At 74.8% G+C, this 57,671-nt stretch carries 38 protein-coding genes (2 of these 38 cut by a window edge); 22 read left to right on the forward strand and 16 right to left on the reverse strand.

Annotated features, from left to right (window positions below; genetic code table 11):
- The 3 genes in view from PVK37_RS21020 to PVK37_RS21030 are tightly spaced (each overlapping or abutting the next) and all read right to left on the reverse strand, a layout consistent with a single transcriptional unit that may run on beyond the window.
- Positions 1-699 carry the 5' portion of an ABC transporter substrate-binding protein gene (locus PVK37_RS21020; protein ID WP_275029307.1) on the reverse strand. It extends 600 nt beyond the left edge of the window, so 699 of the gene's 1,299 nt are visible here — the first part of the coding sequence; its start codon is at positions 697-699; the stop codon falls past the left edge of the window.
- On the reverse strand, positions 686-1,717 hold the full coding sequence (locus PVK37_RS21025) for a Gfo/Idh/MocA family protein (RefSeq protein ID WP_275029309.1): 1,032 nt from the start codon (positions 1,715-1,717) through the stop codon (positions 686-688). Before PVK37_RS21025 ends, PVK37_RS21020 begins: the two co-directional genes overlap by 14 nt.
- The gene (locus tag PVK37_RS21030; protein WP_275029311.1) at positions 1,714-3,030 is read right to left on the reverse strand and encodes a M20 metallopeptidase family protein; all 1,317 of its coding nucleotides are present in this window, start codon (positions 3,028-3,030) and stop codon (positions 1,714-1,716) included. The genes PVK37_RS21025 and PVK37_RS21030 overlap by 4 nt, the downstream gene beginning before the upstream one ends.
- 112 nt (positions 3,031-3,142) lie before the next feature.
- Between PVK37_RS21030 and PVK37_RS21035 the strand changes: the two genes are divergently transcribed.
- From PVK37_RS21035 to PVK37_RS21055, 5 genes are all read left to right on the forward strand, one after another.
- The gene (locus PVK37_RS21035; protein WP_275029313.1) at positions 3,143-3,988 is read left to right on the forward strand and encodes an amidohydrolase family protein; all 846 of its coding nucleotides are present in this window, start codon (positions 3,143-3,145) and stop codon (positions 3,986-3,988) included.
- A 136-nt stretch (positions 3,989-4,124) separates the two neighbouring features.
- Positions 4,125-5,354, forward strand: a complete 1,230-nt coding sequence (locus PVK37_RS21040) for an AI-2E family transporter (protein ID WP_275029314.1) — start codon at positions 4,125-4,127, stop codon at positions 5,352-5,354.
- Positions 5,355-5,435: 81 nt separating this feature from the next.
- Complete coding sequence (locus PVK37_RS21045) at positions 5,436-6,653, forward strand: PP2C family protein-serine/threonine phosphatase (protein WP_275029315.1); 1,218 nt, start codon at positions 5,436-5,438, stop codon at positions 6,651-6,653.
- 61 nt (positions 6,654-6,714) lie between these two features.
- The gene (locus tag PVK37_RS21050) at positions 6,715-9,006 is read left to right on the forward strand and encodes an exo-beta-d-1,3/1,6-glucosidase (RefSeq protein WP_275029316.1); all 2,292 of its coding nucleotides are present in this window, start codon (positions 6,715-6,717) and stop codon (positions 9,004-9,006) included.
- A gap of 128 nt (positions 9,007-9,134) precedes the next feature.
- Complete coding sequence (locus PVK37_RS21055; RefSeq protein WP_275029317.1) at positions 9,135-10,622, forward strand: PepSY-associated TM helix domain-containing protein; 1,488 nt, start codon at positions 9,135-9,137, stop codon at positions 10,620-10,622.
- Between the two features lie 5 nt (positions 10,623-10,627).
- Here the strand turns inward: PVK37_RS21055 and PVK37_RS21060 are convergent, their stop codons facing one another.
- The 4 genes from PVK37_RS21060 to PVK37_RS21075 all read right to left on the reverse strand — a co-directional run bounded on the left by PVK37_RS21060 (position 10,628) and on the right by PVK37_RS21075 (position 15,486).
- Positions 10,628-12,205, reverse strand: coding sequence for a Na+/H+ antiporter (locus PVK37_RS21060; protein WP_275029318.1), 1,578 nt, complete (start codon positions 12,203-12,205; stop codon positions 10,628-10,630).
- A 232-nt stretch (positions 12,206-12,437) separates the two neighbouring features.
- A complete protein-coding gene (locus PVK37_RS21065) occupies positions 12,438-12,779 on the reverse strand; it encodes a YciI family protein (RefSeq protein ID WP_275029319.1) in 342 nt (113 codons plus the stop codon).
- Between the two features lie 96 nt (positions 12,780-12,875).
- A complete protein-coding gene (locus PVK37_RS21070) occupies positions 12,876-14,090 on the reverse strand; it encodes a S8 family peptidase (RefSeq protein WP_275029320.1) in 1,215 nt (404 codons plus the stop codon).
- Positions 14,091-14,262: 172 nt separating this feature from the next.
- The gene (locus tag PVK37_RS21075; RefSeq protein WP_275029321.1) at positions 14,263-15,486 is read right to left on the reverse strand and encodes a pectate lyase; all 1,224 of its coding nucleotides are present in this window, start codon (positions 15,484-15,486) and stop codon (positions 14,263-14,265) included.
- Positions 15,487-16,040: 554 nt separating this feature from the next.
- On the opposite strand from PVK37_RS21075, the gene PVK37_RS21080 reads away from it, so the two are divergent.
- The 10 genes from PVK37_RS21080 to PVK37_RS21125 all read left to right on the forward strand — a co-directional run bounded on the left by PVK37_RS21080 (position 16,041) and on the right by PVK37_RS21125 (position 41,055).
- Positions 16,041-16,250 carry an MbtH family protein gene (locus tag PVK37_RS21080; protein WP_275029322.1) on the forward strand — a complete coding sequence of 70 codons (210 nt, stop codon included), beginning with the start codon at positions 16,041-16,043 and terminating at the stop codon, positions 16,248-16,250.
- Positions 16,251-16,686: 436 nt separating this feature from the next.
- Positions 16,687-22,689: a non-ribosomal peptide synthetase gene (locus PVK37_RS21085; protein ID WP_275029324.1), complete on the forward strand. Its 6,003-nt coding sequence runs from the start codon at positions 16,687-16,689 to the stop codon at positions 22,687-22,689.
- Entirely contained in the window at positions 22,686-25,973 is a 3,288-nt protein-coding gene (locus PVK37_RS21090; protein ID WP_275029325.1) for a non-ribosomal peptide synthetase, read from the forward strand. Before PVK37_RS21085 ends, PVK37_RS21090 begins: the two co-directional genes overlap by 4 nt.
- On the forward strand, positions 25,970-27,328 hold the full coding sequence (locus tag PVK37_RS21095; RefSeq protein ID WP_275029327.1) for an FAD-dependent oxidoreductase: 1,359 nt from the start codon (positions 25,970-25,972) through the stop codon (positions 27,326-27,328). The genes PVK37_RS21090 and PVK37_RS21095 overlap by 4 nt, the downstream gene beginning before the upstream one ends.
- Positions 27,329-27,333: 5 nt before the next feature.
- Positions 27,334-28,068: a DUF6875 domain-containing protein gene (locus PVK37_RS21100; protein ID WP_275029328.1), complete on the forward strand. Its 735-nt coding sequence runs from the start codon at positions 27,334-27,336 to the stop codon at positions 28,066-28,068.
- Positions 28,069-28,232: 164 nt separating this feature from the next.
- Complete coding sequence (locus PVK37_RS21105) at positions 28,233-31,532, forward strand: amino acid adenylation domain-containing protein (protein WP_275035188.1); 3,300 nt, start codon at positions 28,233-28,235, stop codon at positions 31,530-31,532.
- Between the two features lie 32 nt (positions 31,533-31,564).
- Complete coding sequence (locus tag PVK37_RS21110) at positions 31,565-36,055, forward strand: non-ribosomal peptide synthetase (RefSeq protein ID WP_275035190.1); 4,491 nt, start codon at positions 31,565-31,567, stop codon at positions 36,053-36,055.
- Complete coding sequence (locus PVK37_RS21115; RefSeq protein ID WP_275029329.1) at positions 36,048-37,520, forward strand: MFS transporter; 1,473 nt, start codon at positions 36,048-36,050, stop codon at positions 37,518-37,520. Before PVK37_RS21110 ends, PVK37_RS21115 begins: the two co-directional genes overlap by 8 nt.
- A 23-nt stretch (positions 37,521-37,543) precedes the next feature.
- On the forward strand, positions 37,544-38,599 hold the full coding sequence (locus tag PVK37_RS21120; protein ID WP_275029330.1) for a methyltransferase: 1,056 nt from the start codon (positions 37,544-37,546) through the stop codon (positions 38,597-38,599).
- Positions 38,599-41,055, forward strand: coding sequence for a lantibiotic dehydratase (locus PVK37_RS21125; RefSeq protein ID WP_275029331.1), 2,457 nt, complete (start codon positions 38,599-38,601; stop codon positions 41,053-41,055). The genes PVK37_RS21120 and PVK37_RS21125 overlap by 1 nt, the downstream gene beginning before the upstream one ends.
- 65 nt (positions 41,056-41,120) lie before the next feature.
- Here PVK37_RS21125 and PVK37_RS21130 read toward each other — a convergent pair whose 3' ends face one another.
- Both PVK37_RS21130 and PVK37_RS21135 read right to left on the reverse strand, forming a co-directional pair.
- The gene (locus tag PVK37_RS21130) at positions 41,121-41,942 is read right to left on the reverse strand and encodes an SAM-dependent methyltransferase (RefSeq protein WP_275029333.1); all 822 of its coding nucleotides are present in this window, start codon (positions 41,940-41,942) and stop codon (positions 41,121-41,123) included.
- 120 nt (positions 41,943-42,062) lie between these two features.
- Entirely contained in the window at positions 42,063-42,866 is an 804-nt protein-coding gene (locus PVK37_RS21135; RefSeq protein WP_275029334.1) for an alpha/beta hydrolase, read from the reverse strand.
- Between the two features lie 80 nt (positions 42,867-42,946).
- Here PVK37_RS21135 and PVK37_RS21140 point away from each other — a divergent pair, with 80 nt between their 5' ends.
- Complete coding sequence (locus PVK37_RS21140; RefSeq protein ID WP_275029335.1) at positions 42,947-43,858, forward strand: aminoglycoside phosphotransferase family protein; 912 nt, start codon at positions 42,947-42,949, stop codon at positions 43,856-43,858.
- Positions 43,859-43,903: 45 nt separating this feature from the next.
- Here the strand turns inward: PVK37_RS21140 and PVK37_RS21145 are convergent, their stop codons facing one another.
- The gene (locus PVK37_RS21145) at positions 43,904-44,563 is read right to left on the reverse strand and encodes a hypothetical protein (protein ID WP_275029336.1); all 660 of its coding nucleotides are present in this window, start codon (positions 44,561-44,563) and stop codon (positions 43,904-43,906) included.
- Positions 44,564-44,676: 113 nt separating this feature from the next.
- On the opposite strand from PVK37_RS21145, the gene PVK37_RS21150 reads away from it, so the two are divergent.
- The gene (locus tag PVK37_RS21150) at positions 44,677-45,210 is read left to right on the forward strand and encodes an RBBP9/YdeN family alpha/beta hydrolase (protein WP_275029337.1); all 534 of its coding nucleotides are present in this window, start codon (positions 44,677-44,679) and stop codon (positions 45,208-45,210) included.
- Positions 45,211-45,308: 98 nt separating this feature from the next.
- On the opposite strand, the gene crcB is transcribed toward PVK37_RS21150, so the two are convergent.
- Together crcB and PVK37_RS21160 are read right to left on the reverse strand one after the other, a co-directional pair.
- Complete coding sequence (gene crcB / locus PVK37_RS21155) at positions 45,309-45,671, reverse strand: fluoride efflux transporter CrcB (protein WP_275029338.1); 363 nt, start codon at positions 45,669-45,671, stop codon at positions 45,309-45,311.
- The gene (locus PVK37_RS21160) at positions 45,668-46,150 is read right to left on the reverse strand and encodes a fluoride efflux transporter FluC (protein ID WP_275029339.1); all 483 of its coding nucleotides are present in this window, start codon (positions 46,148-46,150) and stop codon (positions 45,668-45,670) included. The genes crcB and PVK37_RS21160 overlap by 4 nt, the downstream gene beginning before the upstream one ends.
- Positions 46,151-46,293: 143 nt before the next feature.
- Between PVK37_RS21160 and PVK37_RS21165 the strand changes: the two genes are divergently transcribed.
- Together PVK37_RS21165 and PVK37_RS21170 are read left to right on the forward strand one after the other, a co-directional pair.
- Positions 46,294-46,542, forward strand: a complete 249-nt coding sequence (locus tag PVK37_RS21165) for a DUF6766 family protein (RefSeq protein WP_275029340.1) — start codon at positions 46,294-46,296, stop codon at positions 46,540-46,542.
- A gap of 69 nt (positions 46,543-46,611) precedes the next feature.
- Complete coding sequence (locus tag PVK37_RS21170) at positions 46,612-47,577, forward strand: zinc-binding dehydrogenase (RefSeq protein WP_275029341.1); 966 nt, start codon at positions 46,612-46,614, stop codon at positions 47,575-47,577.
- A 7-nt stretch (positions 47,578-47,584) separates the two neighbouring features.
- Here PVK37_RS21170 and PVK37_RS21175 read toward each other — a convergent pair whose 3' ends face one another.
- On the reverse strand, positions 47,585-49,546 hold the full coding sequence (locus tag PVK37_RS21175) for an adenylate/guanylate cyclase domain-containing protein (RefSeq protein ID WP_275029342.1): 1,962 nt from the start codon (positions 49,544-49,546) through the stop codon (positions 47,585-47,587).
- A gap of 186 nt (positions 49,547-49,732) precedes the next feature.
- On the opposite strand from PVK37_RS21175, the gene PVK37_RS21180 reads away from it, so the two are divergent.
- The 3 genes from PVK37_RS21180 to PVK37_RS21190 all read left to right on the forward strand — a co-directional run bounded on the left by PVK37_RS21180 (position 49,733) and on the right by PVK37_RS21190 (position 55,778).
- Positions 49,733-52,663, forward strand: coding sequence for a helix-turn-helix transcriptional regulator (locus PVK37_RS21180; protein WP_275029343.1), 2,931 nt, complete (start codon positions 49,733-49,735; stop codon positions 52,661-52,663).
- 123 nt (positions 52,664-52,786) lie between these two features.
- Positions 52,787-53,557, forward strand: a complete 771-nt coding sequence (locus PVK37_RS21185) for a DUF5995 family protein (RefSeq protein WP_275029344.1) — start codon at positions 52,787-52,789, stop codon at positions 53,555-53,557.
- Positions 53,558-53,687: 130 nt separating this feature from the next.
- The gene (locus tag PVK37_RS21190; RefSeq protein WP_275029346.1) at positions 53,688-55,778 is read left to right on the forward strand and encodes an amino acid transporter; all 2,091 of its coding nucleotides are present in this window, start codon (positions 53,688-53,690) and stop codon (positions 55,776-55,778) included.
- A 124-nt stretch (positions 55,779-55,902) separates the two neighbouring features.
- Here PVK37_RS21190 and PVK37_RS21195 read toward each other — a convergent pair whose 3' ends face one another.
- The 3 genes from PVK37_RS21195 to PVK37_RS21205 form a co-directional block, all read right to left on the reverse strand.
- Positions 55,903-56,415 (reverse strand): GNAT family N-acetyltransferase, encoded by a 513-nt coding sequence (locus PVK37_RS21195; RefSeq protein WP_275029347.1) that lies wholly within the window; start codon positions 56,413-56,415, stop codon positions 55,903-55,905.
- Between the two features lie 132 nt (positions 56,416-56,547).
- Positions 56,548-56,757 (reverse strand): hypothetical protein, encoded by a 210-nt coding sequence (locus PVK37_RS21200; RefSeq protein ID WP_275029348.1) that lies wholly within the window; start codon positions 56,755-56,757, stop codon positions 56,548-56,550.
- A gap of 124 nt (positions 56,758-56,881) precedes the next feature.
- Positions 56,882-57,671: the 3' portion of a low temperature requirement protein A gene (locus tag PVK37_RS21205; protein ID WP_275029349.1), read on the reverse strand. It continues 461 nt past the right edge of the window; 790 of the gene's 1,251 nt are visible here — the last part of the coding sequence; its start codon lies off the right edge, out of view; it ends in the stop codon at positions 56,882-56,884.

Raw genomic sequence — 57,671 nt, forward strand, 5'->3', positions numbered from 1 at the left:
CACCGCGACCAGCTTCGGGTCGGTCCAGGACAGGGTGCCGGCCAGCAGCCCCCGGATGTCGTCCTCGGACAGGTAGTTACGGGCGATCTCCGGGAAGTCCCAGTACGCCGGGAAGGTGCCGGACAGGCCCAGCGCCAGGCAGGTCTTGCCGGACTTCGTCACCGCGTCGCAGGCCGCGCCGAACTCCGCCCAGGTGGCCGGCGGCTGCTCCGGGTCCAGGCCGGCGTTGCGCAGCACGTCCTTGTTGAAGTAGAGGACGTTGCCCTGGTACGAGAACGGCACGCCGTAGCAGGGCTTGGCGGTGTCGAAGCCCTCGCAGGCCCCGCTGTACGTCACCAGGTCCTTGTTGATCTGGGCGGCCTTCTCGCCGAGCGGCACGTACGCGCCGCGCCGGTCGAACAGCTCCAGCCCGGCGTTGTTCGCCATCACGTCCGGCCCGGACTGCGAGGTGATGTACGGTCCCTGCACCTCGGGGTACTTGTCGAACGGGACGGACTGCATCTCCAGCTTGATGTCCGGGTGGCTGGCCTCGAAGGTGGTCTTCACCTGCTGCCAGTACTCGGTGCCACCCGGTTCCCAGGTCAGCACCTTGAGGGTGACCGGGCCGTCGGTGGCCCCGTCACCACCACCGCAGGCGGTCAGCAGCGCGGCGACGGCCGCACCGGCGGCGACGACGCCGGCGAATCTACGTCGAAACATCGGCAGAAGCTCCTGTCACATGAGGGGGGCTCGGGGGGATCCGGCGGACCGCGCCACCGGCGGTGGCGCTGTCGACCACGGCCTCGGCGACCCGGACGACGTGCAGTCCGTCGGCGAGTGGGACCACCGCCACCGGTTCGGTGCCGTCGAGTCGGCCGAGGAAGTGCCGCAGTTCGGCGGCGAGCGCGCCGCCGCCGTCGGCCGGGGAGAGGAGCCAGTCGGGCGCCTCGGTGGGCTCGCCCTGGACGAGCAGCGTGGGGTGGCCGAGGTCGACGTGCGCGACCCCGTCGGTGCCGTACACCTCGACCAGGTCCGAGGTGTGGTTGGTGGCGTGTTCGGGGAGCAGGTAGCTGTTGCGGATCGACGACACGACGTCGTTGGCGTGCCGCAGCTCCGCCCACACCAGGACCGGGCTGGCCGGTCCGGGTCGGGTCCGGGTCACCGCGCGGACCTCGACCACCGGCGCGCCCGCGTACCAGAGCGCCAGGTCGATGTCGTGCACGGCGGTGAGCAGCGCGGGGTGTTCGCGCGGGAAGAGCCGGCTGAGGGTGCGTGGCCGGTCCCGCCGGGACGACACCGCGAGCACCTCGCCGAGCCGGCCGGCGCGGACCGCCTCGTACAGGGCCCGGTGCGGGGCGCTGTGCCGCAGGATGTGCCCCGGCTGGCAGAGCACCCCGGTCCGTTCGGCGGCGGCGACGATCGCGGCGGCGTCGGTGACCGTCGCGGCGAGGGGCTTCTCCACCAGGACGGGCACCCCGGCGTCGAGCAGCTCCACGGCGACCGTCCGGTGCGCCGGCCCGGGTACGCAGACCGATGCCGCGTCGGGCCGGCCGGCGGCGAGCAGTTCGGCCACCGAGGCGTACGTGTGCGGCACCCGGTGGGCGGCGGCGACCCGCTGGCGGGTGGTGGCGTCCGGCTCGACCAGGGCCCGGACCGGCACGCCCAGCGACCGGTACGCGGCCAGGTGCCGGACGCCGAACGCGCCGTCGCCGACCACCGCGACCGACCGGGCGCTCATGCCCCGACCGCCTGCGTCGGAACGGACCGGTCGTCGGGTTGGCCGCCGTCCCCGGTGGGACGCCCGTCGGTCCCGGCGCGGTGACCGTCGGTCCCGGCGGGTTCCGCGTCGCCGGTGCGCCGGCCGGCGTTCGATCCGGTGGGACCGTCGGCCAGCCGACCGTCGAGCACGGCCCGGGTGAGGCGCTCCAGGGCCGCCACGCCCGTACCGAGGCAGCGTTCGTCCACGTCGAACGCGCCGGAGTGCAGCGGCGCGCCGCCGCGCTCGCCGGTCACCCCGAGCTTGACGTAGAGGCTCGGGCCGAGCGCGCCGAGCAGGGCGAAGTCGTCCGTGGTCAGCGGCGGCTCGGTCAGGTCCACCACCTCGACCAGGCCGGGCAGTTCGGCGTGCGCGAGCCGGACCAGCGACGCGGCGTTGCGCACCGGGGGCATCTCGTTGGCCCAGGTGAACCGCAGGCCCAGGTCGAGCGCGGCGGCCTGCTGCCGGGCCACCCGTTCGACGACCGTCTTGAGTCGTTCCCGGACGGCCTCGTCGTGGGTGCGCAGCGTGCCGGTGGCCTCCGCGTACGCGGCGACCTGGCTCTGGCTGGCCCCGCCGGAGATGGTGCCGATGTTGAAGGCGACCAGCTCGTGCGGGTTGCGGGACCGGGCCACTGCGGCGTGCAGCAGGTTCACCACGCCGGCCAGCCCGAGGATGGCGTCCCGGCCGAGGGCGGGGGTGGCGGCGTGCGCGGCCCGGCCGAGCACCTCGATCCGGAAGGCGTCCTTCGCGGCCATCGCGGTCTCCCGGTCGACACCGACCGCTCCGGCCGGCAGGTCCGGCCAGCAGTGCAGGCCGAGGACGGCGTCGAAGCTCCGCCCGCGCAGCGCCTGGTCGGCGAGGACCGCGGCGGCCCCGGAGGACTCGCCGAACGGGATCTCCTCGGCCGGCTGGAACAGCAGGGTCACCGAGCCCCGGGCGGGCGGGTCGGCGGCCAGCCGGGCGGCCACCCCGGACAGCACGGTCATGTGCACGTCGTGTCCGCAGGCGTGGCACACCCCCGGGTTGCCGGAGGCGTAGCCGACCTCCTTGGTGTCCTGGACCGGATAGGCGTCCATATCGGCCCGAAGCAGAACGGCGGGGCCGGGAGCATGGCCGTCGATGTCGGCGAGCAGGCCGGTGCCGGCGACGCCGGTCCGGATCCGGGCCAGCGGAGCGAGCCGGTCGGTCAGCGTGGCTGCCGTCCGGTGTTCCGTGAACCGCAGCTCGGGATGCTGGTGGAGCTGCCGGCGCAGCCGTACCAGATCGTCAACGTCCTCGTGCGCCTGCACCACGCGGTTCCACCCCTCGCCTCCGGCCGATAATCCGGACCTAATTGAGACAAGAACCTAAGTGAGTGGTCCTCCCGCGTCAATGGGCAGTTCAGATCGGTTAGGGTCGGCGGTCATGGAACGGGCCGACGCACACCTGCACCTCTTCGCCGACGGCTACCCGGGCGACTACGGACGGTCACCAGCCGGGTCCGACGAACTCGTCGCGTACGAGTCGATCCGCCGCGTCCACCACATCGACCGCGCACTCGTCGTCGGCTACGAGGGCGCGCCCGGGTTCGCCGGCAACAACGACCACCTGGCCCGGCTCGCCGCCGACCACGACTGGATCGCCCCCGTCGCGTACCTCCCACCCGGTGGACCGGCCGACCCGGCGAGCCTCGACCGCTGGCGGTCCACCCGCTTCGTGGGCGTCGCCGCCTACCTGGCCGACCCCGCCGCCGGCCGGGCCCACGCCGAGTGGCTGGGCCGCGCCGCCGGGCGGCTCAACCGGACCGGCGCGCTGCTGAGCCTCAACGCCGCCCCCGCCGCGCTGGCCGAACTCGGCCCGGCGCTGGCCGCCCTGCCGGACTGCGTCGTCCTGGTCAGCCACCTCGGCCTGCCCGGCCGCCAGCCGACCCCGCCGGACCGGGACACCGCCGCCGACCTGCTCGCGCCGCTGCTCGGGCTGGCCGACCTGCCGCACCTCGGCGTCAAGGTCTCCGGCCTGTACGCGGTGAGCGACCCCCCGTACGGCTACCCGCACGCCGCCGCCCGGCCCTTCGTCGAGCTGCTCCTGGACACCTTCGGCCCGCAGCGCCTCTACTGGGGCTCGGACTTCCCGCCCAGCCTCGACCACGTCTCGTTCGCCCAGACGCTGTACCCGATCGGCCTGGACCGGCTCTCCCCGGCCGACGCGGCCGACGTGTACGGCGGCAACCTGCGCCGCGCCCTGCGCCGCCACGCGGACCTGACCCGCTGACGACCGCGCCGCCGCCCCGGGACGGGCCCGGGGACGGCACCCGCCACCACGGGTCCGGCCGGGTCGGACCGACCCCGGTGGGAGGCCGCTCGACCGGGCGGACGAGGATGCCGGGGTGATTCCCGAGCCTGCCAGGGTGAGTGCCGCGAAGACCCGGGCCGCCCTGCGTACGTCGTCGCGTGTCTCCCTGGAGACGCTGCTGGTCCTGCTGCTGACCGGGGTGGCCCTGTGGCTGCTCGGCCGGATGTGGTCGGTGGTCTGGCCGGTGGTGATCGCCCTGCTCCTCACCACCCTGACCTGGCCGCTGGCGCGCTTCCTACGCCGGCACGGCTGGCCGCCGGCGCTGGCCGCGTCCGTGGTGACCGTGCTGTTCCTGCTGGCCGCCGCCGGGATCGTGGTGCTGATCGCGGTGCCGGTGGCGTCGCAGTCCGGCGAACTGGCCGACGGGGTGGTCGGTGGCATCCAGCAGCTCCGTGAGTGGGCCGCCGGGCCGCCGCTGAACATCGGCGACGACGAGGTGACCAGCGCGTTCGACACGGCGGTCGCCCGCATCCAGGACAGCGTCGGCAGCATCGTCACCGCCACGCTGACCGGGGTGGGCACCATCGTCAACGGCCTGGTCACCGCCGTCCTGGCGCTGTTCCTGATGTTCTTCTTCCTCAAGGACGGCCCGCGTTTCCTGCCCTGGCTGACCCGGCAGCTTCCCGGCCGCCTCGCCACCGACGTGCCGACCGTGGCCGCCCGGTCCTGGGACACCCTCGGCGCGTTCGTCCGGTCCCAGGCGTTCGTCGGGCTGCTGGACGCCGTCTTCATCGGCCTCGGCCTGTGGATCGTGGGCGTGCCGCTGGTGCTTCCGCTGGCGGTGCTGACCTTCGTGGCGGCGTTCGTGCCCATCGTGGGCGCGTTGTTCGCCGGGTTCGTCGCGGTGCTCATCGCGCTGGTGTCCAACGGCCCGACCGACGCGTTGATCGTGCTCGCCATCATCGTCGCCGTGCAGCAGCTCGAGGGGAACGTGTTCCAGCCCATGGTGCAGAGCCGGGGCCTCGGCCTGCACGCGGCGGTGGTGCTGCTGGCGGTGACCCTCGGCGGGAGCCTGGCCGGCATCGTGGGCAGCCTGCTCGCCGTGCCCGTCGCCGCCCTGATCGCCGTGTTCTGGAACTACCTGCGCGAGCAGCTCAGCGAACCGGTTCCCCCGGCACCCGACGCCGACCGGCCCGCCCCCCGGCAGCCCGTCCCGGACCAGCCCGGTGCTGACCGGCCCGCCCCCGGGCAGCCCGGTGCCGACCTGCCGGGCGGCGGTCCCGCCGGGCCCGGGACCGACCTGCCGACCGCCCGGTCGGCGGGTCCCGGCGAGGAACCCGGCTGATCGCCCGCCCGCCGACCGGGCCGGGGCGCCAGGGGAGGGGCACGCGGTGGAAGTTGCTGTGCGGCAACCTACGATCCTGGGGTGCGTGGTGGCGGGGACCTGGGAGACGAGCAGCGGTTGCGCCGCATCGAGGCGGTGACCGACGCCACCCTGTCCCGCCTCGACGCGGCCGACCTCTTCGACGAGCTGCTCGACCGGGTCCGTGACCTGCTCCAGGTCGACACCGCCGCCATCCTCCTGCTCGACATTCCGGCCCGGCAGCTGGTGGCGACCGCCGCCAAGGGGCTGGAGGAGGAGGTCCGCCAGGGCTTCCGGGTCGCCGTCGGCCGGGGCTTCGCCGGTCGGATCGCCCTCACCGGCGCACCGGTGATCGTCGAGGAGGTCACCCCGGACAACGTGGTCAACCCGGTACTGCTCCAGACCGGGGTCCGCTCCCTGCTGGGCGTACCGATCATGGCGCGGGGGGACCTGGTCGGCGTCCTGCACGTCGGCACCCGTACGCCCCGCCGGTTCACCGCCGACGACGTACGCCTGCTGGAGCTGGTCGCCGACCGGCTCGCCCTGGCCAGCCGGGCGCGCGCCAACAGCCTGGACCACAACGCCGCGCTGGCCCTGCAACGCAGTCTGATCCCCACCGACCTGCCGGACGTGCCCGGACTCGAACTGGCCGGCCGGTACGTGCCCGGTCACGCCTCCGGGGTGGGCGGCGACTGGTACGACGTCTTCGTCCTGCCCTCCGGCTGGTTGGGCATGGTGGTCGGTGACGTGTCCGGCCACGGCCTGCGCTCGGCCGTGGTGATGGGCCGGCTCCGCAGCGCGCTGCGCGCGTACGCCCTGATCAGCGACGATCCGGCCGAGGTGCTCACCCTGCTGGACCGCAAGGCGGTGCACTTCGAGGCCGGCAGCCTGACCACCACGCTGTACATGATGATCTCACCGGACGTCGCCACCGTACGCGTTTCCGTGGCCGGGCACCCCCGCCCGGTGCTGGCCGTGCCCGGCCGGGCGAACAGCCTGGTCACCGCCCCCATCGACCCGCCGCTGGGGATCGGTCCCCGGGGGGTCCCGCGGCACACCACCACCATCGACCTGCCGCCCGGCGGGGTGCTGGTCTCCTACACCGACGGGCTGGTCGAACGCCGGGGCCAACTGTTCGACGTGGGGGTGGACCGGCTGACGGCCGCGGTGCCGGTGGCGTCGGCGGAGACCGTCTGCGACACGGTGATCGCGGCCCTCGGCAGCGACCAGCCGGCCGACGACATCGCCCTGCTGGCCGCCCGCCGGCGGCTGCCCGACTAGGGAACGTCGCCCGTCAGAACCCCCCCGACCAGGAGCATCCCGCGTCAGGAAGGACCACCCCGTGCCGATCGCACCGCCCTACCTCGACCCCGCCCGTCCGGTCGCCGAACGCGTCGCCGACCTGCTGGCCCGGATGACCCTGCCGGAGAAGGTCGGGCAGATGCTCCAGTTGCCGGCCGGCGACGACGTCCGTCACCTGGTGGAGGAGCTGCACGTCGGGTCGATCCTGCACGCCGCCCCGGACCGGCTCGCCGAGGCGGTCGCGGCCGCCGACCGTACCCGGCTGCGCATCCCGCTGCTGGTCGCCGAGGACTGCATCCACGGCCACTCGTTCTTCGCCGGGGCGACGATCTACCCCACCCAGCTCGGCATGGCCGCCACCTGGGACCCGGCGCTGGTGGAACGGGTCGCCCGGGCCACCGCCGTCGAGGTGGCCGCGACCGGCATCCACTGGACCTTCTCCCCGGTGCTGTGCATCGCCCGGGACCTGCGCTGGGGTCGGGTCAGCGAGACCTTCGGCGAGGACCCGTTCCTGATCGGCGAGTTCGCCTCGGCGATGGTGCGCGGCTACCAGGGCGACGGCCCCGCCGACCCGACCGCCATCCTGGCCTGCGCGAAGCACTTCGCCGGGTACTCCGAGACGCAGGGCGGCCGGGACGCCACCGAGGCCGACATCTCCCACCGCAAGCTGCGTTCCTGGTTCCTGCCGCCGTTCGAACGGGTCGCGCGGGAGGGCTGCCGCACCTTCATGCTCGGCTACCAGTCGACGGACGGGGTACCGATCACCGTCAACGACTGGCTGCTCAACGACGTGCTGCGCGGGGAGTGGGGCTACGCCGGCACCCTGGTCACCGACTGGGACAACGTCGGCCGGATGGTCTGGGAGCAGCGCATCCAACCCGACTACCCGCACGCGTCGGCGGCGGCGGTACGCGCCGGCAACGACATGGTGATGACCACCCCCGGCTTCTTCCAGGGCGCGCAGGACGCCATCGCCGCCGGTCTGCTCGACGAGGCCGACCTCGACCGGGCGGTGACCCGGATCCTCACCCTCAAGGTCGAGCTGGGCCTGTTCGAGGACCCGCGCCGGCCGGACCCGGCCCGGCAGGCCGAGGTGATCGGCTGCGCCGGACACCGCGCGCTGAACCTGGAGGTGGCCCGGCGCAGCCTGGTGCTGCTGCGCAACGACGGCACCCTGCCCCTGGCCGGCGGGCTCACCGCCGACGCCACCGGCCGGGCGGTCGCCGGGCCCGACGCGGCACCCCGCACCGTCGCCGTGGTCGGCCCGAACGCCGACGACCCGCACACCCAGCTCGGTGACTGGGCCGGCGCGTCCGGGCAGGCCGAGTGGCTGGCCGACGGGCATCCCCGGGAGCTGACCCGGACGGTGCTCGACGGGCTGCGCGAGCACGTCCCGGCGGACTGGACGGTCACCTATGCGCGCGGCGCGGACATCCTCACCGTCGGCCCCGACCCCGAGGGCGCGTTCTTCCCCGACGGGCAGCCCCGACCGCAGGTGGTGCTCCCCGCCGCGCCCGACGCCGGGCTGATCGCCGAGGCCGTCGAGGCGGCCCGGACCGCCGACTACGTGGTCGCCGTGGTCGGGGACCGGATCGAACTGGTCGGCGAGGGCCGGTCCACCGCCACCCTGGAACTGGTCGGCGGCCAGGTCGCGCTGCTCGACGCGCTCGCCGCCACCGGCACCCCGCTGATCGTCGTCCTGGTCGCCTCGAAGCCGCTGGTGCTGCCGCCGTCCGCCCTGGACGCCGCCGCGCTGGTGTACGCGGCCAACCCCGGCATGCAGGGTGGCCGGGCGGTCGCCGAACTGCTGCTCGGACTGGTCGAACCGCAGGGCCGGCTGCCCATCTCCTTCGCCCGGCACGCCGGCCAGCAGCCCACCTACTACAACCAGATCCGGGGCCAGCACGGCACCCGGTACGCCGACCTGACCCAGCGTCCGGCGTTCGCCTTCGGCGAGGGCCTCAGCTACACCACCGTCGAGTACGCCGACCTGCGGATACCGACCCCCACGGTCACCGTCGGGGAGGTGCTGCGCGCCAGCGTCGAGGTCCGCAACACCGGTCGGCGGCCGGTCCGGGAAACCGTCCAGGGGTACGTCAGCGACACGGTGACCTCGGTGACCTGGGCGGAGAAGGAACTCAAGACGTACCGGCAGGTGGACCTGGCCCCCGGCGAGACGCGGACGGTCGAACTGACCCTGCCGGTGGCGGACTGCACGCTGGTCGACGCGCGGGGGCGGCGGGTCGTCGAGCCGGGCGCGTTCGAGCTGCTGGTCGGGTCGTCCTCGCGGGACGGAGACCTGCTCCGGGCCGGGTTCACCGTGCTGCCCTGACCGGTCCCCGCCCGGGGTGGGTGGAAACGGACCCTGATCAGGGTGGGTGGAACCGGATCGCCGATCACGACGACTACCAGTGCGCGCCGGGCTGACCGGTCGCCACCGCGAGTCCGATCGGAGAGTCCATGTCCACCACCTCCACCCGCCCCGCCGGGCCGGCCAGGTCCGCGCCCACACCCGCCCCGAGGCCACCCGCCGGTGCGCCGGGCGGCCTCGGGGCGCTGCTGCTGCGGCTGCACTTCTACGCCGGGGTGCTGATCGCGCCGTTCCTGGTGGTGGCGGCGCTGACCGGGCTGGCGTACACGGTGACGCCGCAACTGGACACGGTCGTCTACGGCAGGGAGCTGCGGGCCGACGCGGCCGGGCGGACCGAACGGCCGCTGTCCGAGCAGGTGGCCGCCGCGCGGGCCGCCCACCCGGACGGCACCCTGGCGTACGTCGCGCCGGGCGGCGACGGCACCACCACCCAGGTGGTGTTCGACGTGCCGGAGTTGACGGAGGACCGGCAGCACAGCGTGTACGTCGACCCGTACACGGCCGAGGTGAAGGGCCAGCTGACCACCTGGTTCGGGTACACCCCGCTGCGGACCTGGTTCGACGACCTGCACCGCAACCTGCACCTGGGCCCGGTCGGCCGGCACTACTCGGAACTGGCGGCGAGCTGGCTGTGGGTGGTGGCGCTGGGCGGCCTGGCCCTGTGGTGGCGTCGCCAGCGGGGTGCCCGGAACCGGGCCCGCCGGCTGCTGCTGCCGGACCTGACCGCCCGGCGGGGGGTACGCCGGACCCGGGGCTGGCACGCCAGCACCGGGGTGTGGCTGCTGGTCGGCCTGCTGTTCCTGTCCGCGACCGGGCTGACCTGGTCCCGGTACGCGGGCGGAAACGTCAGCGCCGGCCTGGACGCGCTCGGCGCCCGCAAGCCGGCGCTGTCCACGGCCCTGGACGGCAGCGACCCGGCAGCCGGTGGCGGGCACCACGGCGGCGGCGCACCGACGGCGGCTCCCGGCACCGACCCGGTGCTGTTCGACCAGGCCCTCCAGGTCGCCCGCGCGGCCGGACTGGACGGGCCGGTCGAGGTGACGCCGCCCGCCGACGCCTCCTCGGCCTGGACGGTGGAGCAGACCGACGAGACCTGGCCGGTCCGCCAGGACCGGGTCACGGTCGACCCGGCCGGCGGCACGGTGGTGGACCGCAGTGACTTCGCCGACTGGCCGCTGCTGGCCAAACTGAGCGACCTGGGCATCAGCGCGCACATGGGTCTGCTGTTCGGCCCGGTGAACCAGATCATGCTGGCCGCGCTGGCCCTCGGCCTGCTCGTGGTGATCTTCTGGGGGTACCGGATGTGGTGGCAGCGCCGGCCCACCCGGGCCGGCCGCCGGCCGGTCGTCGGGGCTCCGCCGGTCGCTCGGGGTGCCTGGTGGGGGCTGCCGTCCTGGCTGATCGTCGTCGGTCTGCCGGCCGTCTTCCTGCTCTGCTGGGTGGTGCCGCTGTTCGGGGTCACCCTGGTGGGCTTCCTCGTGGTGGACCTGGCGGTGGCCGCGCTGCGCCGCCGCCGGCCGACGCCCCCGGTGCCGGTGTCCCCGGCGCCCGCCGGCGAGCGGTCCGTGGGCGGCTGACCGGCCTACTCCGGGGTCTGCGGGCCGAGCAGGCGGATCTCCTCGATGTCCAGGGCGGCCTGGATGTCGCGCAGCACGGTGTCGTCGATCTCGTTGTGGTTGCGCAGCCGGGTGACCTCGCGGCGTTTGTGGGCCAGCACCGCCAGCCGTAGTTGCCGCTCGACGTCCCGGTCGCGTTCGGCGGCCGGGTCGTCCCGGGCGGCGAGGATGTCGTCGAGGTGGGTTTCGTAGTCGGCGCGGACCCGGTCCACGATCTCCGGGGCCGCGCCGACACCCCGGGCCGCATCCGGAAGCGCGTCGAGGGCCGCCCGGGTGGCGTGCAGCCGGGCGTGGTGGGTCTCCTCGGCCCGGGGCTGGTCGCCGACCAGGCCGGCCCACCGGACGACCAGCGGCAACGTGGTGCCCTGCCCCAGCATGATCAGCACGATCACCAGCGCGGTACAGAAGATGATCAGGTCACGTTGCTGCACCGGCCGGCCGTCGGGGGTGGTCAGCGGGACCGCGAGGGCAGCCGCCAGCGACACCGCGCCCCGGAAACCGGCCCAGCCGGCCGCCGTCCGGACCCGGCCGGGCACCCGCAGCTCCCGCTGCGACTGCCGCCGGTCGACCAACCGGAGCAGGTACGTGGACAGGTGCACCACCAGCATCCGGGTCGCGGTGACCGTGGCGGCCACCACCAGCGCGATGACCATCGCCCGGCCGAGCGAGGTGCTGGCCTCGCTGCGGACGATCCGGGGGATCTGCATGCCGAGCAGCACGAACAGCGACCCGTTGATCAGGAACGTGCTGAGGTCCCAGAACGCGAAGGCCATCACCCGGGAGGGGGCCCGGATGACCCGGGGCGCGGCGTACGACAGCAGCAGCCCCGCCACCACCACGGCCAGTACCCCGCTGGCGTGCACCGTCTCGGCGAGCAGGAACGCCACGAACGGGGTGAGCACACTGAGCGCGCCCTCCCGCAGCGGGTCGTCGAGGCGTCGCCGGATCAGCACCACCAGGCCACCGACCAGCAGGCCGGCGGTCACCCCGCCGAGGAACGACCCGCCGATCCGGGCCACCAGCTCGGGTGCCCCCGGCGGCCCGCCCCCGCCGAGCAGCCCGAGCGCCACGGCGAACAGCACCAGCGCCGTACCGTCGTTGATCAGGCTCTCCGCCTTCAGGATGGTCAGGAACCGGCGGGGCATCCGCTTCGCCAGGCCGGCGACCGCGGCGGCGTCGGTGGGGGCCAGCACCGCACCGAGCACCCAGGCCACCGCCGGGTCGACGCCGAACGCCTGGGCGACCAGCGACACGGTGACCATGGTGATCGCCACCAGCCCGACCGCGAGCAGCCCGATCGCCGGCAGGTTGGTGCGGATCTCCCGCAGGCTGACGGTGAGGCTCTCCCGGTAGAGGATCGCCGGGAGGAACAACAGCAGCACCACCTCCGGGTCGAGCACCACGTCCGACAGCGGTGGGGCCAGCCCCAGCAGCGCGCCCAGGCCGATGAGCAGGACGGGTGGCGCGACCCGGTACCGGCCGCCGATCGTGGTGCCGACCAGCACCGTGGCGGCCAGCACCGCGAGCAGTACCAGAGCTTCCACACCGCCCCTTCCGCGCTGCCGCGTGACCGTCGTCGACCCCCAGTGTGGGACGTGGGACCGGCGGCGCGCGGTGGAACGGACGTCGTGGGCGTCGGGGCGATGCCCGGCACGCTGGGCCGGAGGGCTGGAGCGGTCGTCGGCGTCGAAGCCGGGGGCGGGACCTGGCCGGGGCCCGATGCGGGTCCCGGCGCAGGCCGGGGCCGGTCAGCTGGCGGGGCCGGTCCCGGGCCGGTCAGCTGGCGGGGTCGTACTGGAACGCGCGGACCTCCTGGGCGCACCGGCACGCGACCGCGATCTTCGCGGCCCACTCCAGCGCCGCCTCGCGGGACGGCAGCTCCAGCACCGTGTAGCCGCCTTCGAGCTGCCGCGTCTGCGGGTACGTGCCCTCGGTCACCGTCCCGTCCCCGGCCACCATGACCGGCGGAACGCTCTCGTCGATGCCGCCGCCGAACACCCAGACGCCGGCGTCCTTCGCCTCCTGCACCACCGCGTGCGCCGCGTCCGCCACCGCCTGGAACTCCCCGTCGGGGATCACCATGGCGGCACTCGGGAACGAGATCAGGTACTTGGTCATCGCGGCGGCTCCTCGGACAGGCTTGCGGGTTTCGCACCCATCCTCGCCGGCACCGGCGCGGGACGGTGTCCCGACACCGGGCCGACGGTCCGGGAGTCAGGTCAGCGGGTCCAGGTACAGCACGGGCAGGCCGTTGACGATCCTCGCCTCGGCGATCAGGTACGCGATCACCTGGTCCGGGGTCCAGGTGGGATGGTTCTGCAGTACCCGGGCGGCGGCCCCGGCGAGGTGCGGCGCCGCCTGCGAGGTGCCGCTGATCAGGTTGTCGGCCGCGGTGTCGCTGGTGTACCAGGCAGACCGGATGCTGACCCCGGGGGCGTAGATGTCGACGCAGGGGCCGTAGTTGGAGAAACTGGCCCGGGTCCCGTTCGACTGGACGGCCCCGACGGTGACCGCGGTGGGGACCGATCCGGGGGAGTAGTTGCAGGCGTTCGTGTTGCTGTTGCCGGCGGCCACCGTGTAGACGATCCCGTCGGCGACGGAGTTCGCCACCGCGGTGTTGAGCGCGGTACTGATGGCGCCGCTGAGGCTGAAGTTCGCCACCGCCGGCTGGCCGGCCTGGTGGTCGGAGGTCACCCAGTTGATCCCGGCGACCACCTGCGCCATCGTGCCGCCGCTACCACAGCTGGTCACCTTCACCGCCACCAGCGACACCTCCTTGGCCACCCCGTACGTCCGGCCGCCGACCACCCCGGCGACGTGGGTGCCGTGGCCGGTGCAGTCGTCGGCGGGCGGCGCGCCGTCGACCGCGTCGTACCCGTACCGGGCCCGCCCGCCGAACTCGACGTGGGTGAGCCGGATGCCGCTGTCGATGATGTACGCGGTCACTCCCCGGCCGGTGCTGACGTAGCTGTACGTGCCGCTCAACGGCGACGAATCCTGGTCGAGGAAGTCGAGGTTCCAGGGCGCGTTGGTCTGGGTGGCGGTCGGCCGTACCGTCTGGTTCTGCTCCACCCAGGCCACGGCCGGGTCGGCGGCCAGCCGGCGGGCGGCCGGTTCGGGCAGCCGGATCTCGAAGCCGTTGAGTGCGTGACCGTAGCGGTGCCCGACGGTGCCGCCGTACCGGGCGGCGAGGGCGTCGGCGCGGTCGGAGACGGCGGCGACGCGGGTGCCGGCAGGTCCGCCGGCGGCCCGGTCGGTGAGCGCGACCAGGTAGCTGCCGGGGACGGCGGTGGGCCCGCCGGCCTGCCGGATCTCACCGACGGCGGGGGCCGCGACCGCCGGGCCGGTGAGCGCGGCGGCCAGCAGGGCCGAGGCGGCGAGCGCGCCGGCCACGATCAGCCGGTGGCGACGGGGGGTACGGGGAAGCATCGATCCGGTCCTCCTTGCGTCGGCCGCCAGCGGCCACACCGGACCGGGCGGCGATTCGGACGGTACGACGACGCTACCCACTCAATCCGTATCCGTCGATGTCAGAATGCGGCTAGAAGGGGGCACCCGCCGCCAGGCGGGTGCCCCCTTCGTGAACGAACGTGTCCCGTGACTACCGGAAGGTCACGTCACTTCTGTTGACCTTGCAGTTGGCGTCGTTCCAGCCCTCACCGAGGTAGCTGGGCTCGCTGCCCTTGGGCACACCCTTGTACTTGCCGCAGATGGTGGCCGAGCCGATGACGACCACGCGGGTGATGGTCGCGGTGTCGTTCCAGTTGCTGTTGATGCCGGCGAGCATGTCGATGTCGTCGACGAGGACGTTGTCGATACGCACGTGACGGGTGTGTGAGGTGGAACAGTTGCCACAGCCGCGGTACAGCTTGCCGGATCCCTTGAGGTAGAAGCCGGAGATGCTGACCGTGCCGTTGCCGTTGTGCTGGAAGGTCTTGTCGCTGCCGTTGCGCGCGCCGCCACCGATGACGTAGGAGGTCCCGCCGTTGGTCTGCTTGAAGGTGGCGGCGTCCTCACCGATGTCGTTCCACCACACGTTGCGCAACGTGCAGGTGCCCTCGCAGTGCACGCCGTCACCGGCGGGCGAACCGAGGATGACGTTCTGCAACGTGCCGCCATTGGCGATCTTGAACATCGGGTCCTGCGACTCGCCCTGCCCACCGTCACCGATACAGCAGTAGGTCTTCATCCCGCCGTCGAAGGTGCCGGAGACGTTGACGGTGCCCGAGATGCTCACCGAGCCGGCCGACGACGGCCACGCACCGGTCGGCGTGCCGGGGTTGCTGGGCGGGCTGGTCGTCGGACCGCTGGTGGGGCTGGAGGTGGGGCCACCGGTCGGACTGGTGGTCGGGGTCGACCCGCCGCTGGAGTACGTCTCGAACTCGGCGATCCGCGGGGTGCCGGACGCGCTGGTGATGACGAAGGAGAGCTTCTTCAGCGACGTCGAGGAGAAGGTGATGGTGCTCGGGGCGCTGCTGCCGCTGGCCAGGACGGAGCCGGTGTCGTGGTTCTTGAGCTGCCAGCCGCTGATCGAGCCGCCGCCCGAGGCCTGTGCGATGACGGCCGAGGACACCGTGGTGGCGCTGCCCCACTTGACCGAGACCGTGCCGGTCGAGCCGCTCGGCGACCAGTAGGTGCTGGCGTTGCCGTCGATGACGTTGCCATAGCTGGTGCCACTGGCCTTGCTGGAGCCGTCAGCACCGGCGCCGAGGCTCAGGTTGGTGGCGGCCGAGGCGTTGGGAACCTGCAGCGCCAGCGCGACGACGGCGCCTGCGACCGCGGTGGCACCGCCGGCCAGCCACCGCGTGGCGACTTTGCGTTTCATCTGAGTTTCACCTTTCGAGCATGAGCACTTGGACGGGAAAGCGCTTTCCGGTAACGATAGAGACTGGCCGATGGTGAGGCAAGAGTCACACCGTATTTGTGAACTTTGTTCTCTAGTATCCGATATGGCTTACCGGCTCTGCCGCGCCACTGGACCTGCCCGAGCGGGCCCGGCGCGGCGGGCTCGTGCCGGTGGCGGGGGCGGGCGTGGCTGCCTCCCCGGGGCTGCGTCGTCCCGGCCGGGTGTGACCCTCGGTCTCGGCCCGGTACGCGTCCGACCCGTCCCGCACCCTCCGCGCCGGCGCTGTCACCTTCGGTGGTGAACGGTGTCGTCGGATGGAAGGTGTTTGCGTGGGTAAATGTTGTCGACTCATGAATGCTATCGCCGGTCCGTCCAGGGGAATGTGCCGTCCCTGCCCGCGATCCGTATTGCCGGCCGGAATTCACCAATCGATCGGATGATGGGGTGACGCCGTTCGGTCAAGTACGTCGGCCGTCCTGGTCGGTATAGTCTCCGGTCAAAATTGGTGGGTCACGCCGATGTGGGGAGTGTCGATGGAAGAATCCGCGGACCTGCGCCGCTACCAGGTCGTGGTCAACGACGAGGAGCAGTACTCGATCTGGCCGGAGGAGTCGGACCTGCCGGCCGGCTGGCGGGCCGTGGGCGTCACCGGTGACCGGGCGGCCTGCCTGGCGCACATCGACCAGGTCTGGACCGACCTGCGCCCGCGCAGCCTGCGCGAATGGTTGGCGGCGCAGGGCTGACCCGGCCGGGCCGCCCTCGACGGGGCCGGCCGTGGCCGTACGGAGGACCGGCACGGCCACGGTCGTCACGCCCGTGGACCGGTCCACCCATCGTGGACCCGGGGCGCCGTCGACCGCCCGGACCGACCCGTCCGGCCACCGTCGACGGTCCGAACCGGACCCTGCGTCCCGCGTTCTCCGGTAGTGCGAGTTGATGCCCCCATTGTCCGAAAGCGGGTGAGATGATCACCCCGGTTATCCGGTTTCCGGTGCGGGGCCCGTGGCGACATTCCTGCCGGTTGACAGACGTGGATCGCTCTCGTAGCTTCTTGTCAGCCATTCCCCGGTCGACGACATTTCGTAATGTTGGCGAGGCGGTAGGGAATGGCAATTACCCGTGGTCGAACCACTCCCCAGGGTGTTTCTGTCCGCCCATGCGGACGTGAAGGAGTCCACCGTGCCGGCAACGCCCTCCGACGCCGACGGCCGGTACGGCACGGTCACGTTGCAGTCGGGCATGCTGTTCACCCAGGAACACCAGCCCGGCTCGGGCATCGACATCCTTCAGGTCGTCGTGGACTGGCCCGCGCCACTGGACCCGGCGGCCATGCGGACCGCCTGGCAGCACGCCACCGAACGGCACCAGGTGCTGCGGACCGCCTTCGTCTGGCCGCACGATGGTGAACCGGCCCAGCAGGTCCGCCCCCGGGCGAGCCTGCCGGTGACCCACCACGACTGGTCCGGCCAGCCGGACGCCGTCCGCGCCGAACGACTGGCCCGGTTCCTCGCCGACGACCGGGCCGCCGGGTTCGACTCCGCCGTCGCGCCGCTGGCCCGGGTCACCCTGCTCACCCACGGGCCGGACCGGCACACCCTCACCGTCACCCTGCACCACGCCATCCTCGACGGCCGCTCGGTGCACATGCTGCTCGACGAGGTGTGCGCCGAACACGACGCGATCCTCGCCGGCCGCCGCTACGACGCGCCCGCCCGACGGCCGTTCCGTGACTACGTGGTCTGGGCGGCCGACCGTCCCCTCGACGCCGACCGGGACTTCTGGCGCGAGCGCCTCGCCGACGTGTCCCTGCCCACCCCGCTGCCGCTGACCGGCCGGCCCGACGACCCGCCCCGCGCGGTCGACTCGGTCCGGGAGATCGGCTGCTCCCTGACCGCCCCGGCCACCGCCGCCCTGACCACGGCCGCCCGTGCCGTCGGGGTGCCGGTGAGCACCCTGGTCACCGCCGCCTGGTCGGTGCTGCTGCACCGGTACGCCGGGCTGACCGACGTGGTGTTCGGGTCCACCCGTACCTGCCGGCACGGCACCGTCGAGGGCGCCGACCGGATGCTCGGCCTGCTGATCAACACGGTGCCGATGCGGATCCGGGTCGACCCCGACCAGCCGGTCCGCGACTGGCTCCGCGACGTCCGCTGCCAGGTCGACGAGGTCCGGCCGCACCAGTTCGCCCCGCTGCGCCTGATCCAGCAGTGGGCGGGCGTGCCGGCCAGCACCGCGCTGTTCGACAGCCTCCTGATGTACGAGCACCGGGACCTGCAGAGCGCGCTGGGCCGGACGGTGGCCGGCTGGGGCGACCGGGTCGCCCGCGTCCACCGGCATCCCGGCCCGCCGGTCACCGTGTGCGTCTTCGGCGAACCGACGCTCACCGTGCTGCTCTACCACGACCGTCGCCGCCTCACCGACGCCACCGCCGACGCGCTGCTGCGCCACCTCGAGGTGGTCCTCACCGGACTCGCCGACGGACTCGACCGGCCGGTCGCCGCGCTGCCGCTGCTCGGCCCCACCGACCGGGCCCTGCTCGTCGGCTTCCGTACCGTCACCGACCCGGCCCCGGCCGGCACCTACCCGGCCGCCGCCACCGTGCCGGACCTGGTCGCCGCCGCCGCCGACCGGCGGCCCGACGCGGTCGCGCTGGTCGGCCCGGACGGTGCCACGCTCACCTACCGGGCCCTCGACGAGCGCGCCAACCGGCTCGCCCACCAGCTCGTCGCCGCCGGTGTCCGCCGGGACGAACCGGTGGCGGTGGCCCTGCCCCGCTCGGTGGAGCTGATCGTCACCCTGCTCGCCGTACTCAAGGCCGGTGCCGCCTACCTGCCGCTGGACCCCGACGACCCGCCGGCCCGTACCCGGCAGCTGCTCGCCGCCGCCGGCGACCCGCCGGTGCTCGCCGCCGGCGAGGTGCCCGGCGCGACCCGGCTGCTGCGGCTGGCCGACCTGGTCCGGGCCGCCGCCGACCAGCCGGCCACCGCCCCCACCGGCCGGACCCATCCCGCCGGGCTGGCCTACGTCTGCTTCACCTCCGGCTCCACCGGCACCCCGAAGGGGGTCGCGGTCGGACACTCCGCCGTGGTCCGGCTCGTCCACCAGCCCGGCTACCTGCGCCTCGGCCCCACCGAGACGCTGCTGCAACTCGCCCCGGTGGCCTTCGACGCGGCCACCCTGGAGATCTGGGGCGCGCTGGCCAGCGGGGCCCGGCTGGTGGTCGCCCCACCCGGCGCGCTCGACCTGGCCGAACTGGCCCGGCTGCTGCGCCGGGAACGGATCACCGTGCTCTGGCTGACCGCCGGGCTGTTCCACCAGCTCGTCGAGTTCGACCCGGACTGCCTCGCCGGGGTCGGCCAGCTCCTCGCCGGCGGGGACGTGCTCGCCCCCGGGGCGGTCCGCCGGGCGCTGCGGGCCCGCCCCGGCGCGACCCTGGTCAACGGGTACGGGCCGACCGAGAACACCACCTTCACCACCGTGCACCCGATGACCGACCCGCAGGCCGTACCCGACCCGGTGCCGATCGGCCGGCCGGTGCCCCGGACCAGCGTGTACGTCCTCGACCCGCAGGGCCGGCCGGTGCCTGTGGGGGTACCCGGTGAGCTGTACACCGGTGGTGCCGGCCTGGCCCGGGGCTACCTCGGCCGGCCGGCGGCCACCGCGGCGGCCTTCCTGCCCGACCCGTTCGACCCGCGCCCCGGCGCGCGGATGTACCGCACCGGCGACCGGGTGCGCTGGCGTCCCGACGGCACCCTCGACTTCCTCGGTCGCATCGACGAGCAGGTGAAGATCCGTGGGTTCCGGGTCGAACCCGGTGAGGTGGCCGCCGTGCTGCGCACCCACCCCGGGGTCGGCGACGCCGTGGTGGTGGTCGACGGGACGGGGGAGCGCCGCCGACTGCTCGCCTACCTGACCCCGCGCCCGGACGCGGTCCCGCCGACGCCGTCGGAGCTGGCCCGGTACGCCACCGAGCAACTCCCGGCGCACCTGCGCCCGGCCGCCCACCTGGTGCTGCCCGCCCTGCCGCTGAACCGCAACGGCAAGGTCGACCGGCGGGCGTTGCCGCTGCCGGAACAGCCCGCCCCCCGCGTCGTCGACCCGCTGACCGACCCCGGCCAACTCCGGCTGGCCGCCCTCTGGGCCGAACTGCTGGGCAGCTCCCCGTCCGGCACCGACGACGACTTCTTCGTCCTCGGCGGGAACTCGCTGCTCGCCACCCGGCTCACCTTCGTCGTCGCCGACCGGTTCGGCGTCGAGCTTCCGGTCCGTGAGGTGTACGACCACCCGACGCTCGCCGGCCTGGCCCGGGTGATCGGCGAGCGGACCGCCCCCGGTGTCCCGGCCGCCGCCCCCGGGGTGGTCCGCCGGGACCGGACCGCCTACCGGGCCGTCGCGGCGACCCCGACCGTGGCCCCGACCGCGCCCGGAACCCCGCCCCAGCCCGCCCCCGCTGACAGTGCCGGGCACCCGGGCCGCGCTGCCGCCGACGGGGGAGGGCACCCGGGCCGGGCCGCCGACGGTGCCGGCGACCGGGCCGGGCACCCGGGCTGCGCCGCCGCCGACGGCGACGGGACAGGGCACCTGGTCCGGCCGGACGACGGGCCGTGGGCGCTGTGGCGCTGGGTCGGGCTACGGGCCGCCGGGTTCCCGGTCGACACGCTGACCGCCCTCGGTGACCCGGAGCTGGTCCGGGCCGCCGACGCGGTGCTGGCCGCCGAGGACCGGCTCACCCTCGCCCGCCGGGACCTGGCCGACCGGCTGCACCGGGTCCGGGCCGCCAGTCCGCCCGCCGAGCGGGCCCGCTGGAACCGGGCGGTCCGGCAGGTACGCCGGGACAGCGCACCGGACCCGCTGCCCGACGGGGCGGCGGCCGTCGACGGCGGGGCGCTGGTCGCGGCGCACGCCGCCCTGTGCGCCGCGCACACCGACGCCACCGCCGCGCGGAACGCGTACCGGGACGCCTACCAGCTCGCCGCGGTCCGCCGGTCCGCCGCGCTGCGCGCCACCGCCGCCGACCCGGCCTTCCGGGAGGCGGTCACCTGGCAGAACCGGCAGGCGCTGCGCACCGCCGTGGACCCGGTCCGGGCCACCACCGCCGGGAGCGGCTCCAAGCACCGCCAGCACGAGGCACTGGTCGCCACCTACCTCCAGCGGTACTGCGTCAAGAACGACACCATCGGCTTCTTCGGCCCGGTCGGCTGGGCGCGGATCACCGGGCAGCCGGCCGCGCTGACCGTCCGGCACGGCCCGGCGCCGCTCGCCACCCGGACCGTCTACCTGGAGAACTGGGCGGTGGTCGAGGTCGCCGAGGCCCTCGCCACCCGCGACCCCCGGCTGCGGCCCTGGCTGGTGCCCCGCCGGATGCCGTTCCTGGCCGTCGTCGACGACCGGCTGCACATGCCGCTCACCCCACCGGTGCCGCTGCCCCCGCTGACGGCGCGGCTGCTGCGCGCCTGCGACGGTCTCCGGACGGCCGGCGACCTCGCCGCCGAACTGGTCGCCGACCCCACCAGCGGGGTCAGCGACCCGGAGCAGGTGTACCGGCTGCTCGCCGAGCTGCGCGACGCCCGCCGGATCTCCTGGTCGCTGGAGGTACCGAAGGAGGACCTGCACCCGGAACGCGCGCTGCGGGCCCGGCTCACCGCCGTCGACGACCCGGCGGTACGGGACACCGCGCTGGCCGCGCTCGACGACCTGGACCGGGCCCGGGACGCGGTGGCCGCGGCGGCCGGCGACGCCGACCGGCTCGCCGACGCCGTCACCGCCCTGGAGGAGCGGTTCACCGCCCTCACCGGCACGTCGCCGACCCGCCGCGCCGGCAAGGTGTACGCCGGCCGGACCCTGGTCTACGAGGACTGCCGCTCCGGCACCGAGGTCACCCTCGGCACGCACCTGACCGCCAGCCTCTGGCCGGCGCTGAGCCTGCTGCTGGAGAGCGTGCGCTGGTTCACCTCCGCCGGCGCGGCCCTGTTCCGGCGGGCCTGCGTCGAGCGGTACAAGGAACTCGTCGCCCGGACCGGTTCCACCACGGTGTCCTTCGCCGACTTCTGGCTGTGGGCCAACGACCTGCTGTTCGACCCGCCGGAGAAGCTCGTCGCCCCGGTGGTGCGCGGGTTGCAGGACCGGTGGGCGAAGATCCTGCCGGCGGCGGTCGACCACCGGATCGACGCCACCTCCGCCGGGCTGCGTGCCGCCGTGCACGCCGCGTTCGCCGCGCCCCGACCCGGCTGGACCGGCGCGTACCAGCACAGCCCCGACGTGCTGCTCGCCGCCGACGGCCCGGACGCGGTCGCCCGGGGCGACTTCCACTGGGTGGTCGGCGAGGTGCACCCCGGCGTGAACACACTGCGCTCGGCACTGTTCGTCGCCCAGCACCCGGCCCCGGAGGACCTGCGCGCCGCGATGACCGCCGACCTGCCGCAGGGCCGCCTCGTGCTGGCCGCCACCGGCGAGGAGGGCGGCGCGTCGTCCCGGCTGACCGACAAGCTGGTCACCGACCGGGACGTGCGGCTGGTCTTCGGGCACGACAGCTGCGGACTCGACCCGGCCGGCTCGGTCACCGTCGCCGACTGCGTGCTCGCCCCGGTCGACGGGGTGCTCACCGTGACCAGCCGGGACGGCCGGCACCGGATGCCGCTGGCCGAGGCGCTCGGCGAGGCGCTGATGATGCAACTGGTGCAGCGGTTCGACATCCGCCGCCCCGCCGACCACCAGCCCCGGATCACCGTCGACCGGGTCGTCCTGGCCCGGGAGAGCTGGCGGTTCCCCGCCACCGACCTGGACGCGGCCCGACTCACCGACGAGGCCGACCGGTTCCCCCGGGTGCGGCGCTGGCAACGCGACCACGACCTGCCCCGGCACGTGTTCGTCAAGACGCCGGTGGAGGAGAAACCGTTCCACCTCGACTTCGCCAGCCTCGCCTCGGTCGACGTGTTCGCCCGCGCCGTCCGCCGCACCGTCGCCGCCGACCCGTCGGCCACCCTGCGGCTCACCGAGATGCTGCCCGGCCCCGACCAGAGCTGGCTCACCGACGAGCAGGGCCGGCCCCGCACGGCGGAACTGCGCCTCGTCGCCGTCGACACCCGTACCCCCGACCCGGTCGACACCCCGTCGACCGGCGCCGGAACCCCGGCCGCCGACCGGCCGCCGGTCAGCCCAGACCGCAACCAGGCGGGGAGATGACCACCGAAACCTACGTCCTGCCGTCGTCGTTCACCCAACGTCGACTGTGGATGCTCGACCAGATGACCCCGCAGGCGGTGACCTACCACATCGTCTGGGCGGTCGAGCTGACCGGCCGACTCGACGTACCCGCGCTCGAGGCCACCCTGACCTGGCTGGTCGAGCGGCACGAGACGCTGCGTACCCACTTCACCTCCGTGGACGGCGAACCCGCCCAGGTGGTCGTCCCGGCCGTACCGGTCCGGCTGACGGTGGTCGACGCCGGCCCCGGCGACGCCTGGCGGTCCCTGGTGGACGCCGCCGCCCGCGACCCCTTCGACCTGGCCGCCGGCCCGCTGGCCCGGTTCGGGCTGATCCGCCGGGACACCGACGACCACCTGCTCACCGTGGTGGTGCACCACAGCGTCGCCGACGGCTGGTCGTTCGGGGTGCTGTTCCGGGAACTGGCCGCCGGGTACGCCGCCACGGCCACCGGCACCGCGCCCGACCTGCCGCCTCCCGCCGTGCAGTACGCCGACTTCGCGGTCTGGCAGCGCGAACAGGACGAGCAGGGCGCGTTCGACGCCGACCTGGACTTCTGGCACACCGAACTGGCCGGCGCGCCCACCCTGCTCGACCTGCCCGCCGACCGGCCCCGCCCGGCCGAGCAGACCGACGCCGGCGGCGAGGTCGTCTTCGCCCTGCCCGACGAGCTGACCGCCCGGCTGCGGGCCAGCCACGACGGCACCCTGTTCACCCGGCTGCTGGCCGGCTTCCAGACCCTGCTGCACCGGCTCACCGGTGCCGACGACCTGCTGGTGGCGGTACCGGTGGCCGGGCGGACCCGACCGGAGACCCGGGACGTGGTCGGCTTCTTCGCCAACACCCTCGCCCTGCGGGCCCGGTTCACCGACCGGCCGGACTTCGCCGGGCTGCTCGCCCAGGCCCGCGCCTCGGCCACCGCCGCGCAGGCCCGCCAGGACGTGCCGTTCGACCGGATCGTCGACCGGCTCGCCCCCACCCGCAGCCTCGCCCACGCCCCCGTGGTGCAGGTGATGTTCGCCCTCGACGAGCCACCGCCGGACGTCACCGCCGCCGGGCTGCGGATCGCCCCCCGGCTGTGGGAGAACGGCACCGTCAAGTTCGACCTGACCCTCACCGTCGAGGACCGGCCGGACGGGCTGCGCGGCCGGATCACCTACCGCACCGACCTGTACGACGCCGACCGGATCGAGCGCCTGGCCGGCCAGTACACCACCCTGCTGGCCGCCGCCCTGGACCACCCGGACACCCCGGTCGGCGAGCTGCCGCTGCTCACCCCGGCCGACCGGGAACGCATCCTGGCGTACGGCGACGACACCGCGCTGCCGCTGCCCGACGTCACCGGCGTTGCCGGCCTGCTCGACCGGTACCCGCCGGCCGACCCGGACACCGTCGCGGTCACCGGGCCGGACGGCAGCCGTACCCACCGGGAGCTGGCCGCCCGCGTCGCCCAGCTCGCCCACCTGCTGCGCGCCCACGGCGTCGGCCCGGACGTGCCGGTCGGGCTCTGCCTCGGCCGGAGCACCGACCTGGTCGCGGCGGTCTGCGCGGTGTGGCGGGCCGGTGGCGGCTACCTGCCGCTGGACCCGACGCTGCCACCCGGCCGGCTCGCCACCATGCTCCGCGACGCCGCCCCGCCGGTGCTGCTCACCGACGCCGCCGGGGCCGTCCGCGCCGCCGAGGCGGTCGCCGATGCCTTCGGTGCCGCCCGCGCCGCCGATGCCGGCACCGGTCCGGTGCTGCTCCGGATCGACCAGCTCGACCCGGCCGACCCGCCGGCCGACCCGCCGCCGGTCACCGGCCACCCGGACACCCTGGCGTACCTGCTCTACACCTCCGGCTCCACCGGCACGCCCAAGGGCGTCGCGGTCACCCACGGCTCGGTGGTGAACCTGCTCGTCGGATTCCACCGGCTGCTCGGGCTGACCCCCGCCGACCGGGTCGCCGCGATCACCACCCCGGCCTTCGACATCTCCGTGGTGGAACTGGTGCTGCCGCTGCTGGCCGGCGCGCGGATCGAACTCCTCGACGCCGACACCGCCCGGGACGCCGACGCGCTGCGTACCGCCTGCGTCGACCGGGGCGTCACCGTACTCCAGGCCACCCCGGCGAGCTGGCGGATGCTGACCGCCACGCCCGGCGGCGTACCGGCCGGCGTGCGGCTGCGGATCAGCGGCGGCGAGGCCCTCACCCGGGACCTGGCCGACGCGCTGACCACCGACGGGGCCCGGCTGGTCAACGGGTACGGGCCGTCGGAGACCACCGTCTACTCGTCCGCCGGGGACATCGCCGGCACCGGCCCCGTCGACCTGGGCCGGCCCTGCGCCAACACCCGGATCCACCTGCTCGACCCGGCCGGCCAGCCGGTCCCCGACGGGGTGGCCGGCGAGATCCACATCGGCGGTACCGGGGTGGCGCGCGGCTACCACGGCCGCCCCGGGCTGACCGCCGACCGGTTCCGCCCCGACCCGTACGGGCCGCCCGGCAGCCGACTGTACGCCACCGGTGACCTGGCCCGCCGGCTGCCCGACGGCCGGCTCGACTACCTCGGCCGGGCCGACCAGCAGGTCAAGGTACGCGGCTTCCGGATCGAACTCGGCGAGATCGAGGCGGCGCTGCGCGACCACCCGGACGTCACCGACGCCGCCGTCACCACCTGGGGCACCGGCGCGGACGTCCGGCTCGCCGCGTACGCGGTCACCGCCACCGTCGACGCCGACCCGGCGCTGCTCTGGCCGGGCATCCGGGCCGCCCTGGCCCGCCGGCTGCCCGAGTACATGGTGCCGGCCACCCTGGTCCCGGTGGCCGCGCTGCCCCGCACCGCCAGCGGAAAGCTGGACCGGCGTGCCCTGCCCGAGCCGACCTGGCGGGAGACCAGCGGAGCCGGGCCGACCGCGCCGCGCACCCCGGTCGAGGAGCAGCTCGCCGGCCTGTGGCGGGACGTGCTCGGCCGCGCCGAGGTCGGCGTGCACGACAACTTCTTCGCTCTCGGCGGGCACTCGCTGACCGCCACCCGGCTGATCGCCCGGATCCGCACCACCTTCGGTGCCGACCTGGCGCTGCGCAGCCTCTTCGCCGCACCCACCATCGCCGAACTCGCCGACCTGGTCGCCGGTGCCGGGACGACCCCCGCGCCCGGCACCACCGACCGCATCGGTCCCGCCGGGCCAACCCCGCAGGACCTGCTCGCCTCGCTCGACGACCTCTCCGACAGCGAGGTCGACGCGCTGCTGGACACCCTGATCGCCGAGGAGGGACTGTGACCGAGAACCGGGAACGGGTAGTCGTCGTCGGAGCCGGCCTGGCCGGTTCCCTGGCCGCCCTCTACCTGGCCCGCCGGGGCTACCAGGTGGACGTGTACGAGCGCCGGCCCGACCCCCGGTCGGCGTTGGCCAGCCCGGAGGGCCGGTCGATCAACCTGGGGCTGTCCGCCCGGGGCATGCGGGCCCTGGACGAGGTGGGCCTCCTCGCCGACGTGCTCAAGCGCAGCGTGCCGATGCGTGGCCGGGTGGTGCACGCCCCCGACGGCACGGTCCGCTTCCAGCCGTACGGGGTACGCGAACACGAGATCCTGCACTCGGTGCTCCGCGAGGAACTGATCTCCGTGGTGGTGGACGCCGCCGAGGCCGAACCGGCGGTCCGATTCCACTTCGGTCACCGCCTGGTCCGGCTGGACCGGGACACCGCCACCGTCGAGGTCGTCCCCACCGACGGCGGTGAACCCGTCCGGGTGCACGCCGACCTGGTCGTCGGCGCGGACGGCGTGTTCTCCACCGTCCGCCAGCAGATGCAGCACGGCCTGCGAGCCGACTACGCGCAGGAGTTCCTGCCCTGGGGCTACAAGGAACTCACCATCCCGGTCGGCGCGGACGGCGAACCCCGGGTCCGGCTGGAGGCGCTGCACGTCTGGCCCGGCCACGAGGCCCTGATGGTCGCCCATCCCAACGTGGACGGCTCCCTCACCTGCTCGCTGTTCATGGCCCACGAGGGGCCGGTCAGCTTCGCCGCCCTGGACACCCCGCAGGCCGTCCGGGACTTCTTCGACCGGCACTTCCCCGACGCCGGGGACCTGATGCCCGCCCTGGTCGACGAGATGGCCGCCCACCCGGTCGGCCACCTGGTGACCGTCCGCACCGCACCCTGGCGGCACGCCGACAGGGTGGTGCTGGTCGGGGACGCCGCGCACGCCGTCTACCCGTTCTACGGGCAGGGCATGAACTCGTCCTTCGAGGACTGCCTGGTGCTCGACTCCTGCCTGGCCGCCCACCCGGACCGGACGGCGGCGCTGGCCGCGTACGAGGCGGCCCGCAAACCGCACACCGACGTGCTCGCCGACCTGTCCACCGCGAACTTCGCGGACCTGCGCGACCGGGTGCACCGGATCGGGTACACCGCCTCGGCCACCGCCGACCGGATCCTGGCCCGGCTGCTGCCCGGCCGCTGGGTGCCGCTGTACGCGATGGTCTCGCACACCACCACCCCGTACGCCGACGCGCTGGCCCGCGCCCGCCGACAGGACCGGATCCTGCGTACCGCCGGAGCCGGACTCGCCCTGGCCGCCACGCTCGCCGTGGCCGCCACCGTCCGCGCCGGCCGTCGCCGGTCGACAGGGCGGTGAGCGCCGTGCTGACCCATCCCCTCGTCCCCGGCCAGATCCTGTTCACCGAGGCCGACCTGCACGCCGACCCGCTGCACCCGCTGCTCGACGGGGCGGTGACACAACTGCGGTCGGTGGTCGACTGGGCCCGCGAGTACCTGTGCGAACCACACCCCGAGCTGGGCCGCAAGGGACCGGTCTGCCCGTACGCCCAGGGCTCGCTGGACCGCGACATCTTCTACCTGGCCGTGCACCGGGGCACCACCATCGAACCGGACGAACTGGACCTGGTGCTGGCCGGGTACCGGGAGTGGTTCCGGCTGCTGGAACCGCACGGCGGCCCCGCCGCCCAGTTCAAGACCATCCTGCTCACCCTGCCCGACCTCTCCGCCGACCAGGCCCGGGAGATCGTCGACCGCACCCAGCAGCGCCTCAAGCCGATGTACACCGAGCAGGGGCTGATGCTCGGCGAGTTCCACGACGGCCCGCCGGACAAGGGCGGGCTGTGGAACACCGAGTTCCGGCCGCTGCGCAGCCCGGTGCCGATGCTGGTGGTCCGGCACATGGTCGCCAGTGACCTGCCGTTCCTGGTCGACGACCCGGTGACGTTCGCCGGGTACCTGCGGCACTTCGCGCACAGCGGCCCGGCCCCGCTGCGCCGTCAGGTCGCCGCGGCGGCCCAACTGCACGGCATGACGCTGCCGGAACCGGCCGCCGACGTGCCGCTGCTGCGCCAACCCGTGAACCAGGGGGACCGTTGACCACCGCCGAACACCCCGCCGCCGCTGCCGGCGGTCCCGGCCCGGCCGGCACGGGTGGGCCGCCACCCGACCCGCGTCCGGCCCCCGCCGCCCCGGCCGGTACCGGCGGGCCGCCCGACCCCCGGCAGGCCCCCGCCGGCAGCGCCACCGACAAGCGGGCGCTACTGGCCCGGTTGCTGGCCGAACGGGCCCGCGCCCCCCGCCGCCACCCGGTCTCCTTCGGCCAGCAACGGCTGTGGTTTTTGGACCGGTTCACCGGCGGCGGCGCGGTCTACAACATCCCGGTCGCCTTCGAGGTGCGCGGGCCGCTGGACGTGGCCGCGCTGCGGACCGCGCTGCGCGCCGTCGTCGCCCGGCACGGGGCGCTGCGCACCACGTTCACCGAGGCCGACGGCGGGCCGGTGCAACTGGTCCACCCGACCGGCGAGCCGGACCTGACCGAGCGGGACCTGACCGGGCTGCCCGAAGCCGACCGGGACGCCGAGGCGACCCGGCTGGTGTGGGAACTGGCCGGCCGGTCGTTCGACCTGACCACCGGTCCGCTGCTGCGGACCCTCGTGGTCCGCACCGCCCCCGACCGGCACCACCTGGCGTTCTGCCTGCACCACATCGTCTCCGACGCCTGGTCGCTGGGGGTGCTGTTCCGCGAGCTGGCAGCCGGGTACGGGGCGGCGCTGGCCGGCCAGCCGGTCCGGCTACCCGACCTGCCCACCCAGTACGCCGACTTCGCCGTCTGGCAGCGCGAGCGGCTCGCCGGGGACGCCCTGCGCGGCCAGCTCGACCACTGGCGGGAGCACCTGCGGGGCGCGCCGGCCCTGCTCAGCCTGCCCACCGACCGGCCTCGCCCGACCCACCGGGCGCACCGGGGCGCGGCGCACTACTTCACCGTCGACGCGGACGTCACCGCCCGGCTGGAGGAGTTCGCTCGGGACGCCGGCGCGACCCTCTACATGGTGCTGCTCGGCGGGTTCCAGGCGGTGCTGTCCCGGCACAGCGGGCAGGACGACATCGTGGTCGGCACCCCGGTCGCCGGCCGGGACCACCCCGACCTGGAACCGCTGATCGGGTTCTTCGTCAACACCCTGCCGCTGCGGGTCTCCACCGCCGGCTCGCCGTCACTGCGCGACCTGGTGCACCGGGTCCGCGAAGCCACCCTGGGCGGCCTCGGCAACGCCGACGTGCCGTTCGAGAAGCTGGTCGAGGAACTGCAACCGGACCGCAGCCTGGCCCACGCGCCGGTGTTCCAGGTGCAGTTCATCCTCCAGAACGCCCCGTACGACGGGTTCCGGCTGGCCGGCTGCACCGCCACCTCGCTGGAGGTGGACAGCGGCAGCGCCAAGTTCGACCTGACCCTGGTCGGCGAGCGGCTCCCCGACGGCACCCTGCGACTGGCCTTCGAGTACGACACCGACCTGTTCGACGCCGCCACCGTGGACCGGCTCGGCCGGCACCTGGGCATCCTGCTGACCGCCGCGGTCACCGACCCGGACCGCCCACTGGACCGGATCCCGCTGCTCACCGGCGCGGACCGGCACCGGGTACTGGTCGGCTGGAACGACACCGACCGCCCGCTGCCGGCCAACTCGGTGCTGGACCTGCTGCCCACCGACGCCACCCACAGCGGACCGGACGGCACCGGCCCGGGCGGGGCCGCCGCAGCGGCCACCGGACCCCTGGTCAGCGGCCCGGACGGGCAGCTCGACCACGCCGGCCTGCACCACCGGGCCGGCCGGATCGCCGCCCGGCTGGCCGCCGCCGGGGTCACCCCGGACACCCCGGTCGGGCTCTGCCTGGACCGGGGGGTGGAGATGCTGGCCGCCGTGCTCGGCGTGTGGCGGGCCGGGGCCGGCTACCTGCCGCTCGACCCCGCCCTGCCGGCCGAACGGCTGCGGTACATGCTCGCCGACTCCGGGGCGTCGGTGCTGGTCACCCGGCGGGCCGTGGTCGAGCGGCTCGGTGACGCGCTGGACGGCACCGCCATCACCGTCCTGCTCCTCGACGACGAGCATCCCGACGGGCCGGTCGAGCCACCCGCGGTCACCCCGCACCCGGACAGCCTGGCGTACCTGATCTACACGTCCGGGTCGACCGGCCGCCCGAAGGGCGTGGCCGTGCCGCACCGGGCGGTCGCCAACCTGGTCGCCGCGTTCGCCGCCGACCTGGACCTCAACCCCGCCGACCGGTTCGCCGCCATCACCACCCTGTCCTTCGACATCTCCGTACTGGAACTGCTGGTGCCGCTGGTCCGGCGGATCCCGCTGCTGGTGGTCGGGGCCGACGAGACCGCCGACGGGGCGGCGCTGCGCCGCCGGCTGACCGCCGCCGGGACCACCGTCCTCCAGGCCACCCCGGCGACCTGGCGGATGCTGCTGGCCGCCGGGGGCGTACCGGCGGGCGTACGGCTGCGGATCACCGGCGGCGAGGCGCTGCCCCGCGACCTGGCCGACGCGCTGCTCACCGACGGCGCGACGCTGTGGAACTGCTACGGCCCCACCGAGACCACCGTCTACTCCTCCGGCGCGCCGGTGCCGCCCGCCCCGGCCCCCGTCGACCTCGGCGGACCGGTCGCCAACACCCGGCTGTACCTGCTCGACGAGGCGTTCCAGCCGGTGCCGGTGGGCGTGGTCGGGGAGCTGTACGTCGGCGGCACCGGGGTGGCCCGCGGCTACCACGCCCGACCCGGGCTGACCGCCGACCGGTTCGTGCCGGACCCGTTCGGCGACCGGCCCGGCGGTCGGCTCTACCGCACCGGCGACCTGGCCCGCTGGCGGCCGGACGGCCGGGTCGAGTACCTCGGCCGGGCCGACCACCAGGTGAAGGTACGTGGCTTCCGGATCGAACTCGGCGAGATCGAGGTGGCGCTGCGCGACCAGGACGCGGTCGCTGACGCGGTCGTCACCACCTGGACCGGCAGCGACGGTGACACCCGGCTCGTCGGGTACGCCGTGCCGGCCGCCGGGGTCGACCCGGACACCCTGTGGGACCGGATCCGCCCGGCGCTGGCCGGCCGGCTGCCCGAGTACATGGTCCCGGCGACCCTGGTGCCGCTGGCCGCGTTTCCGCTGAACGCCAACGGCAAGGTCGACCGGGCGGCGCTGCCCGAACCCCGCTGGGCGGACGCGTCGACCGACCGGGTGCCGCCCCGCGACCCGGTCGAGCGGCTCCTCGCCGACGTCTGGGCCGAGGTGCTGCGGGTGGCGGACGTCGGCGTGCACGACGACTTCTTCCGGCTCGGCGGGCACTCGCTGCTCGGCACGCAGGCACTGAGCCGGGTCGGGGCCGCCCTGGAGATGGAGGTACCGGTGCGGATGCTGTTCCAGTACCCGACGGTCGCCGCCCTGGCCGGCGCGCTGCGCGCCACCGAACCGGCCCCCGGCCACGTCGACGCGGTGGCCGCGCTGCGCGCCGAGGTCGCCGACCTCTCCGACGAGGAACTGCGGGCGCTGCTGGGCGGTGACGCGTGAGCACCGAACGGGAACGGCTGATCCGGGAACTCATGGCGAAGCGCGGCCTGGCCGCCGCCACCCGGCCCGGCATCCCCCGCCGGGCCCCCGGCACCCGGGTACCGCTGTCCCCGATGCAGGAGGGCATGTGGTTCCTGGACCGGCTCGACCCGGGCAGCCCGCTGTACGTGATGACCCAGGCGGTCCGGCTGGGCGGTCCGGTGGACCCGGCCGCGCTCCAGGCCGCCGTGGACGACCTGGTCGCCGCGCACGAGGCGCTGCGGACCCGGTTCGTGGCCCGGGACGGGCAGATCGACCAGCAGGTGGTCGCCGCCGGTGACCCGGCCGCCCGGTGCCCGGTCACCGTGGACGACCTGACCGGGGCCGCCGACCGGGACGCCGCCGTCGCCACCGTGGTCCGTGCCGAGACCGAGACCGGCTTCGACCTGGGTCGGGCCCCGCTGCTGCGGGTCCGGCTGGGCCGCCTCGACCCCACCGACCACCTGCTGGTGGTCAGCGTGCACCACATCGTCGCCGACGAACGTTCCCTCGACCTGATCCTCACCGCGCTGCTCGACGGCCACCACCGGCACCGCACCGGTACGCCGGCACCCGCGCCGGCCCCCGTCACGCAGTTCCCCGACCACGTGGTGTGGCAGCGGGACCGGCTCGCCGCCGGGGCCGCCGACCGGGCCCGCGCCTTCTGGGCCGACCGGCTGGCCGGCGGCACCGGCCTGCTCGACCTGCCCACCGACCGGCCCCGGCCGGCCACCCCGACCTTCGCCGGCCGCACCCACGGCTTCACCGTGGACGCCGAACTGACCGCCGCGCTCGACGCGCTGGTGCAGCGCACCGGCACCACCCGGTTCCTGGTCCTGCTGGCCGCGCTGAACGTGCTGCTGGCCCGGCTCGCCGACACCACCGACGTCTGCGTCGGCTCCCCGGTGTCGCTGCGCACCGAAGCCGCCCAGCAGGACATCGTCGGCCTGCTGGTGAACAGCCTGCCGCTGCGCACCGACCTGGCCGGCGATCCGACGCTGGGCGAGGTGCTGGAGCGGACCCGGGACACCGTGGTCACCTCGATGGCGCACGCCGAGCTGCCGTTCGAACGGATCGTGGAGACCGCGAAGGCTCCCCGGGACCTGGGCCGCAACCCGCTGTTCCAGGTGATGCTGGTGGTGAACCAGGCCGACGTCGCCGGTCCCCGGGCCGGGCTGACCGTCCGGCCGGTGCCGGTGACCCGGGAGACCGCCCGGCTCGACCTGACCGTGGCGCTGGCCGGTGCCGCCGCCGGCACCGGGGACGGTGCCGGGGGCGGGCTGACCGGGCTGGTCGACTACCGCACCGACCTGTTCGACGAGGTGACGGTCGACCGGTTCGTCGACCGGTTCCGGGCCGTGCTGCGGGCGCTCGCCACCACCCCGGACCGTCGACTCTCCGCCCTCGACCTGGTCGGTCCGGCCGAACGGCGGGACCTGGCCGGCTGGAACGCCACCGACCGGACGTACCCGACCGGGGTCGGCCTGCACGATCTGGTCGCCGCCCGCGCGGCGGCCGACCCGGACGCGCCCGCCCTGCTCGACGTCAGCCCGGACGCCCCCGACCGGCCGCCGCTGAGCTACGGCCGGCTCGACGCCGACGCCGACCGGCTCGCCGCCCACCTGCGCCGGCTCGGGGTCCGCCCCGACCAGCCGGTCGGGCTCGCCCTGGCCGCCGGCCGGGCCGCCGTCACCGGCATCCTGGCCGTCCTCAAGGCCGGCGGCGGATACCTGCCGCTGGACCCGGCCCACCCGCCGGCCCGGCTGCGGGCCCTGCTCACCGCCGCGCACACCACCGTCTGCCTCACCGACGCCGCGCTGGCCGCCACCCTCGCCGCCCCGGCCGGCGACCCCGACGACCCACCGTACGCCGGCACCCTGCTCGTCCTCGACGCCGACGGCCACCCGGTTGGGCCTGACGCCGACGAGCCGGTGTCGCCGCCTGCGGTGGCGACCCACCCCGACCAGCTCGCCTACGTCATCCACACCTCCGGGTCCACCGGCACCCCCAAGGGCGTGATGGTCGGCCACCGTACCGCCGTCAACCTGGCGCTGGCCTTCGCCGACCTGCACGGCATCGGCCCCGGCGACCGGCTGCTCATGCTGCCCCCGCTCAGCTTCGACGCCAGCGTCGGCGACCTGTTCCCGGCGCTGGTCAGCGGGGCCGCCGTGGTGGTGCACCGGCAGCCGGCCGCGATCACCGGCCCCGGGCTGGCCGAACTGTGCCGGACCCACCGGCTGACCCTGGTGGACACCGCCGCGCCGCTGTGGGCCCGCTGGGTCGACGACCTGGCCGTCACCGACACCGTCACCACCGGACCGACCGGCACGGGCGACACCGTCGACACCGGGCCGTTGCGGGCCGTGCTGGTCGGCGGTGAGGCCGTCGACCTGGCGGCGGTGCGCCGCTGGGCGGGACTGACCGGGGGTCGGGTCACCCTGTTCAACCACTACGGACCCACCGAGGCCACCGTCTGCGCCACCACGTACGCCACCGTGGACGCCGCCGAGCTGCCCGGCCTGACCCGGCTGCCGATCGGCCGCCCGGTGCCCAACGTCCGGGTGCACGTCCTGGACGCCGATCTGCGGCCGGTGCCGATCGGCCAGCCCGGCGAGGTGTACGTCGGCGGCACCGCCCCGGCCCGCGGCTACCTGGACCGGCCCGCCGAGACCGCCACCCGGTTCGTGCCCGACCCGTACGGGCGGCCCGGTGACCGGCTGTACCGCACCGGCGACCTGGCCCGGCACCGGGCCGACGGCACCCTGGAGTTCCTCGGCCGCACCGACCGGCAGGTCAAGATCCGGGGCCACCGGATCGAGATCGGCGAGGTCGAGGCGGCCTGCGGCACCCTGCCCGGGGTACGCCGGGCCGCCGTGGTGGTCGACCCGGCCGGGCCGCGCCTGGTCGCCTACCTGGTCGGCGACGACACCACCCCGGACTCGTCGGCCGCCCGCGCGGCACTGCGCCGCCGGCTGCCCGACCACCTCGTCCCGTCGTCGTTCACGCGGGTGCCGGACCTGCCCACCAACCGGCACGGCAAACTCGACCTGGCCGCGCTGCCCCGCCCGGAGGAGGCCGACCGGCCGGCCCACGAGCCGCCCGCCACCCCCACCGAGCGGACCCTCGCCGGGATCTGGGCGGACCTGCTCGGCACCGGGCCGGTCGGCCGCCGGGACAACTTCTTCGAGCTGGGCGGCCACTCGCTGCTCGCGGCCACCGTGGTCGGCCGGATCCGGGCCGCGTCCGGCGTGGACCTGCCGCTGCGGGCCCTGTTCGAGGCCGCCGACCTGGCCGCCCTCGCCGCCGTCCTGGACGGTGACGCCCCGGCCGCCGCCGACCACGCCGCGCTGCTGCGCGCCGACGCCCGCCGCGCCGACGACCTGCCGGTACCGGCCGGGACGGCGACCACGCCACCGGAGACCGTGCTGTGCACCGGGGCCACCGGGTTCCTCGGCGCGTACCTGCTCGCCGACTGGCTCCGGCACACCCCGGCCACCCTTAGTTGCCTGGTCCGCGCGGACACCCCGGCCGCCGCCGTGGACCGGGTCCGGGCCAACCTGCACCGGTACGGGCTGTGGCGGCCGGAGTACGCCGACCGGCTCGTCGGCGTCCCCGGCGACCTGGGCGCACCCCGCCTCGGGCTGCCCGAGGCCACCTTCGCGGAGCTGGGCGAACGCCTCGACGCCATCGTGCACAACGGCGGCCTGGTCAACTTCGTGCAGCCGTACCCGGTGCTGCGGCCGGCCAACGTGGACGGCACGTACGAGGTGCTGCGACTGGCCACCACCGGCCGCCCCAGCGCGGTGCACTTCGTCTCCACCCTCGGCGTGTTCGTCACCCCCGCGTACACCGGCACGCTGGTCCGTGAGGGCGACCGGCCGGACGACCCCGCCGGCCTGTACGACGGCTACAACGCCAGCAAGTGGGTGGCCGACGCGCTGGTGCGGACCGCCCGGGACCGGGGCCTGCCGGTCAGCGTGCACCGGCCGGCCCGGATCACCGGGGACGCCGGCACCGGGGTCGGCAACGTCGACGACTTCTTCAGCCGGCTGCTGAAGACCTGCGTGCAGCTCGGCGCGGTACCGGACCTCGACGACCCGGCCGACCTGTCCCCGGTGGACCACGTCGGGGCGGGCATCGGGCACCTCACCCGGACCGGCTCCACCGGCGACCACCACTACTACAACAACCGCACCATCACGTACCCGGCGCTGGCCGAGGCGTTGACCAGTTTCGGCTACCCGGTCGCCGTGGTGCCGTACCCGCGCTGGCGGGACGCCCTGCTGGCCCGCCCGGACGCCGCCCTCGCGCAGTTCACCCCGCTGTTCGGCGCGCAGACCCCGGTCCGTACCCAACCGGACTTCGACTGCACCGGCACCGAGGCGACCCTGGCGGCGGCCGGTATCGTCTGCCCACCGGCCGACGAGAAGCTGCTGCACACCTACCTGGCGGCGTTCGTGGCCGCCGGTTTCCTCGACCCGCCCACCGGGAGCGCCCATGGATGACCGCACCGTACCGGCCGCCCGGTGGATCGCGATCTGGTTGGCCCAGCTCGTCTCCCTGATCGGGTCCAGCCTTACCGCGTTCGTCCTCGGCGTCTGGGTCTACCAGCGCACCGGCTCGGTCACCCAGTTCTCGCTGATCTTTCTGGCCGCGACCCTGCCGGCGGTGCTGGTCGCCCCGTTCGCCGGGGCGCTCGCCGACCGGCGGGACCGCCGCCGGCTGATGCTGCTCAGCGACACCCTGGCCGCCGCCGGCACCGCCGCGCTGGCCGCCCTGGTCGCCGCCGACGCCCTCGCCGTGTGGCACATCTACCTGGCCACCGCGCTCAGCGCCGGCGCGTCCACCGTGCACCAGGTCGCCTACCAGGCGATGACCCCGGCGCTGGTCGGCAAGAAGCACCTGGGCCGGTTCAACGGGCTGATGCAGGTGTCCCGGGCGGTGCAGATCGCCGCGCCACTGGTCGCCGGGGTCCTGGTGGTGACCATCGGCATCGGCGGGGTGATGGCCATCGACCTGGGCACCTTCGTGGTCGCCGCGGGTACGTTGCTGCTGGTCCGGCTGCCCGCCGAGGTGACCCGTCCGGCCGGGGCCGGCCCCGCCGAGCCGGTGCTGCGCGGGGCGGCGGCCGGCTGGCGGTACCTGCGCGACCGGCCCGGCCTGCTCCAGCTCATGGTGGTCTTCGGGGCGTTCAACTTCCTGTTCGGCATCGCCGGGGTCCTCGTCCAGCCACTGATCCTGTCGTTCACCTCGCCCGACGTGCTCGGGGTGCTGATGTTCGCCGGGGGCGCCGGCCTGTTCGCCGGCAGCCTGGTGATGGGTGCCTGGGGCGGCCCGAAGCGGCGGATCACCGCCGTCTGCGGTGGACTCGCCGCCGGGGGAGTGGCCCTGGTCCTGCACGCCGCCGCCCCGTCGGTGTGGCTGATCGCGGTGGTCGCCCCGCTGTTCCTGTTCGTCCTGCCGATCGTGAACAGCTCCACCATGACGCTCGTGCAGACCAAGACCGAACCGTCCGTGCTGGGCCGGGTGCTCGCCACCGCCCGGGTGATCGGCGACGCCAGCGTGCCCCTGGCGTACGTGCTGGCCGGGCCGATCGCCGACGGCGTCGAACCGCTGCTGCGCCCGGACGGGGCGCTCGCCGGGTCGGTCGGCACGGTGATCGGCACCGGGGACGGCCGGGGCATCGCCCTGGTGTTCGCGGTCACCGGCGCGCTGATGGTGCTGCTCGCCGCCACCGCCTGGGCCCGCCCGGTGCTGCGTGGCGTCGACGACCTGCCCGACGCGATCCCCGACACCGATCCGCCGGCCGCCGAACCGGTCGGCGCTGGACCGGCCGCCGTCGCCCTGCCCGCTGCCGACCCGGCCGCTGCCGATCCGGCCGGTGGTCCCGCCGGGGCGGAACCGGCCGGTGACGACCCGCCGCGCGCCGGGTCGTCCGACGTGGACGACGCCGTACCCGCCAACCGCTGACCCGTACCCGAAGGAGCCCCACCATGCCGGTGCCGCTGAGCCCGGACGAGGCGAAAGCCTTCCTCGATTCCGACGCGGCCCCCGCCGTGTACCTCGACCTGCTCGACGCGGTCTCCTTCCGGACCGCCGGGGCGGCCCTGCGGCTCGGGGTGTTCGAGGCGCTCGCCGACGGTCCGCTACCGGTCGACCAGCTCGCCACCCGTACCGGCACCGACCCGCTCGGGCTGCGCATCCTGCTCGACGCGCTCACCGGGTACGGCTACCTGACCCGCACCGACGGCCGGTACGCCAACAGCGCCAACACCACCCGCTGGCTGCTGCGGGCCGCCCCGGGCAGCTTCGCCCCGGTGCTGTCGGTCTGGACCGCCCTGCTCACCCACTGGTGGCAGGACCTGGAGTCGTCGGTGCGCACCGGCGGACCCACCGGCGACTTCTACGCCTGGCTGGAGCAGCACCCGGACACCCTCGCCGACTTCCAGACCATGCTGCGCGGCCAGGCCGACTGGCTCGCCGAGGAGATCGTCGAGCTGCTGCCGGTACCCGACGACGCCCGCAGCCTGGTCGACGTCGGCGGTGGGCACGCCGGCTACCCGGTCGCCCTGCTCACCGCCCACCCGCACCTGCGGGCCACCGTCGTCGACCTCGCCGGAGCGCTTGCCCAGGGCGCGCGGACCGTCGCCGACGCCGGCCTGACCGACCGGGTCGAGCTGCGGGCCGGTGACCTGTTCACCGCCGACCTCGGCACCGGCCACGACCTGGTGCTGCTGTTCAACATCGTGCACGGCTACCAGCGGGAGCAGACCCTCACCCTGCTGCGCCGGGCCGCCGCCGCGCTGCGTCCCGGCGGCCGGATCGCGCTGCTGGAACCCCTCGCCGACGTGCCGGAACGCCCCGCCGGAACGGGCGAGGCGTTCGTCCGGATGTTCAGCCTGAACCTGTTCCACACCCAGGGCGGCCGGGCGTACGGGTACGACGAACTCGCCGAGCTGCTCGGCGAGGCCGGCTTCACCGACGTACGCCAGCAGTTGCTGACCCGTTCGGACACCGACCACCTGGTGACCGCGGTGCTGGCCGGCTGATGCCCGTACCGCACCTGGTGGACCTGGGCGGCGGCTGGGGCCTGTGGCGCTGGTGTGTGCTGCGGGCCGCCGGGTTCCCCGCCGACCTGCTCGAACCGCTGGCCGCCCCGGATCTGGCCGCCCTCGCCGACGCCGCCAACGCGGCGACCGCCGCCAACGCCGTGACCGCTGCCTGGGGCGCGACCAGTGCCGGGGGCGCGACCAGTGCCGGGGGCAGGACCGTCACCGGGGCCGCGACCGGTGCCGGGGACGCCGACGCCAGCGCCGGGGACGGTGACCGTCCGGACCCGGCGGAGCACCTGGCCCGCTACCTCGACCGGTTCCGGACGGCCGAACGGTCGCTGGCCCGCGCGTTGCACGCCGTCGCCGCCGACCCCCGGATCCGGGAGGCCGTCGCCTGGCAGAACCCGAACGCGTTGACCAGCGGCTTCGATACCCTGCTGCGCCGCGACCCGGAGACCGTGGCGCGCACCGGCCGGCACCGCAAGACCGAGGCGCTGGTCAGCAGCTACCTGCACCGGTACTGCGCGAAGAACGACACCATCGGGTTCTTCGGCCCGCTGCGGTGGGCCCGGATCGACCCGGACCAGACCGAGCCGATCCGGACCGTCCACGACGGCACCGCCGGCGACCGCACCCTCTACCTGGAAGGATGGGCGGTCGCCGCGCTCGGCCGGGCGCTGGCCGCACCGCTGCGGCCCTGGCTGGTGCCCCGGCTGCTGCCGCTGCTCGACGTCGACGTCGACACGCTGCGCGTCCCGACCGCCGGACCGCTGCCGCTGGACCCGGTCCAGGCCGCCGTGCTGCGGGCGCTGCGCCCGGACCGGACCGCCCGGCAGGTCGCCGCGGCGGTCTGCGCCGACCCGACGGTTTCCGGTACCGACCCGGCGCAGGTCCGGTCCGCCCTGGACCGGCTGCACACCGACGGCCGGATCGCCTGGACCCTGGAAGCACCCCCGGACGACCTGCACCCCGCCGACACCCTGCGCGCCGTCGTGGACCGGGTCGACGATCCGGCGGTACGCGCACCCGCGCTCGCCGCCCTCGACCGGCTGGCCGCCGCGACCGCCACCCTGGCCGCCGCCCGGGGCGACGCGACGAAGGTCCGGGACGCCCTCGCCACCCTCGGCGTGACCTTCACCGAACTGACCGGCGAGGCGCCGGAACGGGCCGCCGGTCAGCTCTACGCCGGCCGTACCCTGGTCTTCGAGGAGTGCCGCCAGCCGGACACGGTGCGGATCGGCCCGGCGGCGCTGGACGCGCTGCGGGCCCCGCTGGCCCTGCTGCTGGACAGCGCCCGCTGGTACACCGCCGCCGGCGCGGCCCTCTACCGGCGGGCGCTACGCGGGGTCTTCGACCAGCTCGCCGCCGCCCGGCCGGGCCGCCCGGTGCCGCTGGCCGAGCTGTGGCTGGCCGCCCGGGGACTGCTGGTCGACGACCCGGAACCGGTGGTCCGCCCGCTCACCCGGGCACTGCACCAACGCTGGGAACGCCTGCTCGCCGTACCGGACGGGGCCCGCCGGGTGTGGCGCGGCGCGGCCGACCTGCGTACCGGGGCCGCCGCCCTGTTCCCGGCCGGGCCGCCCGGCTGGACCAGCGCCGCCCAGCACAGCCCCGACCTGATGATCGCCGCCCCGGACCTGGCGGCGGTGGCCGCCGGCGACGTCGACTGGGTCCTCGGTGAACTGCACGCCGGCTACCACACCATGCGGTACGCCAGCTGGGTCGAGTGCCACCCCGACCCGGACGACCTGGCCCACGCGATGGCCGCCGACCTGCCCGGCGGGGTGGTCCGGCTCGGGGCCACCGACGGGCAGGGCGGCAGCGCCACCCGGTTCTCCCCGCGACTGCTCGGCCCGGCCGACCGCCGGCTGGTGTTCGCCCCGGACACCTGCGGCCACGACCCCGACCACGACCTGGTGCTGGGCGGCTGCGACGTGCTCGACCGGGACGGCCGGCTGGTCGTCCGCCGTCGCCGCGACGGCACCCACCACGACCTGGTCGAGGTGCTGGCGGACCTGGTGGCCGCCAACCTGATGCCGCACTTCCGGGTGCTGCCCCCGGCCCCGCACCGGCCCCGGGTGACCATCGACCGGCTGGTGGTGAGCCGGGAGACCTGGACGTTCCCCGCCACGACGGTGGACTTCGCCGCCGACCCGGACGAGGCCCGCCGCTTCCTGCGGGCCCGTGCCTGGACGCACCGGCACGGCCTGCCCCGGCACGTCTTCGTCCGGTGCACCGGGGAGAAGAAACCGGTGCACGTGGACCTGGCCAGCCTGGCGTCGGTCGAGGTGCTGGCCCGGGCGGTTCGGCGGGCGCAGCGCACCGCCGGGGCCGACGCCCGGGTCACCGTCACCGAGATGCTGCCCGATCCCGGGCAGCTCTGGTTCACCGGCCCGGACGGCCGCCGGCACAGCGCCGAACTACGGTTCGTCGCCGCGCCGCTGCCCCGCTGATCGCCACCCGGCCAGCCCGGGGTGACCGTCCGTCCGGCTGGTTGCCCGCCCGGACGCCCGGCCGGTCAGGGTTTGCGGGCGACGGCCCCGTACTGCGGCACCTGCGCGGCCTGCGGGTCGTCCGGCCGCCACCGCGAGCAGGAGACCAGCCCCGGCTCCACCAGCTCCAGTCCGGTGAGGAACCCGGCGATCTCCGCCCCGGTACGGGACCGGATCGGCGGGGCGGCGTGCTCGTTCCAGAACGCCATCGCCGGCACGTTCGCCTCGCCGCCCAGCTCCACCGTGGGGTGGGTGAGGGCCAGGTAGCTGCCCGGGGGCACCGCGTCCATCAGCCGGCGCACTATCGCGTACGCCTCGTCGGTGTCCAGCACGAAGTTGAGGATGCCGAGCATCATCACCGCCACCGGCCGGGTGAGGTCCAGGGTGTCGGCGGCGGCGGACACGATGCTGTCCGGCCGGTGCACGTCGGCCTCCAGGTACCGGGTCACCCCCTCGGGCCGGCTGGTCAGCAGGGCCCGCGCGTGCACCAGCACCATCGGGTCGTTGTCCACGTAGACGATCCTCGACTCGGGCGCGACGGCCTGGGCGAGATCGTGGGTGTTGTCGGCGGTCGGCAGGCCGGTGCCGATGTCGAGGAACTGCCGGATCCCGGCCTCGCCGGCCAGGTGCCGGACCGCCCGGGCCAGGAACCGCCGGTCGGCGCGGGCGACCTCCCCGATCACCGGGAACATCTGCCGGACGTGGTCACCGACCCGGCGGTCCGCCTCGAAGTTGTCCTTGCCGCCCAGCCAGTAGTTCCACACCCGGGCGTTGTGCGCCACAGAGCTGTCCACCCGGGGTGGCGGGGCGGCCTGGTCCGGCGTGGTGTGGTCACCGGTCTGCGGCACGTGACGACTCCTGTCGGCTGTCGGTGCTTACCGGTGACAGGGTAACGGGAGTCGATCACAGGCCAGGCGGTCCCCGGTCCGTTAGCGTCGAACCCGCTGCCCGACGTTACACAGTGGACATCATTCGGCGGGTCCGTTCGCGGGCAACGGAAGCCAGGCCAGCACATCCTGGATCCGGGCGTCCCAGTACGCCCAGTCGTGGCCACCCGGTCCGAACCGGACGGTCAGCGGGACGCCCCGGGCCCGTGCGGCGTCGGCGAACCGCACACTGTCCGGGCGCAGGAAGTCGTCGTCCCCGCAGGCCAGATAGAGACGGGGCAGCCGTCCGCCGTCGTCGGCCGCCCGGTCGAGCAGGTGCAGCACGTCGTCCGGGGAGCCGGCGACCTGCCGGTCCCCGAAGACCGTGTGCCAGAGCCGGGCGTCGACCGGGTGACCGTCGTGCCGCGCGGGGGAGCGGCCCGCGACGTCGAGCGCGCCGGAGAGGCTGGCCGCCGCCGCGAACCGGTCCGGGTGCCGCAGGGCCCACTTGAACGCCCCGTACCCGCCCATCGACAGGCCGGCGACGAACGTGTCGGCGGGCCGGTCGGAGACCCGGAAGAACGACCGGCAGAGCTGGGGCAGCTCCTCGCTGAGGAACGTCCAGTACCGGTTGCCGTGCGCCTCGTCGGTGTAGAAACTCCGCGCCACCCGGGGCATCACCACCGCCAGCCCCAGCGGGGCCACGTACCGCTCGATGGAGGTCCGCCGCAGCCAGATGGTGTGGTCGTCGCTGAGACCGTGCAGCAGGTACAGCACCGGTGGGTCACCGGCCGGGGCGGTGCCGGCCAGCCCGATCTGGGCGCTGGTCCGCTGCGGCAGGATCACCGTCATCGACGTGCTCAGCCCGAGGGTCTCGGCGAAGAAGTCACAGTGCAGGAGGGCCATGACCGGCACGATAACGCCCGCCGGCCGGCCCTGGCCGATAACCGGTTGGCGCTCGGGACGGTCGAGGCGATGATCGCGGGATGGCATCACCCCCCTTCCAGGACGGCCGGGCCGGCATCGACGCCCCGCTGGTACGGCGGCTGGTCGCCGCGCAGTTCCCGCAGTGGAGCCACCTGCCGGTGACCCCGGTCGAGGTGGACGGCTGGGACAACCGGACCTACCGGCTGGGCGACGAGTTGACCGTCCGGCTGCCCACCGCCGCCGGGTACGTCCCGGCGGTCGACAAGGAACACCGGTGGCTGCCCCGGTTGGCCCCGCAGCTGCCGGTCCCGGTACCGACGATCGTGGCGACGGGCGTTCCCGGCGAGGGGTACCCGTACCCGTGGTCGGTGCGCGGCTGGCTGCCCGGCGAGACGGCCGACCGGGGGCGGGTCGACGACCCGGTGGCGTTCGCGCTCGCGGTCGCCGGGTTCCTCCGGGCCCTGCAACGCTGCGACCCGACGGACGGCCCGGCGGCCGGCGAGCACAGCTTCCACCGGGGCGAGCCGCCCGCCCACTACGATCCGGACACCCGTCGCTTCCTGGCCGCGCTGGCCGGTCGGGTCGACACCGCCCGCGCCACCGCCGTCTGGGACGCCGCCCTGGCCGCCCGGTGGCGGGGTACGCCGGTGTGGTTCCACGGTGACGTCGCCCCCGGCAACCTGCTGGTCGCCGACGGGAAACTGGCCGCCGTCATCGACTTCGGCACCTGTGGCGTCGGTGACCCGGCCTGCGACCTGGTGATCGCCTGGACGGTGTTCACCGGGGCCGCCCGGGAGGCGTTCCGCCGGGCGGTCGCCCAGGACCGGGGCACCTGGGCGCGGGCCCGGGGCTGGGCACTGTGGAAGGCGCTGCTGGTACTGGCCCAGACGGTCGACACCGACCCGGCGCGGGCCGCCGCGCAGCAGCGGGTGATCAAGGAGGTGCTGGCCGACCACGACCGCGCCGGGTAGGTCCGGGACAAGACGGTGCGGTAAGGCTGGTGCCGGACGGTGTGGTCAGGACGCCGCCCAGACCCGCAGCGGTCCGGCCGGGCGGAACCCGGACTCCCGGGCGGGCGGCAGATCGTCGTCGCTCTCCCAACCGACCAGGGCCTCCCGACCGAACCGGACGCACACCCCGCGCCACACCGCCGCCGGGTCCGGGCCGAACACGTTCGACACCCCGAGCACCCCACCACCCCGGCTGACCACCGCGCCGCCGACGACCGCGCCCGACGGGTCGTACCGGGCGAGCACGGTCACCGCCGGGTCGGCCAGCAACGCGGGACGGAACACCGCACCGCCGCCGTGTGCCGTGGCCCAGGCGGCCAGGGCCCTGGTCGTGGACACCGGGGTCAGCGGCGGCCCCGAGGCTGCGGCGGCCGGTGCCCGGTGGATCCACTGTCCCTCGACGATCACGTCGAACCCGTACCGGGTCAGGTCCAGGGTGGCGAAGCTGTCCTTGACGGACGCTCCCGGGCCGGCGTCGATCCGGCCCAGGACCGCCTCCGGCGGCAGGTCCGGCCGGAGGGTGACCGCGTCCGGGTACCGGGGCGGGGAACGCCGCGGCACCGACCAGGCTTCCCCGTCACCCCACCCGGCCAGTCCGTGACTGCGGCAGACCGTGTCGCACCAGGCCGCGTTGTTGTCCGCTGCCGTCAGAACCTCGGCCGTCACCGGTCGCTCCCTCCGTCGCCTGGACTGTCGACCATGGCCCGCCCGGCACGCAAGGGGATTGCGGGGCCCGGAGCGGGACCCACCAGGTGCAGCGGCCGGGATAGGGTCGGCGGATGCCGCGTGTCCTCCTCGTTCCCGGGCGCGGCAAGCCGCGTCGTGGCCACTGGCTCCAGCGCTGGGCCGACGAGCACCCCGACCACCGGTGGGCCCCGGAACCCACCGGCCCGCCGTACGTGCTGGACGAGCGGCTGCCCGCGCTCCGGGACGCGGTCGCCGCCGACGACGAGCCGGCGGTGCTGGTGGCGCACAGCGCCGGCTGCCTGACCACCGTGGTCTGGGCGGCCCGGCACACCGGGCCGGTCCTGGGCGCGCTGCTGGTCGCCCCGCCGTACGTCGATCCGGAGAACTCACCCGACCTGGACGCGGACGTGCTCGCCGCGCTGCGCCGACGGCTGCCGTTCCGGGCGATCCTGGTCGCCAGCCGCACCGACCCGTGGGCGACGTTCGCGCAGTCCGAGCGGTACGCGCGGGACTGGGGTGCGGAGCTGGTCGACCTGGGCGACGCCGGACACATCGACACCGGCAGCGGCTACGGCCCCTGGCCGGAGGCCGAACGCCTGATCGCCACGCTGTCCGCCGCGCACTGACCCGGCCGGTCCCGGACCTGTCCCTGCCGGGCGGTCGCCCGGTGCCCGGCCCGACGCGTCCGGTGCCCGGCTCGTCCGCTGCCCGGCCCGACCGGGGCTCAGTTCGCCAGCAGGTGGGCGACGGCGAAGCCCAGCCAGGCCGCGCCGAGCCCGGCGGCCACACTGAGCGCCACGTTGGCCAGCGCGGCCCGCCGGGCCCCGGACCGGACCAGCCGCACCGTCTCGTACCCGAACGTCGACCAGGTGGTGAACGCGCCGCAGAAACCGGTGCCGACCAGCGCGCTGACCGCCGGGTCGGCCGCCGCGCCGAACACCACGCCGAGCAGCAGCGACCCGGTCACGTTCACGGTGAGCGTCCCCCAGGGGAAGGCCGACCCGAAGCGGGCCTGCACCGCCCGGTCGGTGAGGTAGCGCAGCGGCGCGCCGACGGCTGCGCCGAGGGCGACCAGCAGGACGGTCACCCGGCCACCCGACCGACCCCGGCGCGGTCCAGCAGCCACCCGGTGACGGTCTCACCGGCCCAGACCGCGCCCAGCGCGGCGAGCACCGTGCCGGTCAGGTACGCCAACGCGGTCGCCGGTACGCCGGCCCGGACGGCCTGCTCGACGTCCAGCACGTACGCGGAGAAGGTGGTGAACCCGCCGAGCACCCCGACGCCGAGGAACGGACGCAGCAGCGGCCGGCCGACCCAGACCCGGGTGAGCAGCACCATCAGCACACCGATCAGCAGGCAGCCGAGGACGTTCACGCCGAACGTGGCCCAGGGGAACCCGGTGGGTCGATGCGGGAGGGCGGTCTGCGCCCCGAACCGGGCCAGCGTGCCGAGGACCCCGCCGCCGGCGATCACCACGAGCGTCGTCGCCGGTCGGGCCCGCAGCTCGACCCGGTCGCCGGGCTGGCGTAGATCGACGTCCGGGTCGGTCCGGGGACTGTCGGCCACCGCGCTCCTCAACCGGTACGGGTACCAGGGACAGCGGACCCGTCGACGCCCACCCGGCCGGCGGACCGGGCCCGGGGCCAGCTTACTGCCGGAGACCGGACCGTAGCCGGCCGGTAGGTCCGGCAACGGCCGCCCGCCGCCAGATGACCGTCGCCGGTAACGAGGCCAGCCAGCACGGCCAGGCGTTCGCCGGGGGCGAGTTCCTGCCGCAGTTCCTGGCCAGCACGTTCGAGAACTGGCAGTCGGAGTTCCTCCAGTTGATCTGGCAGGTGGCCGGGCTGGCGCTCTTCTACTACTGGGGTTCCTCCCAGTCGCGGGAATCCGACGAGCGGATCGAGGCGAAGCTGGACGCGGTGCTGCGCGAACGCGGCCTCGACCCCGGGCACCCCTGAGCGTGCCTTGACCTGAACCCCACTTCATCTCCGAGGGTGATCGTCGACGACGACACGCCAGGAGGCGACATGCGGGTGATCGAGGTACCCCGGTTCGGTGGACCCGAGGTACTGACCCTGACCGAGGTGCCCGAACCGGTGCCCGGCCCTGGGGAGGTGGTGGTCGAGGTGGCGGTGGCGGACGTGCTCTGGGCCGAGACGATGATCCGCAGCGGCCACGGTGGCCGGTACTTCCCGGTCCAGCCGCCGTACCGGCCGGGGCCCGGGGTGGCCGGGACGGTCGGCGCGGTCGGCCCGGACGTCGACCCGGCCTGGCGGGGCCGCCGGGTGGTGGCCCGCACCGGACAGTACGGCGGGTACGCGGAACAGGTGGTGGTCCCGGCCGCCTGGCTGGCCCCGGTACCGGACGGGCTGTCCACCGCCGACGCGGCGGCGCTGCTGCACGACGGGACCACCGCCGTCGCGGTGCTCGACCGGGTGCCGGTCCGGGCCGGCGACCGGGTCCTGGTCACCGCGGCCGGCGGGGGCCTCGGCGTGCTCCTCGTCCAGTACGCGCACGCCGCCGGCGCGACCGTGGTCGCCGCCGCCCGGGGCGCGGCCAAGCTCGACCGGATCCGTCGCCTCGGCGCGGACCACGTCGTCGACTACGCCGAACCGGACTGGACCGACCGGGTACGGGCGGCCACCGGCGGGGTCGAGGTGCTCTTCGACGGGGCCGGCGGCGAGTACGGCCGGGCCGCCTTCGACCTGCTGGAACCGGGCGGGTACCTGTCCGCCCACGGCACCCCGGCCGGCTCGTTCGCGGTACCCGAACCGGACCGGGCGCGGGCCCGGCGGATCACCGTGATCGGCATCGACGACCTCCGGTTTCCGCCGGAGACGGCGCACGCCCACCTGCTCCGGGTCCTCGACGACGCCGCCGCCGGACGGGTCACGCCCCTGATCGGGCAGACCTTCCCGCTGGCCCGGGCGGCCGACGCGCACCGGGCCATCGAGGAGCGCCGGGTGACCGGCAAGACCCTGCTGACCATCTGACCACCGGTCAGGCGGTCGCCGCGTAGAGCGGGGAAGCGACGGCGAGCGAGGCCGGACGCCCCCGCGCCGGTCGGGCCGCCGGACCGGCACCGGCACCCGGGACCGGCCCGGCGACCCGCCGTGCACCGGCCGGCTGGGCGGGGAGCCCGGCCAACCGGACCGGTCGGGTCAGCTCACCCGGCTGGCCGGCGCGCCGCCGGAACTCGGCCCGCAGGGCCCGGGGCAGCCGCTCGTACGCCACCCGGGCCAGCACCCGGTCGGCCACGGCGTACCCGTGGCGGGACGAGCGCCACACCAGCAGCCCCCGGACCACCAGGCCCCGCAGCACCGGCCGGAGCGGTTCCGGATCCAGGCCGAGCAGACCGGCGACGTCGTCGGCGGTGAAGCCGGCGTCGAGGGCCGCCCCGGCCATCAGCACCGCCCGCCCCGTACCGTCGAGCCGGTCGAGCCGGGCGTCGACCGTCCGGCGTACCGCCCCGGGCACCGGCGGCTCGCCCGGACCGAGCCCACCCTCGGTGACCTGACCGGCGTACGCCCGCGCCCAGCCGGGGTTCCCGCCGACCAGCGGCAGCAGCCGGGTCACCGCCGCGACATCGCCGCCGAGCAGGTGCCGCAGCAGCCGACCGGTGTCGAGGGCCCCCAACGGCGGCACGGTCAACCGGTGGTGCCGGTCGCCGGCGCCGAGGGGGACCAGGTCGGCCCACTCCGGACGGTGGGTGACCAGGACGACCAGGGGCAGCTTCCGGGCCGTCGCGGTGGCGTGCAGCTGGTGCAGGAACCGGCCCACCTCCGGGCCGGCCCGGTCCACGTCGTCCACCGCGACCACCACCGGCTGCCGGGTCGCCAGGCTGAGCAGCACCTCCAGCCACCGCTGCGCCCCCGACCCGGTCGGCGCACCGGCGGCCGAGCCGGATCCACGTCCGGACGCCCCGGCCTCTGACGGGACGGCCCCGGACGCGGCCAGCAGCGCGTCGAGCGCCGCCACGGTCGCCGGCAGCTGTCCCGCCGGGACCAGGGGACCGCACACGGCCGCCAGCCGCTGCCGTACCGCCTCCGGGGCGTCCCCGACCTGGATGCCGGCCAGGTCACGCAGCAGCGCGGCCAGCGGTGCCAGCGGGGCGTCCGGACGCGGCGGGCACTGGGCGCGGCACCAGCGCACCGGGGCGCCGTCGACCTGCCGCACCGTACCGGCCAGTTCGGCCAGCAGCCTGGTCCGGCCGATCCCGTCCGGACCGACCACCGAGATCCAGCCGGGGGCCCGGTCCCGGATCGCCCGGCGCAGCTGGTCGTGCAGGGCGGCCAGTTCCCGTCGCCGACCGATCAGGGGGAGGTCCGCCCGGAGCGGCCGGGCCGGGGCGTCCCCCTCGGCCTGCCAGAGGTCGATCGGCAGTTCCTTGCCGGCGACGGTCACCGGCGGCAGGTTCCGGTAGCCGATCAGGTCGGCGGTGGCCCGGTGGGTGGCCGTGCAGGCGACGACCTCGCCCTTCGGCGCGTACTCCTGGAGCCGGGCGGCCAGGGTGACCACCGCCCCGCTGACCGCGGCGTGCCCGCCGTCGCGGGCGGCGGCCAGGTCGACCACGGCCTCGCCGGTGGCGACCCCGACCCGGATCCGGACCGCGATCCCGCCGGCCAGCGGCCGCCGGTCCAGGGTCCGCTGGATCTCCAGCCCGGCCCGCACCGCCCGGTACGCGTCGAAGCCGTCGGAGTCGACGCCGCCGAACAGGGCCATGACGGCGTCGCCGATGTACTTTTCGACCACACCGTTCCACCGACGGAGCACTGTCGCGATGGTGTCGAAGTACTCCCGTTGCAGGGCCCGGACGTCCTCCGGGTCGAGTCGGTCGACCAGCCGGGTCGAGCCGACGATGTCGGCGAAGAGGACGCTGACCGTGCGGCGTTCCTCCGGGACCGGCCACCGTGGCTGCTCGACCACCGCCGGTGCTGGCTGGGTGACTGTGCTGAGAGGCATCGCGCTCACCTTTCCCCCGTGGTGTCGGACGACTACTGGAGATTCCCACCACCGGGCCGACAGCGGATCTGCCGAACGACGTATGTCGGCGCGCGGCACCCTTTAGTCGTAATCTCGACGCGAGGAGTACCACATGGCCGATTTACCCTTATGAAGCTCGCGGTCGCTCCGATTAGGCTGCGTGCCATGGCCAGCGATGTGGACACCGCACCGCTCGTCGGCCGTGCCGACACGGTGGCGATGCTGCGCGCCGCCCTGCTCGACGAGGTCCCCCAGGGGCACACCGCCGCGGTCTTCGTCAACGGCGAGAGCGGGGTCGGCAAGAGCCGGCTGCTCGACGAGGTGGCGACCCGGCTCCGGTCGGCCGGCGCGGTGGTGCTGACCGGCAGTTGCCTGGACATCGGTGACGCCTCCCCGCTGCATCCGCTGTTGCAGGCGTTGCGCCGCTTCGACAACGGCGGGTCACCGGCCCGTACCACGTCGGCGGTGCGCAACCTGCTGCAGATGTTCGCCGACGAGACCCCCGGCAACGACGGCGCGGGCACGCTGCTGGAGCGGGTGTCGCGGGGCCTGCACCTGATCGCGCAGGGTCGGCCGTTGGTGCTGGTGCTGGACGACCTGCAGTGGGTGGACCGCAGCACCCGTCAGTTGCTGTTGTACCTGTTGGCCGGTCTGGGTGACATCCAGTTGTCGGTGTTGGCGGCGATCCGGGCGGAGGCGTTGCAGGGGGCGCATCCGTTGCGTCGGGTGTTGACCGAGCTGCGGCGGTTGCGGTCGGTGCGGGTGCTGGATCTGCCCCCGCTGGGTCGGGCCGAGACCGACCAGCTCGCGGCGGCGATCGTGGGTCGGGCGTTGCCGCCGGAGGCGGCCGAGCGGGTCTGGCGGCGCAGCGGCGGCAACCCGTTCATGGTGGAGGAGTTGGCGCGGGACCTGCGCGACGGCCGGGACGGCATCCCGGACAGCCTGCGGGAGATCTTCCTGGACCGGGTGGACGCGCTGCCCGCGCACGCGCACGAGGTGGTGCACGCGGTCGCCATCGGGGTGGAGCCGGTGGAGCACTGGTTGCTGGCGCGGGTGGTGCAGGTGCCGGCGGACGTGCTGAACGACGCGGTCCGGGCGGCGGTGGCGCACCGGCTGCTGGTCCGGTCCGAGGACATGTACCAGCTGCGGCACCGGCTGGTCGCCGAGGTGCTCGAGGAGGAACTGCTGCCGGCGGAACGGTCCGCCCTGCACCGCCGGTACGCCGAGGCACTGGCCGTGGGCCCGCCACCGGCGCACCATCCCTCGTCGGCGTCCCGGCCGGCGGGTGGCCCGGCGCAGCTGCATCATGCCCGGTTGGCGCAGCACTGGCGGCTGGCCGGTGAGCCGGCGCGGGCGTTGCCGGCGGCGGTGGCGGCGGCCCAGGAGGCGGAGCGGCTGCACGGGTACGCCGAGGCGCACCGGCACTGGTCGATCGCGGTGGAGGCGGCGGCGGCGACCGGTCCGGGGGATCCGGTGCTGCTGGAGCGGGCCGCCGAGGCGGCGCACCAGTGCGGTGAGTACCACCGGGCGTTGGCGCTGCTGGAGGAGTGGGCGGGCACGGCGGGCGCGCCGACCTGCGCCGTGCACATCCGGCGGGCGCGGTATCTGGCGGCGGCGGGTCGTTCGACGTTGGCGGAGACGGAGTACCAGCGGGCGTTGGACGCGCCGGACTGTACCCCCCGGGAGCGGGCGACGGCGGCGGCGCACCTGGCGGAGCTGTTGTTGCAGCTCGGCCGGTACGCGGACGCGGGTCGGCGGGCCCGGGAGGCGCTGGAGTTGGCGGCGAAGGTGGAGGGCACCACGTCGGAGGTGGTGCGGGCCAGCGCGGCGCTCGGCTCCAGCGAGGCGTTCCTCGAGGACCCGGACGCCGGCCTGGCGGTGGTCCGGGAGGCGGTGGAGGTCGCCGAACGGTCCGGCCGGCCCGAGGACGTCGGCATGGCCTACTACCATCTCGCCAACCTGCTGACCGGTCCGCTGAATGTGGTCGAGGAGGGGGTGGTGGTGGCCCGTCGGGGCGCCGAGCGGGTCGCCGAGCTGGGACTGGGGCGTACGTTCGAGACCCGGTTGTTGGCCACCGCCGCGAACGGGTTGTTCCGGGTCGGGCAGTGGGCCGAGGCGGAGAAGGTGATCGCGGCGGCGCTGCGGCACCGGCCGTCCGGCGCGGAGGCCGCCGAACTGCTGCTGGCCCGGTGCCGGCTGTCGGTCGCCTACGGTGAGGTGGAGGCCGCCGACCGCGACCTGGAGGCGGTGGCGACGCTGCTGGCCGGGGGCGGGGCGGCCCGGCACGTGTTGCCGATGCTGACCCTGCGGGCCGGGTTGGCGATGTGGCAGGGCCGGCACGCCGAGGCCCGGCACGCGGTCGCCCGTGGGCTGACCGAGAGCCGCTCCGACGACATCGTGCTGCTGGCCACGCTGGCCTGGCACGGGCTGCGCGCCGAGGCCGAGGCGTACGCCAACCGGACCGTCCCGGTCGACCCGGCGGCGGTCCGCCGGCTGCGGGAGGTCTGCTCCCGGGTCCGCCACCGCAGCGCCCAGGCGGCCCGGCCGGTCCGGCACATGGCCGAGGGGTTCCTCACGCTGTGCGACGCCGAGGTCGCCCGGCTCGACGGCCCCGGCGACCCGGCGCTGTGGGGGCAGGCGGCGCAGGCGTGGGACCGGCGCAACCATCCCTACCCGGCGGCGTACTCCCGGCTGCGGCAGGCCGAGGCGCTGCTGGCCCGGCGCAGCCGGGACGCGGTCCCCGCCGCGCTGCTGCGGGAGGCGCACGAGATGGCCCAGGCGCTGGGCGCCCGGCCGTTGAGCGAGGAGATCGCCGCGCTGGCCACCCGGGCCCGGGTGGTGCTGCGGACCGGCCCGGCCGCCCCGGAGGCCGCCCCCGGGGCCGGCTCGGCCCCCGACGAGCTGGCCGCGCTCACCCCACGGGAGCGGGAGGTCCTCGCGTTGGTGGCCGAGGGGCTGACCAACCGGGAGATCGGCCAGCGGCTGTTCATCAGCGAACGCACCATCGGGGTGCACGTGTCGCACATCTTCGACAAGCTCCAGGTCCGGACGAGGGTGCAGGCCAGCGCGATCCACCTGCGCCACGGGCGCGGCTGACGACGTACGTAGGCGACCGGCCCACCGGGATACGTCGTTCTACTGATCCGCGGGCCCGGCCCGGCTGCCAGGCTGTGCACCGGCGGCGACACGGGGGCGCCGCAGGACCACAGTGGAGGAAAGATGACCGTACCGGTCTGGGGGCCCGTCCACCAGGACATCGTCGATCTGCTCGCCGACCACCCCGCCGACGTGCCGGCCGTGGTGGACCATCTGGCGAAACTACAGGACGTCCTGGTCCGGTTACCCCCGTTGCAGGAGAGCTGTCCCCTTGCCGACTTCAACGCGCTGTACCTGACGATCACCGAGAAGGTGCTGGAGCGGCTCTACGACGGCAGCTTCGCCGACCCGGTGTTCCTGTCCCGGCTCGACGTCGAGTTCGCCGCCCGCTACTTCGACGCGTTGCGGCTGTGGACCGAGGCGAGCCCGGGTACGCCGCAGGCCTGGGCCTGCATCTTCGAGCGGATGCAGGGGCCGGACGCCCGGCCGCTGCCGGCGGCGGCGGCCGGGGTGAACGCGCACATCAACTTCGATCTGCCGTTCGCTCTGGTGACCACCTTCGACCACCTGGAGTCCGAGCCGGTCGACGGCAGCGACGAGCACCGGGACTATCTCCAGATCAACGAGATCTTCGCCGAGTCGATCCCGGCGCTGCGCCGGGGCTACCTGGAACGTTGGCAACTGATCATCGACACGCTCAACGGCGATCTCGACGACTGGTACCAGGGCGAGCTGGTGGAGTACACCCGGGACGTCGCGTGGCGCAACGCGCAGCGGATCTGGCGGGTACGCCACGACGCCCACGCCCGGGAGAGCGAGCGCGGTCGCCTCGACGGCACCGCCGCCCGGCTCGGCCGCCTGCTGCTGTCCCCGCTCGGGGCGCTGTTGCAGTAGTCCGGGCGGCCGGACGTCCCACGACCCGGCTGGGGGGCGGGTCGTGGGACGTTTCCTCGTCCGGTATCCGCCGGATCCCGCCGGTCCGGGCCCGTGTACCACCTACGGTCAGGGGTGGGAGGGGAGGCGGATGGCGAACCGGCGGCGGGGCGGGGGGCGTGCCCGGCGTACCGAGGTGCGGCACCGGCCGGCGGCGGACCCGGCTTCCCGGCCGGTGCGGGCGGAGTGGGACGGCTCCGGTGACGGGTCGACGTTCGCCCTGCCCGCCTGCGTCGACACCCCCAGCCGGGGTGGCCCGCCCGACGGCGCGCTGCGCCGGTGGATGTTCCGGCACTGCGTCCAGCCGGTCGGCCCGGAGGCCGGCGACGGCTACGTACGACCGCACCCCTGGTGGCGGGTGATGTGCCTGACCGGGGTGGACTACTTCTCCACCCTGTCGTACCTTCCGGGGATCGCGGTGCTCGCCGCCGGGGCGCTCTCCCCGGTGGCGACCCTCATGATCGTGCTGCTGACCCTGTTCGGCATGCTGCCGATGTACCGGCGGGTGGCCGGGGAGAGCCCGCACGGGCAGGGCTCGGTGGCGATGCTGGAGCGGCTGCTGCCGTTCTGGCGGGGCAAGGTCTTCGTCCTGGTGCTGCTGGGTTTCGTCGCCACCTCCTGGATCATCACGATCACCCTTTCCGCCGCCGACGCGACGGTGCACCTGCTGGAGAACCCGTACCTGCCGGCGGCCCTCCACGGGCGGACGGTGGCGGTGCTGGTGACCGTCGGTCTGCTGCTCGTGCTCGGTGGGGTGTTCCTGCTCGGTTTCCGGGAGGCGGTCGGGGTGGCCGTCCCGCTGGTGGTGGTCTTCCTGCTGCTCAACGCGGTGGTGGTGGCGGTCGCCCTGACGGAGGTGGCGACCTCGCCGCGGGTGGTGCCGGACTGGCTGGGCGCGTTGGGCACGGTCGGTGGACCGGGTGACGTGGTGGCCACCGCCGTGCTGGCGTTTCCGCTGCTGGTGCTCGGGTTGTCCGGCTTCGAGACGGGGGTGAGCATGATGCCGCTGGTCGCCGGGGCGGGCGACGACCCCGAGCGGCGGCTGCGGGCCCGGATCCGCAACACCCGACGGCTGCTCACCACGGCCGCCGTGATCATGTCGGCCTACCTGGTCACCACCAGCCTGGCCACCACGCTGCTGATCCCCGCCGACGCGCTGCGGCCGGGCGGCCCCGCCGAGGGCCGGGCGCTGGCGTACCTCGCGCACGAGTACCTCGGCGAGGTGTTCGGCACCGCGTACGACCTGAGCAGCGTGTTCATCCTCTGGTTCGCCGGCGCGTCGGCGATGGCCGGTCTGATCAACATCGTGCCGCGTTACCTCCCGTCGTACGGGATGGCACCGGAGTGGGGGCGGGCGGTGCGCCCGGTGGTGATCGTCTACACCCTGGTCAGCGTGGCGATCACGGTCGCCTTCGGCGCGGACGTCACCGCCCAGGCCGGCGCGTACGCCACCGGCATCCTGGCCATGCTGGTCTCCGCCTCGGTGGCGGTGACCATCTCCGCGGTGCGTCGTCGGCACCGTCGGGTGGTGGCCGGCTACGCCGTGCTCACCCTGGTCCTGCTGTACGCCCTGGTCGACAACGTGGTGGAGAAACCGGACGGCATCACCATCTCCGCCCTGTTCATCGTCGGGATCATCGTGGTCTCGCTGGTCTCGCGGGTGGCCCGGACCACCGAGCTGCGGGCCGACCGGGTCGAGTTCGACGAGGCGGCGCGCGGCTTCGTGACGGACTCGCTGCGCCGGGACGGCCGGCTGCACCTGATCGCCAACAAGCGTGGCCTGGGTTCGGCGAAGGAGTACACGGTCAAGGAGCGGGCGCAGCGGGCGATGAACCCGGTGCCCGGCGCGGCGGACGTGCTCTTCGTGGAGATCGACGTGACCGACCCGTCGGGGTTCCGCGACGTGCTGCGGGTGCGCGGGGTGGAGGTCGCCGGGTACCGGGTGCTGCGGGCGGGCAGTCCGGCCGCGCCGAACGCGCTCGCGGCGATCCTGCTGGCGTTGCGGGACGGCACCGGGGTCCGTCCGCACTGCCACTTCGAGTGGTCGGAGGGGAACCCGATCGCGCACCTGCTGCGCTACCTGATCCTGGGTCGGGGGGACACCCCGCCGGTGGTCCGGGAGATCATCCGCAAGGCCGAGCCGGACCCGACCCGCCGCCCGGGCATCCACGTGGGCGGCTGACGTTCCCGTCCCGTCCGGCACCGACATCATTCCATCCTCCTAGGATGGCCTAGAGGGTGTGCCGGGCCGCACCGAAACCGACCGGACATCGCTCGGCGACCAGAAGGTCAGCCGAGCGGAAACGTCAGCCGATCCGGGGGCTGCGGCGCTCGATCAGCACCACGTCCCGCCAGCGGCCCCGGTGCTGCCCGACCCGTTCCCGGACGCCGACCACCCGGAACCCGACCGCGCGGTGCACGGCGAGGCTGGCCGCGTTCTCCGGGAAGACACCGGACTGGATGGTCCAGATGCCGGCGGCCTCGGTGGATTCGATCAGGGTGGTCAACAGGGCCCGTCCGACACCGCGCCCGGCGGCCCGGGGCGCGACGTAGACGGAGTGCTCGACCACTCCCGCGTACACCGGGCGGCTGGAGACCGGGGAGACCGCCACCCAGCCGAGCACCTGGTCGGCCGGGTCGACGGCGACGTACCGGTGGTCGGGGTGCCGGGCGGCGTCGAACGCGGCCCAGCGGGGTGCCTCGGTCTCGAAGCTCGCCTGGCCGCCGTCCAGCCCGGCCTGGTAGACCGCCAGGACCGGGTCGGCGTCGGCCGCGCGCATCGGGCGGATCCGGGTCGGGGTGCGGGACGGTTCGGACATCGGGTCGACCTCCGGTGACGGGACCAGGTACTGCCGCGACGGTATACGCGCCACGTCGGTCCACGTCCACCTCGGCCCGTACGCACGTCGGCCCGCGTCCACCGGGGTGGGCGCGGGCCGGTCGCCGAAGTCCTACTCCGAGGGTTGGGGCAGCTCGCAGTCGACCTTCGGGTTGGCGCCGACGTAGTTGAGGGGTCCGGCCACGATGGTGACCAGGATCGTGCCGGCCTCCGCGCAGTTGGTGTCCTCGCCACGGAAGTAGCCGCGCTGGCCGGCGGCGAGCGCGCCGATGACGAGCCAGATCACCAGAAGAACTCCGAATATCGACGGGCCACGCCGCATGGCTGCCTCCCTGTTTGACGGTGGGTCGAGGTGAGGCGGGTTGTACCCAGACGGCGTTAACGGTCAAACAGCGTCCGATCGGGTGGCCCTGTTTCCGGGCGGGTCCGTACCGGCCGGTCGCGGCTCAGGCCGGTGGGGCCGGCTGTTCCGGTGGGCGGCCCCAACTGCGTCGGGTGTCGGCGACGGCGACGCCGGCGAGCACCAGCATCGCCGCGGCGGCGGTGACCACCGGGGGGAGGAAGAACGTCCACGGGGCGAGAGCGAGCAGGACCAGCAGGCCGCCGGGTCGGGAGCTCGACACCCGGCTGAACACCTCGTACTCGAAGACGGCCCGGCCGACGAGGAAGATCGCCGGTCCGCCCAGCAGGACCGCCACCCAGCCCGGTGGGGTGCGTCCGGCCGGGTTGTGCAGGATGAGGTCGAAGCCGGCGGCGGTGGTCACCACGCCGGCGACCAGCAGCAGGTGCGTGTACGGGGCGGTGTGCAGGAACCGGCTCGGGTTGGCGGCCATCCGGATGGCGACGGGGAGCAGCGCTCCGGAGCGGTGTACGTAGACGCGCCACATCAGCACGGTGGTGAGGAAGGCGATGGTGAAGGCGGTGAGGTCCTGTCGTTGGGAGTGGGCGCTGCTGAACAGTGTGCCGATGACCAGGACGCAGTCGCCGAGGGCGATGGTGAAGAACTGCTGGTACCGCTCGGAGAGGTGTTCGGCGGTGACGGCGCGCTGGGCGAGGGGCACCGGGCCGAGGCCGGGTACGGGGTAGGCCAGCCGGAGGCCGGAGTAGTCGATGGCGAGGGCGATCAGCCAGCAGGCTTCGCGTTTTCCGTCGCCGACGAGTCCGCCGGCGATCCAGAACGCGCCGGAGACGGTGAACCAGGTGGTGACCCGTAGTTCGCGGGTGCAGACCGGGGCG

The sequence above is a fragment of the Micromonospora cathayae genome (assembly GCF_028993575.1).
In the GTDB taxonomy this organism is placed as follows: domain Bacteria; phylum Actinomycetota; class Actinomycetes; order Mycobacteriales; family Micromonosporaceae; genus Micromonospora; species Micromonospora cathayae.

Bases quoted from the DNA above. Each gene is read 5' to 3' on its own strand.
- PVK37_RS21070 (WP_275029320.1), bottom strand. From the start codon at position 14,090: ATGCTTCCCCGTACCCCCCGTCGCCACCGGCTGATCGTGGCCGGCGCG.
- PVK37_RS21185 (WP_275029344.1), top strand. From the start codon at position 52,787: ATGACCGTACCGGTCTGGGGGCCCGTCCACCAGGACATCGTCGATCTG.
- PVK37_RS21125 (WP_275029331.1), top strand. From the start codon at position 38,599: ATGCCCGTACCGCACCTGGTGGACCTGGGCGGCGGCTGGGGCCTGTGG.
- PVK37_RS21055 (WP_275029317.1), top strand. From the start codon at position 9,135: ATGTCCACCACCTCCACCCGCCCCGCCGGGCCGGCCAGGTCCGCGCCC.
- PVK37_RS21200 (WP_275029348.1), bottom strand. From the start codon at position 56,757: ATGCGGCGTGGCCCGTCGATATTCGGAGTTCTTCTGGTGATCTGGCTC.
- PVK37_RS21140 (WP_275029335.1), top strand. From the start codon at position 42,947: ATGGCATCACCCCCCTTCCAGGACGGCCGGGCCGGCATCGACGCCCCG.
- PVK37_RS21115 (WP_275029329.1), top strand. From the start codon at position 36,048: ATGGATGACCGCACCGTACCGGCCGCCCGGTGGATCGCGATCTGGTTG.
- PVK37_RS21090 (WP_275029325.1), top strand. From the start codon at position 22,686: ATGACCACCGAAACCTACGTCCTGCCGTCGTCGTTCACCCAACGTCGA.
- PVK37_RS21190 (WP_275029346.1), top strand. From the start codon at position 53,688: ATGGCGAACCGGCGGCGGGGCGGGGGGCGTGCCCGGCGTACCGAGGTG.
- PVK37_RS21135 (WP_275029334.1), bottom strand. From the start codon at position 42,866: ATGGCCCTCCTGCACTGTGACTTCTTCGCCGAGACCCTCGGGCTGAGC.
- PVK37_RS21065 (WP_275029319.1), bottom strand. From the start codon at position 12,779: ATGACCAAGTACCTGATCTCGTTCCCGAGTGCCGCCATGGTGATCCCC.
- PVK37_RS21075 (WP_275029321.1), bottom strand. From the start codon at position 15,486: ATGAAACGCAAAGTCGCCACGCGGTGGCTGGCCGGCGGTGCCACCGCG.
- PVK37_RS21175 (WP_275029342.1), bottom strand. From the start codon at position 49,546: ATGCCTCTCAGCACAGTCACCCAGCCAGCACCGGCGGTGGTCGAGCAG.
- PVK37_RS21195 (WP_275029347.1), bottom strand. From the start codon at position 56,415: ATGTCCGAACCGTCCCGCACCCCGACCCGGATCCGCCCGATGCGCGCG.
- PVK37_RS21150 (WP_275029337.1), top strand. From the start codon at position 44,677: ATGCCGCGTGTCCTCCTCGTTCCCGGGCGCGGCAAGCCGCGTCGTGGC.
- PVK37_RS21035 (WP_275029313.1), top strand. From the start codon at position 3,143: ATGGAACGGGCCGACGCACACCTGCACCTCTTCGCCGACGGCTACCCG.
- PVK37_RS21120 (WP_275029330.1), top strand. From the start codon at position 37,544: ATGCCGGTGCCGCTGAGCCCGGACGAGGCGAAAGCCTTCCTCGATTCC.
- PVK37_RS21080 (WP_275029322.1), top strand. From the start codon at position 16,041: ATGGAAGAATCCGCGGACCTGCGCCGCTACCAGGTCGTGGTCAACGAC.
- PVK37_RS21170 (WP_275029341.1), top strand. From the start codon at position 46,612: ATGCGGGTGATCGAGGTACCCCGGTTCGGTGGACCCGAGGTACTGACC.
- PVK37_RS21025 (WP_275029309.1), bottom strand. From the start codon at position 1,717: ATGAGCGCCCGGTCGGTCGCGGTGGTCGGCGACGGCGCGTTCGGCGTC.
- PVK37_RS21165 (WP_275029340.1), top strand. From the start codon at position 46,294: ATGACCGTCGCCGGTAACGAGGCCAGCCAGCACGGCCAGGCGTTCGCC.
- PVK37_RS21110 (WP_275035190.1), top strand. From the start codon at position 31,565: ATGGCGAAGCGCGGCCTGGCCGCCGCCACCCGGCCCGGCATCCCCCGC.
- PVK37_RS21180 (WP_275029343.1), top strand. From the start codon at position 49,733: ATGGCCAGCGATGTGGACACCGCACCGCTCGTCGGCCGTGCCGACACG.